This is a genomic window from Coprococcus sp. BIOML-A2 (assembly GCF_009875795.1).
GTDB classification, from domain to species: Bacteria; Bacillota; Clostridia; order Lachnospirales; family Lachnospiraceae; genus Coprococcus; species Coprococcus aceti.
In genome coordinates, this window is record NZ_WWSI01000004.1 from 115,343 (window position 1) to 173,013 (window position 57,671).

General features: G+C 42.5%; 48 protein-coding genes and 2 tRNA genes (2 of these 50 running past the window's edge). 6 read left to right on the plus strand and 44 right to left on the minus strand.

All coding sequences use genetic code 11. The features are described from left to right. The 12 genes from GT575_RS10090 to thyA form a co-directional block, all read right to left on the minus strand. Positions 1-1,129 carry the 5' portion of an acyl-CoA dehydrogenase gene (locus tag GT575_RS10090; protein ID WP_004852934.1) on the minus strand. It extends 38 nt beyond the left edge of the window, so the window shows 1,129 of its 1,167 coding nt (coding positions 1-1,129); it begins with the start codon at positions 1,127-1,129; its stop codon lies beyond the left edge, outside the window. Between the two features lie 42 nt (positions 1,130-1,171). Beyond that, the gene (locus GT575_RS10095) at positions 1,172-2,044 is read right to left on the minus strand and encodes a 3-hydroxyacyl-CoA dehydrogenase family protein (protein ID WP_022216397.1); all 873 of its coding nucleotides are present in this window, start codon (positions 2,042-2,044) and stop codon (positions 1,172-1,174) included. Positions 2,045-2,198: 154 nt separating this feature from the next. Next, positions 2,199-2,990 (minus strand): enoyl-CoA hydratase-related protein, encoded by a 792-nt coding sequence (locus tag GT575_RS10100; RefSeq protein WP_004852940.1) that lies wholly within the window; start codon positions 2,988-2,990, stop codon positions 2,199-2,201. A gap of 25 nt (positions 2,991-3,015) precedes the next feature. After that, on the minus strand, positions 3,016-4,200 hold the full coding sequence (locus GT575_RS10105; RefSeq protein WP_044998303.1) for an acetyl-CoA C-acetyltransferase: 1,185 nt from the start codon (positions 4,198-4,200) through the stop codon (positions 3,016-3,018). 140 nt (positions 4,201-4,340) lie between these two features. After that, positions 4,341-6,320, minus strand: coding sequence for a YgiQ family radical SAM protein (locus GT575_RS10110; RefSeq protein ID WP_161171940.1), 1,980 nt, complete (start codon positions 6,318-6,320; stop codon positions 4,341-4,343). Positions 6,321-6,324: 4 nt separating this feature from the next. Next, positions 6,325-7,317, minus strand: coding sequence for a rod shape-determining protein (locus tag GT575_RS10115; protein WP_015535004.1), 993 nt, complete (start codon positions 7,315-7,317; stop codon positions 6,325-6,327). 112 nt (positions 7,318-7,429) lie between these two features. Continuing rightward, entirely contained in the window at positions 7,430-10,939 is a 3,510-nt protein-coding gene (locus tag GT575_RS10120; protein WP_242849645.1) for a hypothetical protein, read from the minus strand. Positions 10,940-11,018: 79 nt separating this feature from the next. After that, positions 11,019-13,355 (minus strand): tetratricopeptide repeat protein, encoded by a 2,337-nt coding sequence (locus GT575_RS10125; RefSeq protein WP_161171941.1) that lies wholly within the window; start codon positions 13,353-13,355, stop codon positions 11,019-11,021. Positions 13,356-13,393: 38 nt separating this feature from the next. After that, complete coding sequence (locus tag GT575_RS10130) at positions 13,394-14,383, minus strand: rhomboid family intramembrane serine protease (protein WP_243147875.1); 990 nt, start codon at positions 14,381-14,383, stop codon at positions 13,394-13,396. 27 nt (positions 14,384-14,410) lie between these two features. Next, on the minus strand, positions 14,411-15,520 hold the full coding sequence (locus GT575_RS10135; RefSeq protein WP_022216390.1) for a heavy metal-binding domain-containing protein: 1,110 nt from the start codon (positions 15,518-15,520) through the stop codon (positions 14,411-14,413). Between the two features lie 121 nt (positions 15,521-15,641). After that, positions 15,642-16,142 (minus strand): dihydrofolate reductase, encoded by a 501-nt coding sequence (locus GT575_RS10140; protein WP_015535005.1) that lies wholly within the window; start codon positions 16,140-16,142, stop codon positions 15,642-15,644. A 42-nt stretch (positions 16,143-16,184) separates the two neighbouring features. Next, positions 16,185-17,015, minus strand: coding sequence for a thymidylate synthase (gene thyA / locus GT575_RS10145; RefSeq protein ID WP_022216389.1), 831 nt, complete (start codon positions 17,013-17,015; stop codon positions 16,185-16,187). A 155-nt stretch (positions 17,016-17,170) separates the two neighbouring features. Here thyA and GT575_RS10150 point away from each other — a divergent pair, with 155 nt between their 5' ends. Beyond that, a complete protein-coding gene (locus tag GT575_RS10150; RefSeq protein WP_015535007.1) occupies positions 17,171-17,572 on the plus strand; it encodes a helix-turn-helix domain-containing protein in 402 nt (133 codons plus the stop codon). 60 nt (positions 17,573-17,632) lie between these two features. Beyond that, positions 17,633-18,076 (plus strand): helix-turn-helix domain-containing protein, encoded by a 444-nt coding sequence (locus GT575_RS10155; RefSeq protein ID WP_015535008.1) that lies wholly within the window; start codon positions 17,633-17,635, stop codon positions 18,074-18,076. Positions 18,077-18,081: 5 nt separating this feature from the next. Here GT575_RS10155 and GT575_RS10160 read toward each other — a convergent pair whose 3' ends face one another. The 5 genes from GT575_RS10160 to GT575_RS10180 all read right to left on the minus strand — a co-directional run bounded on the left by GT575_RS10160 (position 18,082) and on the right by GT575_RS10180 (position 25,936). Beyond that, positions 18,082-18,960 (minus strand): TIGR01212 family radical SAM protein, encoded by an 879-nt coding sequence (locus GT575_RS10160; protein ID WP_055222712.1) that lies wholly within the window; start codon positions 18,958-18,960, stop codon positions 18,082-18,084. Between the two features lie 27 nt (positions 18,961-18,987). Then, positions 18,988-20,634, minus strand: coding sequence for a putative manganese-dependent inorganic diphosphatase (locus GT575_RS10165; RefSeq protein ID WP_015535010.1), 1,647 nt, complete (start codon positions 20,632-20,634; stop codon positions 18,988-18,990). Between the two features lie 170 nt (positions 20,635-20,804). Continuing rightward, positions 20,805-24,011, minus strand: coding sequence for a carbamoyl-phosphate synthase large subunit (gene carB / locus GT575_RS10170; protein ID WP_015535011.1), 3,207 nt, complete (start codon positions 24,009-24,011; stop codon positions 20,805-20,807). Next, entirely contained in the window at positions 24,011-25,084 is a 1,074-nt protein-coding gene (locus tag GT575_RS10175; RefSeq protein ID WP_022216387.1) for a carbamoyl phosphate synthase small subunit, read from the minus strand. The genes carB and GT575_RS10175 overlap by 1 nt, the downstream gene beginning before the upstream one ends. A 192-nt stretch (positions 25,085-25,276) precedes the next feature. Beyond that, positions 25,277-25,936: an epoxyqueuosine reductase QueH gene (locus tag GT575_RS10180; RefSeq protein ID WP_082418038.1), complete on the minus strand. Its 660-nt coding sequence runs from the start codon at positions 25,934-25,936 to the stop codon at positions 25,277-25,279. Positions 25,937-26,100: 164 nt separating this feature from the next. On the opposite strand from GT575_RS10180, the gene GT575_RS10185 reads away from it, so the two are divergent. Then, a complete protein-coding gene (locus tag GT575_RS10185; RefSeq protein WP_022216385.1) occupies positions 26,101-26,331 on the plus strand; it encodes a hypothetical protein in 231 nt (76 codons plus the stop codon). Between the two features lie 98 nt (positions 26,332-26,429). On the opposite strand, the gene GT575_RS10190 is transcribed toward GT575_RS10185, so the two are convergent. The 7 genes from GT575_RS10190 to GT575_RS10220 all read right to left on the minus strand — a co-directional run bounded on the left by GT575_RS10190 (position 26,430) and on the right by GT575_RS10220 (position 29,994). Further along, a complete protein-coding gene (locus GT575_RS10190; RefSeq protein WP_022216384.1) occupies positions 26,430-26,846 on the minus strand; it encodes a putative ABC transporter permease in 417 nt (138 codons plus the stop codon). A gap of 55 nt (positions 26,847-26,901) precedes the next feature. After that, a complete protein-coding gene (locus tag GT575_RS10195; RefSeq protein ID WP_117874186.1) occupies positions 26,902-27,423 on the minus strand; it encodes a DUF6106 family protein in 522 nt (173 codons plus the stop codon). Between the two features lie 67 nt (positions 27,424-27,490). After that, positions 27,491-28,045 (minus strand): 2-C-methyl-D-erythritol 2,4-cyclodiphosphate synthase, encoded by a 555-nt coding sequence (gene ispF, locus GT575_RS10200; RefSeq protein ID WP_022216382.1) that lies wholly within the window; start codon positions 28,043-28,045, stop codon positions 27,491-27,493. A 59-nt stretch (positions 28,046-28,104) separates the two neighbouring features. Beyond that, positions 28,105-28,178, minus strand: a tRNA-Met gene (locus GT575_RS10205). Between the two features lie 12 nt (positions 28,179-28,190). Then, positions 28,191-28,263: transfer RNA gene (locus tag GT575_RS10210), tRNA-Val, on the minus strand. A gap of 92 nt (positions 28,264-28,355) precedes the next feature. Next, positions 28,356-28,889 (minus strand): DUF1700 domain-containing protein, encoded by a 534-nt coding sequence (locus tag GT575_RS10215; RefSeq protein ID WP_117874184.1) that lies wholly within the window; start codon positions 28,887-28,889, stop codon positions 28,356-28,358. Positions 28,890-28,926: 37 nt separating this feature from the next. Beyond that, on the minus strand, positions 28,927-29,994 hold the full coding sequence (locus tag GT575_RS10220; protein WP_243147876.1) for a transglutaminase domain-containing protein: 1,068 nt from the start codon (positions 29,992-29,994) through the stop codon (positions 28,927-28,929). A 233-nt stretch (positions 29,995-30,227) separates the two neighbouring features. Between GT575_RS10220 and argH the strand changes: the two genes are divergently transcribed. Beyond that, positions 30,228-31,637, plus strand: a complete 1,410-nt coding sequence (gene argH, locus GT575_RS10225) for an argininosuccinate lyase (RefSeq protein WP_055222718.1) — start codon at positions 30,228-30,230, stop codon at positions 31,635-31,637. A 5-nt stretch (positions 31,638-31,642) separates the two neighbouring features. Continuing rightward, positions 31,643-31,840: a hypothetical protein gene (locus GT575_RS10230; RefSeq protein WP_015535016.1), complete on the plus strand. Its 198-nt coding sequence runs from the start codon at positions 31,643-31,645 to the stop codon at positions 31,838-31,840. 86 nt (positions 31,841-31,926) lie between these two features. Here the strand turns inward: GT575_RS10230 and sigG are convergent, their stop codons facing one another. The 11 genes from sigG to GT575_RS10280 all read right to left on the minus strand — a co-directional run bounded on the left by sigG (position 31,927) and on the right by GT575_RS10280 (position 45,297). Beyond that, complete coding sequence (gene sigG / locus GT575_RS10235) at positions 31,927-32,709, minus strand: RNA polymerase sporulation sigma factor SigG (protein ID WP_022216377.1); 783 nt, start codon at positions 32,707-32,709, stop codon at positions 31,927-31,929. A 168-nt stretch (positions 32,710-32,877) separates the two neighbouring features. Further along, the gene (locus tag GT575_RS10240) at positions 32,878-34,473 is read right to left on the minus strand and encodes a peptide chain release factor 3 (RefSeq protein ID WP_015535017.1); all 1,596 of its coding nucleotides are present in this window, start codon (positions 34,471-34,473) and stop codon (positions 32,878-32,880) included. A gap of 21 nt (positions 34,474-34,494) precedes the next feature. Then, entirely contained in the window at positions 34,495-34,995 is a 501-nt protein-coding gene (locus GT575_RS10245; protein ID WP_015535018.1) for a helix-turn-helix transcriptional regulator, read from the minus strand. A 37-nt stretch (positions 34,996-35,032) separates the two neighbouring features. Further along, complete coding sequence (locus tag GT575_RS10250) at positions 35,033-35,779, minus strand: 4'-phosphopantetheinyl transferase family protein (RefSeq protein ID WP_158547572.1); 747 nt, start codon at positions 35,777-35,779, stop codon at positions 35,033-35,035. A gap of 93 nt (positions 35,780-35,872) precedes the next feature. Continuing rightward, positions 35,873-38,443 carry a tubulin-like doman-containing protein gene (locus GT575_RS10255; RefSeq protein WP_161171944.1) on the minus strand — a complete coding sequence of 857 codons (2,571 nt, stop codon included), beginning with the start codon at positions 38,441-38,443 and terminating at the stop codon, positions 35,873-35,875. 171 nt (positions 38,444-38,614) lie between these two features. After that, the gene (locus GT575_RS10260; protein ID WP_022216373.1) at positions 38,615-39,577 is read right to left on the minus strand and encodes an NYN domain-containing protein; all 963 of its coding nucleotides are present in this window, start codon (positions 39,575-39,577) and stop codon (positions 38,615-38,617) included. Between the two features lie 20 nt (positions 39,578-39,597). After that, a complete protein-coding gene (locus tag GT575_RS10265; protein ID WP_022216372.1) occupies positions 39,598-41,028 on the minus strand; it encodes an alanine/glycine:cation symporter family protein in 1,431 nt (476 codons plus the stop codon). 167 nt (positions 41,029-41,195) lie between these two features. Next, positions 41,196-42,125 carry a hypothetical protein gene (locus tag GT575_RS10270; RefSeq protein ID WP_015535022.1) on the minus strand — a complete coding sequence of 310 codons (930 nt, stop codon included), beginning with the start codon at positions 42,123-42,125 and terminating at the stop codon, positions 41,196-41,198. A 35-nt stretch (positions 42,126-42,160) separates the two neighbouring features. Next, entirely contained in the window at positions 42,161-43,087 is a 927-nt protein-coding gene (locus tag GT575_RS14940; RefSeq protein WP_022216370.1) for a hypothetical protein, read from the minus strand. 88 nt (positions 43,088-43,175) lie between these two features. Then, positions 43,176-44,450 carry an NPCBM/NEW2 domain-containing protein gene (locus tag GT575_RS10275; protein ID WP_161171945.1) on the minus strand — a complete coding sequence of 425 codons (1,275 nt, stop codon included), beginning with the start codon at positions 44,448-44,450 and terminating at the stop codon, positions 43,176-43,178. Between the two features lie 10 nt (positions 44,451-44,460). Then, positions 44,461-45,297, minus strand: coding sequence for a hypothetical protein (locus tag GT575_RS10280; RefSeq protein WP_055144314.1), 837 nt, complete (start codon positions 45,295-45,297; stop codon positions 44,461-44,463). A 143-nt stretch (positions 45,298-45,440) separates the two neighbouring features. On the opposite strand from GT575_RS10280, the gene GT575_RS10285 reads away from it, so the two are divergent. After that, entirely contained in the window at positions 45,441-45,797 is a 357-nt protein-coding gene (locus GT575_RS10285; protein ID WP_055144312.1) for a helix-turn-helix domain-containing protein, read from the plus strand. A gap of 94 nt (positions 45,798-45,891) precedes the next feature. On the opposite strand, the gene GT575_RS10290 is transcribed toward GT575_RS10285, so the two are convergent. The 9 genes from GT575_RS10290 to GT575_RS10330 all read right to left on the minus strand — a co-directional run. Next, positions 45,892-48,615, minus strand: coding sequence for an FtsX-like permease family protein (locus GT575_RS10290; RefSeq protein WP_161171946.1), 2,724 nt, complete (start codon positions 48,613-48,615; stop codon positions 45,892-45,894). Between the two features lies 1 nt (position 48,616). Then, positions 48,617-49,318 (minus strand): ABC transporter ATP-binding protein, encoded by a 702-nt coding sequence (locus GT575_RS10295; RefSeq protein ID WP_022216366.1) that lies wholly within the window; start codon positions 49,316-49,318, stop codon positions 48,617-48,619. Positions 49,319-49,563: 245 nt separating this feature from the next. Beyond that, positions 49,564-50,205 (minus strand): TetR/AcrR family transcriptional regulator, encoded by a 642-nt coding sequence (locus tag GT575_RS10300; protein ID WP_161171947.1) that lies wholly within the window; start codon positions 50,203-50,205, stop codon positions 49,564-49,566. A gap of 97 nt (positions 50,206-50,302) precedes the next feature. Then, entirely contained in the window at positions 50,303-51,574 is a 1,272-nt protein-coding gene (locus GT575_RS10305; protein WP_161171948.1) for an ABC transporter substrate-binding protein, read from the minus strand. Between the two features lie 15 nt (positions 51,575-51,589). Beyond that, positions 51,590-53,083 (minus strand): GGDEF domain-containing protein, encoded by a 1,494-nt coding sequence (locus GT575_RS10310; RefSeq protein WP_022216363.1) that lies wholly within the window; start codon positions 53,081-53,083, stop codon positions 51,590-51,592. A gap of 60 nt (positions 53,084-53,143) precedes the next feature. Continuing rightward, positions 53,144-55,615: a 6-pyruvoyl-tetrahydropterin synthase-related protein gene (locus GT575_RS10315; RefSeq protein ID WP_022216362.1), complete on the minus strand. Its 2,472-nt coding sequence runs from the start codon at positions 55,613-55,615 to the stop codon at positions 53,144-53,146. Next, a complete protein-coding gene (locus GT575_RS10320; RefSeq protein WP_022216361.1) occupies positions 55,612-56,061 on the minus strand; it encodes a 6-carboxytetrahydropterin synthase in 450 nt (149 codons plus the stop codon). Before GT575_RS10320 ends, GT575_RS10315 begins: the two co-directional genes overlap by 4 nt. Positions 56,062-56,125: 64 nt before the next feature. After that, the gene (locus GT575_RS10325) at positions 56,126-57,235 is read right to left on the minus strand and encodes a hypothetical protein (RefSeq protein WP_022216360.1); all 1,110 of its coding nucleotides are present in this window, start codon (positions 57,233-57,235) and stop codon (positions 56,126-56,128) included. Beyond that, a protein-coding gene (locus GT575_RS10330) for a TIGR03111 family XrtG-associated glycosyltransferase (protein ID WP_330577054.1) crosses the window boundary here: on the minus strand, positions 57,232-57,671 show its 3' portion. The gene runs 967 nt beyond the window's last position; the window shows 440 of its 1,407 coding nt (coding positions 968-1,407); its start codon lies off the right edge, out of view — the gene reads right to left on this strand; the stop codon is at positions 57,232-57,234. Before GT575_RS10330 ends, GT575_RS10325 begins: the two co-directional genes overlap by 4 nt.

A 57,671-nucleotide genomic window follows, 5' to 3' on the forward strand; every position in this document is an offset into this window, starting at 1 on the left:
CCTCTGAAGTTCCCTCGTAGATCTCTGTAATCTTAGCATCACGCATCATACGCTCAACATCGTACTCCTTGATGTAACCGTAACCACCGTGTAACTGAACACACTTTGTAGTAACTTCCATAGCAACCTCGGCTGCGTAAAGCTTAGCCATAGCTGCCTCTACTGAGTAAGAAACCTTAGCACCGCTCTGGTACTCATCCTTCTTTCTTGCTGCCTTGTATACGAGAAGCTTAGCTGCCTCGATCTTTGTTGCAAGGTCTGCAAGAACAAACTGTGTATTCTGGAACTGAGCGATTGATCTGCCGAACTGCTTTCTCTCTTTAACATAGTTTACTGTTGTCTCGAGAGCGCCCTCTGCAATACCAAGAGCCTGAGCAGCGATACCGATACGTCCACCGTCAAGTGTGTGCATAGCGATATTGAATCCCTTACCCTTCTGTCCAAGAAGAGCGTCCTTTGGAATACGGCAGTCTGTGAAGATAAGCTCGTATGTTGAAGAACCACAGATACCCATCTTGTTCTCCTTTGTACCGAATGTAAATCCAGGTGTACCCTTCTCTACGATGAATGCTGAGATCTCCTTCATCTTTCTGCCACGCTTCTCAACGATACCAGTAACTGCGATAACGATATATACGTCAGCCTCTTTACCGTTTGTGATGAAGCACTTTGATCCGTTAAGTACCCACTCGTCTCCGTCAAGTACAGCCTTTGTCTGCTGTCCCTGAGCATCTGTACCAGCACCTGGCTCAGTAAGACCGAAAGCACCAAGCTTTCTGCCTGAAGCAAGATCAGGAACATACTTCTCCTTCTGAGCTGGTGTACCAAATGTTACGATAGGATCAACACAGAGTGATGTGTGTGCTGATACGATAACACCTGTAGTACCACAAACCTTTGAAAGTTCCTCAACGCACATAGCATATGTGAGAATATCACAGCCCTGTCCGCCTAACTCCTTAGAAACAGGGATTCCTAAGAAACCATACTTTGCCATCTTCTCTACAGTCTCTCTAGGAAATCTGTGCTGTTCGTCAATTTCCTGAGCAAGAGGCTTTACTTCATTCTGCGCGAACTCTCTGAATAAATTCTGCGCCATTTCATACTTCTTGTCTAAAGCGAAATCCATTCTAATTATTCCTCCATGAATATATTATATTACTTAGCACTATTACTGAGCATCAACTGGTGTCTTTGTACGATCAGCATTGTATACATAGAATCCTCTGCCGCTCTTAACACCAAGGTTGCCGCCACGTACCATCTTACGAAGTAATGGACATGCACGATACTTGCTGTCACCTGTCTCATTGTACAGAACGTCCATGATTGCAAGACAGATATCAAGGCCTACGAAATCACCTAACTCAAGTGGTCCCATTGGATGGTTAGCACCAAGCTTCATAGCAGCGTCAATACCAGCTATGTCTGATACACCTTCCATCTTGATGAATGCAGCTTCGTTGATCATTGGGATGAGGATTCTGTTTACTACGAATCCAGCAGCCTCGTTAACCTGTACTGGAGTCTTACCGATCTCCTCTGAGATCTTAACGATCTTCTCTACAATCTCAGCTGGTGTATTAACACCTGCGATAACCTCGATAAGCTTCATTCTGTCAGCTGGATTGAAGAAATGCATACCGATCATAGGACGTGTAAGACCATTTCCAATCTCTGTGATAGAAAGTGATGATGTGTTTGAAGCGAATACACACTCTGGCTTGCAGATCTTGTCAAGCTCAGCAAATGTTGTCTTCTTTACTTCCATGTTCTCGAAAGCAGCCTCAACTATAAGGTCGCAGTCTGCACATAAGTCTTCCTTAAGACCTGGAGTGATGCTGGCAAGAATACCATCAACCTTCTCCTGTGTCATCTTTCCTTTTTCTACGAGTCTTGCATAACCCTTAGCGATCTTGTCCTTACCGCCTTCAGCCCACTCCTGCTTGATATCACAGAGTGCAACCTCGTATCCGTCAACCTGAGCAAATGCCTTAGCAATGCCCTGACCCATGGTTCCTGCACCAATTACGCCAACCTTCATTTTTATGTCCTCCTAAATCTTTTTTTCCGGTAAACATGAGAAATTCATATACGTTTCGTTTAACATGCTACCATAATACTTATATCACACATTTAGGATGGTTTACCTTTATCAGATTCCCCACCCTAAATGTTAATATCAGAACTGTTAATTATTACTTATTCTGGAAAGGAACAACCTTAAGTTTCTTCTCCTTGTCTTTCTCAAGGAAATTGCCCATTCCTGCCTTCTGATCCTCTGTCTCGAAACAGTCACCAAAAAGCTTCTCTTCAATAACAATTGCCTGATCCATATCTACCTGTAAGCCATCGTTGATAGCCTTCTTGCAGTTTCTTACTGCAATAGGAGCGTTTGCTGCGATTCCGGCTGCCATCTTCTTAGCTGCTGGAAGGAGCTCCTCAAGTGGATAAACAGCGTTCACAAGACCGATTCTGTAAGCCTCATCTGCCTTGATGTTTCTTGCTGTGTAGATAAGCTGCTTAGCCATGCCTGCACCTACAAGACGTGCAAGTCTCTGTGTTCCGCCAAAACCAGGTGTGATTCCAAGACCAGCCTCTGGCTGACCGAATATTGCATTCTCTGAGCAGATTCTGATATCACAGCTCATTGAAATCTCGCATCCGCCGCCAAGAGCGAATCCATTCACTGCTGCGATGACTGGGATAGGGAATGTCTCAATGGCTCTGAACACATCGTTACCCTTCTTACCGAAGGCCTCTCCCTCTGCCTTTGTGAGTGTTGACATCTCACCTATATCAGCTCCGGCAACAAATGACTTCTCACCGGCACCTGTAAGAATAAGACATCTTGTTGTATCAAGATCAACTGCCTTGAATGTTGCATCAAGCTCTTCAAGAACTGCACTGTTGAGTGCGTTCAAAGCCTTTGGACGGTTGATTGTGATAATTCCTACATATCCATCCTGTTCGTATGTAACAAACTCCATGATGTATCTCCTTTATTATCTAAAATTAGTCCTCGATCTTAACGACTGTTGAGCAGCCCATTCCACCACCGATACAGAGAGTAGCAAGACCTGTCTTAGCACCCTTTGCCTGCATCTCATGAAGAAGTGTAACAAGAATACGGCATCCTGAAGCTCCAACTGGATGTCCAAGAGCGATAGCACCACCGTTAGGGTTAACCTGCTTGTCAACATCAAATCCAAGTTCCTTAGCAACTGCTACTGACTGTGCAGCAAATGCCTCGTTTGCCTCGATAACATCGAAGTCCTCAATCTTGAGACCAGTCTTAGCCATAACCTTCTTGGTTGAAGCTACAGGTCCGATACCCATGATTGAAGGATCAACTCCGCCAAGTGCTCCAGCTACCCATGTAGCCATAGGCTTAACGCCAAGCTCCTTAGCCTTCTCCTCGCTCATAACAACGATAGCTGCAGCACCATCATTGATACCTGAAGCGTTACCAGCTGTAACAAATCCGTTAGGATTGATTGTTCTGAGTCTTGAAAGTGTCTCAACTGTTGTACCAGGTCTTGGTCCCTCATCCTTCTTGAACTCAACCATCTCTTTCTTCTTCTTTACCATAACTGGAACGATCTCAGCATCAAATGCACCTGACTCCTGAGCTGCAACAGCCTTCTGCTGGCTCTTTGCTGCAAACTCATCAATCTCCTCACGTGTAAGACCCCACTGCTCACAGATATTGTCAGCTGTCTTGATCATGTGATAATCATTGAATGCATCCCAGAGAGCATCGTTTACCATTGTATCTACGAGTACACCATTGTTCATTCTGTAACCGAAACGACCCTTCATCATAGCGTAAGGAGCCATAGACATATTCTCCATACCACCTGCAACTACGATATCAGCATCTCCTGCCTCGATCATCTGTGCAGCCATGTTGACACAGTTAAGACCTGAACCACAGACAACGTTAACTGTAACAGCAGTTGTCTCGATTGGAAGTCCTGCCTTGATTGAAGCCTGACGTGCAACGTTCTGTCCCTGACCAGCCTGGATAACACATCCCATGTATACGTGGTCTACCTGATCTGCAGGAACTCCTGCTCTGTTGATAGCCTCCTTGATAACGATTGAACCAAGCTCTGCTGCTGGTGTTGTGCTGAGTGATCCACCCATTGTTCCGATAGCTGTACGACATGCGCCTGCTAAAACAATCTTCTTTGCCATTTTCAAATCCTCCATTTAAAAAAATATTAGTGTGACATAAGACTACATATAAAAAAACCTTAAAGGTTCACACAATCTGCCATAATTCTAGCACAAAAGCATGTGCCACGCAACCAAAAATGAACGACTCCGCGAAGGAGCTATTTCCTTTTATTCCTGTTTTTGCCATTTTTAGCATTCTTCTGCCCGGATGATTTTGTGTTTTTCTGTGGAACAACTTTATTATTTTTGCTGTTTTTACCATTATTGATTGAATTGTTCTTACTTTTATCATTTTTGCCATACGAACGTTGTCCCTGGTGTTCACCTTTCCTGTCCATCTTTCTCGGCGCTATCAGACATTTTTTATCAAAACCGATAAGATCCTGTCTGCCGGCCTTTATGAGCGCCTCTTTGACCAGATCATAATTCTCCGGTTTTCTATACATCATAAGAGCCTTCTGCATTGCCTTTTCATGTGGATTATGAGGTACATATACCGGTTTCATGGTTCTAGGATCGACTCCGGTATAGTACATACATGTGGATATCGTGGACGGCGTAGGATAGAAATCTTGCACCTGTTCAGGCATATAGCCTATATCCCTTACATATTCGGCAAGCTCCACCGCCTCCTTCAGCGTAGATCCGGGATGTGATGACATCAGGTACGGAACAACATACTGCTGCTTTCCAGTCTTTGCATTTACCCTTTTGTATCTATCAATGAATTTCTCATATACACTGTTCTGTGGCTTGCCCATCATCCTGAGAACATTATCCGATACATGCTCCGGCGCAACTCTGAGCTGTCCGCTTATGTGCTTCTCGCAAAGCTCTTTCAGGAATTCATCGTTGCTGTCCGCCATCACATAATCGAATCGTATTCCCGATCTGATAAATACTTTTTTCACACCTGGAACCGCTTCCAGCTTCCGCAGAAGCTCAACATAATCCTTGTGGTCAACCTTCAGATTCCTGCACGGTTCCGGGAACAGACACTGCTTGTTGGTGCATACACCATATTTATCCTGCTTTGCACATGATTTATGCCTGAAATTCGCAGTCGGCCCTCCGACATCATGTATATAGCCTTTGAAATCAGGATCATGCGTCATGCGCTCCGCTTCCTTTATCAGTGACTCGTGGCTTCTTGTCTGTATGATCCTGCCCTGGTGAAATGTCAGTGCGCAGAAGCTGCATCCTCCGAAGCAGCCCCGGTTGCTCGTCAGACTGAATTTTATCTCTGATATAGCCGGGATACCGCCCGCCTCCTCATATATCGGATGGTAGTTATTCATATATGGCAGATCATACACATCGTCCATCTCCATCTGGGTGAGCGGATAAGCCGGAGGATTCTGAACAACATATCCTCTGTTTCCGTATCCCTCAACCAGCGTTTTAGCCGAGTATGGATCTGTATTTATATACTGTGTATAAAAGCTTCTTGCATATTCCAGTCTATCCTTTGAAAGACTGTCATAATCCGGCAGTATAATGGAATCCTCGGGCACACCGGATATATCCTTTGTCCTGTAGCATGTACCCCTGACAAATGTGATATCTTTCACATCTATTCCGCTGTCGAGCGCCTCCGCTATCTCTATCATGCTGTGCTCACCCATGCCATACGAAAGTATATCGGCGGATGAATCCACCAGAATGGAATGTTTCAATTTATCAGACCAATAATCATAGTGTGCCATACGTCTGAGGCTGGCCTCTATACCTCCGATTATGATTGGAACATCCTTGTATGTTCTCCTTATCAGATTGCAGTAAACCGTGGTGGCATAATCAGGTCTGAGTCCCATCTCTCCGCCGGGCGAAAATGAATCCTTCTGCCTTCTCTTCTTGGACACGGAATAATGGTTCACCATGGAATCCATATTGCCTCCGCACACCAAAAAGCCCAGTCTTGGTCTGCCAAAAACATCAATGCTCTTGTCATTCTTCCAATCAGGCTGGGCAATCATACACACCTTATATCCATATCTCTCAAGCAATCTGCTTATGATTGCAGGGCCAAATGAGGGATGGTCAACATAGGCATCACCTATGACAAACACAAAGTCCGCCTGTGTCCACCCTCTCTTCTTCATGTCCTCCATGCAGATCGGCAAATAATCTCTTTCCATACATTTAATCTTCTTTCTTATCGCTGAGGTTGACAGACATTCCAGCGCCGAGAGCCACTGCCTCAAGTGCTTTTTCCGATACATATGCCTCTATCCCTGTGCGCTCTTTGATTATTCTGTCCATTCCGTATATAAGACTTCCTCCTCCGGTAAGCACAATGCCCGATACCGCAATGTCAGCCACCAGCTCCGGCGGTGCAGTCTCAAGAACATTGTGTATTGCTCCAAGAATATGCTCTGTAGTCTCCTCAAATGCATCCACTGTTTCATTCGCAGTTATTGTTACAGCCTTTGGAAGTCCCTTGATAAGATCACGGCCCTTGATCACATACTCAATATCTTCATCACGCTTTACGACTGAGCCAACAGCAATCTTCGCATTCTCCGCTGTCTGATAACCTATAAGCAGGTTGTATTTTCTTCTGGCATACTTGATGAGTGCATTATTATAGTCATCTCCGGCGTATTTTATGGAGCTGCTCTCCACTGCACCACCAAGGGATACGACCGCAATATCCGTGGTTCCACCGCCTATGTCGACCACCATATTACCCTTTGCCTCATAGATATCTACATTTGCTCCTACAGCAGCAGCCAAAGGTTCCTCCATGACATACACAGTCTTGGCACCGGTCTTGTACACTGCTTCCTCAACAGCTCTTCTCTGCACCTCGGTAACACCGCTTGGAACACACACGCATATCCTTGGTCTTCCAACTCCCGAACGTTTCTCCATTGCGCTTCTGATAAATGCCTTGAGCATTATCTCCGCTATTGTATAATCAGATATAACTCCCTTATTGAGAGGTCTGACGACCTCTATATTCTCCGGAGTCTTTCCTATCATTTTCTTGGCTTTTGTTCCTATTGCTATTACTTTTTTTGTAGATACTTCATATGCGACAACAGACGGCTGGTTTACAACAATTCCCTTACCTCTTACGCTGATCAATACATTTGACGTTCCTAAATCTACTCCAATATCAGTTGAAAGCATATAAATTCTCCTTTATCACAACAAAATAATACCAGTGCTATAACACAGATATTATAAGCACTGGTATTGTTTTTTTCAACAAAATTCTACAACGGTATATCCGTCACAAAACTTATTTTATCTCTTTTTTAAGAATCTTCTTGTCGATAGGATCTCTGGTCTCAGCAGCCTTCATGGCATCATCCATAGCACCGAGAAGTCTGTCGATATTTCCTGACTCCATCGCCATCAAAGCATTCTTTATAGCTGTATCTGCTCCGCTCTCAAGCTTGAAGCCCTTCTCATCAGCGTAGCACTCTGCCACATTGATCATTCCACTCTCATTGATCTGGTCAAAGTATACTCTGTTGTTGAACGATCTTGCCTGAGTCATATTTGCTGCAAGCATATTGCTGAGAGCTGTCTTCTCTCCTGTGAGGATGATCTTAACATCATTCTTCTCAGGTGAACACATATCAACCATCTCTTTGAATCTCTCAGGTGTTATAAGTCCTGCACTCTCAATGATAAGACATCCGCCCTTGAGCTTGCCAACTGCTCCTGCAAGCTTACCGCTGTTTATAACCTTTGCCTTAACCTTTGCCTTTGCCTCAGACTTGCAGATTCCCATATCATAATAGAACTTTGCAAAATCCTCACCGACCATGGTAAGTCCAAATCCGTGCTGTCCAAGAATAACAACATTCTTAGATCTCTTAGGATCTACCTTGAGAGTCTGGAGAACGTTAACGATCTGTGCACCAGCAGGCTCGACTCCGAGATACTTGTAGAGGTACTTTGCCTCCTTAGGCAGTGATTTACGTCTCGCAGCAACAGCCTCACTTACTGAAGCAGCCATAGTTGCTTCTTCATCCTGTGTGATAACCTGTGCAGCTTCCTCAACCTTGCCTTCCTTCAGAAGCTCTTCCTGCTTCTTGTACTCTTCCTCACGCTTTATAGCCTTTTCAAGTACCTTTGCAGCAGCAGTAGCCTTGCTTCTTATATCCTCGAGCTGTTTCTTGACATCAGCCTCGGCCTTGTCTATTGCTGAGAGATCTTTCTTCTTCTTCTCCTCAGCCTCGGTCTTGGCCTGATCAGCAGCCTCTTTTCTTGCAACAACGCGCTCAGCCTGTTTTGTCTTGAGCTCAGCGATCTTGTTCTTTAACTCTTCTTCTTTCTTCTTTGCATCATCGAGAAGCTTCTTAGCATCAGCTTCAGCCTTTGTCTTCATATCTGAGGCTTCCTTCTCAGCCTTCATAGCTGCAGTCTGAACCTTCTCGAGCTCACTTGCCTCTGCCGTAGCATACTTCTCTTCCTCAGCAGCAAGGAACACCTCATGCTTGGTCTCTCTATCTTTTCCTTCTGCCGTAAGCTTATCTGTCTTTTCCTTGGCAGCAGCTTCCGCATTCTGGATCTCAACCTCTTCTGCGATCTTAGCCTCTTCGACTACCTGCTCCGCTTCCTCGGCAGCAGCCTCTGCCTTTGCCAGAAGATCCTCAGCCTCAACAAGAGACTTCTTAGCTGAGTCGAGAGCTTCCTGAGCCTCTGCCTTCGCAGCCTTGAATGAGTCATTCTCCTTCTTTGCAGCGGCAACATCCTCACTGATCTTCTTGTTGTCGTTCTCAGCAGTTGTAATCTGATCAGCAACCTTCTTTATGAACTCTTCGCTGTCTGAAATCTTCTTCTGAACCTCTTCCTTGGCTTTCTTTGCTGCCTCAAGAGCCTTTGCAGCCTCCTCCTCAACCTTCTCTGCCTTCTTCAGTTCTTCCTTCTGTATTGCAAGCTTTGTGTTTGCATCATTTCTGCTGTTCTTTGCATTCTTAACAGCCTTCTCTGACTCCTCAAGCTTCTTCTGGAGCTCATCAAGAGTCTTCTGTGACTGACTCTCCATCTCAGTGGTATTCTTAAGATTAGCATCAGCCTCTTCCTCAGCCTTCTTAGACTCGCTGAATATTGCACCAGCCTTTGTCTTGTCTGCCTCGGCAGTCTTCATGATCTTGGCTGCTCTTGCTTCCTCATCTGTGCGCTTCTTCTTGGCCGTCTCTATAGACTTCTTCTTATCCGCATCTATGTCTGCCAATTTCTTCTTATCAGCATCAACAGCCTTGTTGTACTCAGCAACACCCTTATCCACATTAGTCTTCTTGGTGTCTGCAAGTGCCTTTATAGCCTTGTCGGCAGCAGCCTGAGCCTCATTGATCATATTGTTCTTATATGTATCAGGATCACTCTCCTTGAGGATTCTGTCTGACTCTTTCTTAGCAGATTCATTTGTATCTGATATCTCTTTCTTGAGCTTTGCAATATTGGCATCAAGCTCTTTCTCCTCTCGCTCAAGCAGTTCAGCATCATTCTTCTTCTTTGCCTCAGCCTCCTGTGCCATCTTTGCATCATAGTTCTGCTTCTTGGCAGCAAATTCTTCAAGCTGCTTTTCGAGATCCTTCTCTGTCTTCTCGCATTCCTCGATGGTCTTCTTCGAGGTCTCAGCATGTTTCTTTGCCTCTTCAGCATTCTTTCTGGCATCGTCGATCGCCTGCTGCTTCTTTGCCTCAGCCTCAGCCTTAGCCTTTTCAGCGGCAGCCTTCTTTCTTGCCTCTTCTGCCTCTTTGCGCTTCTTCTCCTCTTCAGCCTTACGCTTAGCCTCTTCCTCGGCCTTCTTCTTAGCTTCTTCCTCAGCCTTCTTCTTGGCTTCCTCCTCAGCTTTCTTCCTAGCCTCCTCTTCAGCCTTCTTCTTGGCTATCTCCTCAGGACTCTCCTCGTCTATATTGGACAGGTTCTTTATTCCTGCTCCAAGGAAATCGTCATCATCGTCATCATCATCATCAAAATCATACAATGACTCTCCAGCCGCAGCCTGCTTGTTTCTATCTGGGAGAATGCTGAACAGATCTCCGTTCGCATCACTGCCTCCCTTAGGTGACTTAACTTTATTCACCTTTGCATTCTTATCAGTTACCCACTCAAGTGTCTCTTCATCCTCAGCATTTTCATCATCATCAGTGAGAACAATATTGCTTCCACCTGTTGACTTAACTGTACCTTCAGTTCCGGCGCCGAACTTAAATCCGCCACCAAGACCGCCTTCTGTTTTAGGTGTTTTTCCAAGACCGCCGCCAAGGCCGCCTGATCCAAGGCCTCCCTCTGTCTTAGGTGTACTTCCGAGTCCTCCGCCAAGGCCGCCTCCGAGTCCTCCAAGACCGCCTTCACCTAATCCGCCGCCAAGGCCTCCTCCGAGACCACCGCCCGACATATCATCAGCGATGCCTCCAAGGTTAAGACTGAGCTTAGGTGCAGCTCCCTCTGGTTTTTTATCTTCTTTTTTATCTTCAGGCTTCAGTCCCTCTCCCTCTTTTGGAACATCGTCCTGCTTTTCATCCTCAGTTGAAGTTTCCGGTTCATCCTCATGAACAATTCCAAGAGCCTCTTCTCTCTTACGGCGTTTCTTAGCCTCGATTCGTTCTAACTCCTCCTTGGACAAAGTTTTGTGTTGGCTTTTAGCAGTCTCAGCATCTTTCTTCTTGCTGCCGCTCTTGAGAAGTTCTTCCTCTTCTTCCCTCTTTTTCTTGGCAGCTTCTGCAGCTCTTTCCTTTTCAAGCTGTGCCTTGATCGCCGCAATCATTGCTTCTGTCTGATCTACAGCCAATTCCCTCGCCTCCTTCCGTTTGTTCAAATAAAAAGCAATACACTATATGTATGATCATGCTACTTTATTTCTTCTTTGATCAGCCCTTCAGTCTGAACGGCTTTTTCTTCGGTTGCTCTGGTTCAGCGTCAACCGTTTCCTGTTGTGGGGATTCCTGCTCATCTGTCTTCTCCTCGTCGGGAGCTGCCACATCATCCTCTTTATCTTCATCATCAAAATTCAATATAGAATTGAATTCCGTGTTGAATTTAATTCCAAGTCTTGCAAGGAGTCTGTCTGTTTCACCGATAAGATCCTCCTCTTTCTTAAGACTTTCCGATATCTTGGCTTCATCAGCCTCTATCTCTGCATTTATATCTTTCTCTGCCGACAGATCATACAGTGCTGCATTCTCTGTGTTGTAGTCAGGGAACAGACTGCTCTTAAACACCGGGAAGCCATTATTCTTTGGCTTTTCCGGTTCTGTCTCCATCGCAATTTTCTCTTCTGACTTATCCTCTGCTTCCATTGTGAATTCCTCTTCGACCTCTGATTCAGCTTCAGCCTCAGTTTCTTCGATCTCCAGTTCAGCCTCAGCTTCAAATTCTTTCACCTCTGATTCGACTTCCACTGGAACTTCTTCCATCTCAGATTCCTCAGATTCCGCATCGATTGTATATTCTTCTAACTCTGGCTCAGCTTCAGTCTCAAATTCATCTTCAATCTCCGCTTCGGCATCGATTGTGAATTCTTCCTCAACCTCCGGCTCTGCCTCGACTGTTAATTCTTCCTCAGTCTCTGGCTCTGCCTCGATCGTGAATTCTGCACCAACCTCAAGTTCTTCTTCGAATTCAGGCTCAGAATCTGCATCTACCTCGAATTCTTCTTCGATCTCCGGTTCGATCTCAACTGAGACTTCATCAACTTCCGGTTCATTCTGCTCTACACCCGGCTCAACAGCAGTTTCTTCCACATCATTCTGAGACTCCGCATCTTCCATCAGATCCTCGAGATTTTCATCGTCAACCTCGAACTCCTCAAGAGATTCAAAGGCTTTATCAAAATCAAACGTTTCTGATTCAACCGGTTCATCAGGCAAAGTCTCCGGCTCTGCATCCGCCTCAAATCCATCCTCAAAGTCTCCCTCGAACTCAGGATCAAAGGTCTCCACAACAGTATCGTCTTCAGAATCGCGATCTGACGCACTGTCAGATACGTCATCAGAATCGTCACCATCAACTTCAACCATGACTACTTCCTCCGGCTCTTCTTCGATAACATAATTATCTTCCTCCACCGGTTCGGAATCCTCATACTCATTGTCGTTATCTTTGTTATACACCGCTGCATCCTCAGGAGTCAGCTCCCCGCTTATCTCGGTCATATCCTGCGACTTTCCCTCAGGAGCTTTCTCACTGTCACTGCTCATCGCCTTGAGCTCAGGCTTTGCCGTATTCCCGGCATCATCAGCGGTATCGGAAATAACTTCCTCGAGCAGTTGTTCCTTGTCAAGATTCTCGTTCTTCAGAGATTCCATCTCCTGCTCGACAAGCTCTTCCTCTTTCCTTGACATCAATCCAAATAAACCTCTGGATTTCTTCTTCGGCTCAGAATTCTCTTCTTCCTGACGAGCTTCCTTTTTCTGCTCTTTTTTATCCTTCGATCTAATCCACATCTGCTTGAATTTCATGGAACTCGTCACAGGTGCGTCATCCTCGACCATGATCATGATCTTAGCATCCTTTGGATGCATTCTCAGATCGTCTTCTTCCAATATCTTATTTTCATTTGCTCTTGTATCTGCCTGCTCAGGATCATCATCCGACATCTCCGTGTCAGGATAACAATAAATCATGGATTCAAGATCCACATCGCCGCCCATGAGCTTGTCCAGCATATACAAATGTGAAGAGTTCTTGTAATGCGCTCTGAATTCAACACAGGCGCTGTCAAACTTCTCCCTGTTTCTTATGTACGCATGAAGCAGAAGCATCTCAAAATCCCACTCTTCATCCGTCTCAACATCATTCGCCGACACCAGTATGCTGTAAAGTTCATTCACTGGCTTCCTGTGTGCCTTGGCTATCATATATTCAAGTCTGTATGTACCTGCATCCTTATTGGCCTGATTAAATGTATATATCTCAAAATAATGCTCTGCAAGCTGTGTAAATCCCATGGATAAATACAGTTTTATCAAAGAATATATTATCTTGTTACCAGCCGGAGCCATGGCATGTGCCTTGACAAGCGCCGCTCTGGCCTCAGGATATCTTTTGTTCTCGTAATACACCTCGCCGCATATTCTAATAAACTGTGGACTAAGTGACTTCGACAGATCCTGATGTTCAAGTATATCGAGAGCGAGACTGTAATCGCCATTGTCTGCAAGTTCCTTTATTTTGTTTACACTTGACATACTGATTCCAGTACTCATAACCCAGCCTCCCACTTTTTTATCATCGTATTATTTTATCATAAACGGCTATTCTTTACAACCTTTTGATTGGTCAGCAAAAGGACTATCCCGGCCACTAACCCGGCCGCAAATCCCGCCACATGGGCAACATTATCAATACCTTCTGACATCTTTCCGTTAACCAGTGTCAGAATAAATAATATAAGCATATTAATAAGTGACAGATCCTTCACCCGGCCCTTATTATAAAATGCTATGACAACCAGCACTCCCAGAAGACCAAATATCGCTCCGGATGCACCAGCCGAGTAAGCATATGTATTATTATAAAAACAATCTATGTATGATGCAAATGACGCAGTAAGACCCGTGGCAATATAAACTATGATATAATTGAATCTGCCTATTATATTCTCAACCCTCGCACCGAGTGCGATCAAAATTACCATATTTCCAACCAGATGTGATATTCCAAAATGTGTAAACATTGATGTCAGGAATCTGTAATATTGTCCTTTTTCTGATATCGCAAGCACTTCCACAGCCAGTTCCGTAGGTTGATATACAAAGATACATGCAACGTACACCAGAATATTTATCAACAGTAATATCGGTGTTACAACACCGAACATTCTTATCAGATTGTGCTGGGATCTGCGGTTATCCACCACCGTTTTTTTATCGATCACATCATAGAGTGAGTCAAAGTCAGTGGGCTGATTCTCAAATATATACAGCTTTCCGTAATCCTCCGCGAACAGCCAGACATTGTCCAGTTCTTCAACTATCTTTTTTGTCATATCATCAAACATTCCGTTTGGAGTGATGAGTATATTGAGAAGATTGACTTTTCTATGCGAATCCGAAGAAACATCAAGCAATATTTTATTATTGAACTTTTTCAGAGTCTCAGAATCAAGATTATGATTACTGCCTATAACAACAATATATACGGCATCGCTGTCTGCTCTGCCGTATACATTGTTACTTTCCGGATTGAGTTGTCTGTAACCCTTCTCCTTAAGATTTTTTATTATCTGTACCATGTACTGTTGCATATCGTCTTATAATCCCTATAATCCAAGGAAGAGATTCTCAACTTTCTCAATAACAGAGTCCTTCATGGATCCTCTGCTCTTCTCGTAATTAAGACCGGACTCCATGATCTCAAGAAGCTGCATTCTCATTCCTGTATCAATGTCCTTGATGTACTTCATGAGTACATCCTTGATCTCTATTACATACTCTTTTGTCTTCATCTCTTCAAGCATAGGCTCGTAGTTGAATGTGATAGAGTTCTTCATCTCATCCTGCTTTCTTCCACAGATCACACATTCCTCTGCGCCGCCTTCGTTTACGTGTCCACAGTTACATGTCCACACAAGTCCGTCTGACTTGTAGTTTGCAACTGCATCAATTCCCTTTTTGAGCTTGAGTGCCTTAAACTTAACGTCAGACATCTCAATTCCGATAGAATCCGCATCTATCTCGTATACTCCGCTGGCCTTGACATACTTCTTGATGTATACCTTGACGGAGGATATCATCTTTATATACTTGTCCGGAAGCTTACACTCCACATAATCCGACTTGAGGAGCTTGAGGTTGGTCTTATCAAATGTAAAATCAACATCCGGCAGTGTTATATTGTCACCATAGATATTGGTGAACTGAAGCTCTGCCTTAAGTGCCTTTATATCGTCGTTATTGTAGTTGTTGAACCACACGGAAATCTTTGTTCCCTTGCCCTCTGATGCAAGCACCACCTTTGATGCTCTTGGCACGAGTAGGTCGTAATAGTTTCTTACATATATCTCGTTTCTGATGAAGCTGCTCTTGTCAAATTCCGACTTGTACTGCTCCTTTATGTTTACCAGAGTTCCACTGGCAACAACAGCAGTTACGTTGTTGGTGTATTCCTCAACACCTGTTCTGAATCCAACTACAGCATTGTACTTCGTCTCACGGACCATATCTGTGAAATTATTGATTGTTTCATTGAGGATCTCATCGATCTTCTCCTGATAGATATCTCTTCTATCCGTGGCAATATCCGCAATAGATGTTCCGAAATCCTTCAAAAAGTTGGAATTAAGTATCGTCTGTGTGAACTTGTATGTTCCATAGCCAACGATATCATATCCCTCAAAGCTTGTTCCCGATGTAATTAATACTTCCTTCATTAGCGCACCTCCCAAATATAAAAAAATTGTATCACAATAATCTTCATTTAACAAATGTTTTTTGTGAATTTTTAATCAAAAAAAGGTGCTTTTTTGTGAATATTATAAAAATAATTATAATTTATTTCTTCAGGTCACTATTTTTATATGTGACAAATGTGAAATTCACCTCTGACACATCCTCACCCGGTCTCTCATCCGTCACATCCCAGTTGTCCAGTTTGTCGAGATTCGAAATGAAGGCATCGGCCTCAAATTCCCTGTCTATTTTGGTGATTACTGCCTCATCACAATATGGTATGAGCTCATCGTAGATAGTCTGTCCGCCTATGACAAAAATGTCATCCGTGTCATATTTTGCCAGTTCTGTAAACAGTTCGTTCATTGAGTGGACAACCACCGCATCCTCAACTGCATATTCAGGATTCCTGCTGAGAATTATATTTGCCCTTCCCTTGAGCGGTCTTCCGCCCGGAAACTCCTCCAGAGTCTTCCTTCCGAGAACAACGACATGCCCCATCGTGGTCTGTCTGAAATTTCTCTGATCCTCCGATATCCTTATCAGTAATCTGCCTTTATTTCCAATGGCCCAATTCTTATCTACCGCTGCAATAAACTTCATATGTCCTCCATCTGTATAATTCCCGTCCCATGCTTCATAGTCTTATATCGCAATAGGAATATTCTTAATCTGTGGTCCTGTCTCATAGTCTTCTATCCTGAAATCATCCAGAGTAAAGTCATAGAAATCTTTGACATCCGGATTCATATAGAACTTTGGAGCAGGATGTGTAGGTCTTGTTATCAGCTCCTTGACTATCGGTATATGTCTGTCATATATGTGTGCATCCGCGATCACATGTACCAGTTCTCCCGGCTTAAAGCCCGTGACCTGGGCAAGCATATGTACCAGTACCGCATACTGGACAACATTCCAGTTGTTGGCCGCAAGCACATCCTGGGATCTCTGATTCAGTATAGCGTTGAGCCTGTCCCCTGTTACATTGAATGTCATGCTGTACGCGCACGGATACAGATTCATCTCACTCAAGTCCTGATGAACATATATGTTAGTGAGCATTCTTCTGCTGTATGGGTTATTCTTAAGGTCATATATCAGTCTGTCCACCTGATCCATCATGCCCTCTTTATATTTATGCTTTACACCAAGCTGATATCCATATGCTTTTCCTATGGAACCGTTCTCATCTGCCCAACTGTCCCATATATGGCTCTTGAGGTCATGAACATTATTTGACTTTTTCTGCCAGATCCAGAGCAGCTCATCAATAGCCGACTTCACATACGTCTTTCTAAGTGTTATCGCAGGGAATTCCTTTGACAGATCATACCTGTTGACAACACCAAAACGCTTTATGGTGTAGGCATATGTTCCATCTTCCCACTTTGGTCTGACCTTCTCCCCCTCCGTACTATATCCATTATCGATTATATCTTTACACATGTTTATAAAGAGATCATCTGCAAGACTCATTTTGGTAACCTCCGATTGTTTTTTCAGATAATTATATCATACTCTCCATCCCACATGTGATTAATTATTACATCAAACAACACTTTTATTACATTTTGATTTACAACGGACTATTTTTGTGTACAATGCAGAAAAACATTCAAAGGAGGTGAAACATGAAACCACATTCATCCAATCCACTACCTGCCCTTCTCAGATATTTCAGACAGAAGGCAGGACTCACACAGCAGGATGTCGCAGCAGCGCTATCTATTTCCAGATCCGGATATGCCAACTACGAGGAAGGGAGAAACATCCCTAATATAGAACAGGCCATAAAGCTGTCAGAGCTTCTCAACCACGATTTTCTATATGCATACACCCTGTCATCAAGATACATGCAGGGGCATCCAAAGCCACTACAGATCGTCATGGAGGACAATTCATACATGACCGCCATAGAATCTAACCAGAGCACAGCAGACATGCTGGGCAATTACAGATCTCTCAGCGACAGCGACCGTCAACTTATAGACACATTTGTGGCAAATCTAGCATCTAAAAATTCCAGACTGTAAATCCAGTATTATACCCACCAATTACAGTAAATATTATTTTTAAGGAGAAAACAGGAAAATATGAAAAAAAGAAAAGAACGCAACATTGATCCGTCGGTGTATGAAGACGATTCATCCGATCAGGATTTTAACTGTGCAGTGATAGGCGGCGCACTGAAGTCTCTAAGGCGCAGCCACGGAAAAAGGCAGCAGGAAATAGCCGCCATCTTGAAGGTGTCCGTCTCCGCCTACTCGCACTATGAATGTGGAGAGCGAATCCCGGATCTCATAAATCTTATCAGGATATCCAATTTATACAGTATTAATATGAGTCATCTGGTGCTGCTCACCTGCATCGATATAGCAAAGAAAAATAAGATGGACATCAGCGAAGTGTTCCTCGCCTACAGCCACGGCAGGACTCTTCCACCGGAAGCGACAGGAATAATGTCCGACTGTGATCAGCTTGACGACAACGGTAGGGAAAATCTCAGGCTGTTTTTAAAGTCTGCACTGAGCTGCTAGCAGACTCACAATTTCGAAATAATACGGTTCAGATCGTTTATAACTCTCTTCTTATCAGCACTCCACGGAGGCGCAACAAGAATATTCTTAGGCCCATCCCCGGTGAACCTGTGAACAACCATATCAGGAGGAAGCTCTTTAAGACAATCACACAAAATATCTGCGTATTCATCAAATGTCAGTGCACGGAACACTCCTTCCTCATACATTTTTTCAAGAACAGTTCCCCTGAGGACATGAAGCAGTTGGAGCTTTATACCATTTGCGCCGCTTCGCACTATGTACCTTACCGTATCAATCATATCCTCCTTCGTCTCACCGGGCAGGCCTATTATCATATGAACTATAATGTGAACTCCCAGTTCTCTGAGTCTGTTCATCGTCTCATCATACACACTTATGTCATAACACCTGTTGATGAGCTGTGCTGTCCTGTCATTTGCTGTCTGGAGGCCAAGTTCTATCCACACAGGTTTAACAGCTATTATATCTTTTATCATATCTATGACCTCTGGGCCAAAGCAGTCCGGTCTGGAGGCTATCGATACAGCCGCAATGTCATCCCTTCTTGCAGCCGCCAGAAACTTTTCGCGCAAAGCATCGACATCACCGTATGTATTTGTATATGACTGGAAATACGCTATATATCTGTCGCATTTGCATTTGCCTGATATCCTCTTTTTTGCCAGTTCTATCTGTTCACCTATGCTCAGGTCTGCATCCTCAGAGAAATCTCCGGAGCCACTGGCACTGCAAAAAATACATCCACCTGTCCCGGCTTTACCATCACGGTTGGGACAGGTGGTTCCTGCATTCAATGATATCTTATATAATTTCTCTCCAAATGTATCTCTTATATACGCATTTGTTGTATATATATCCATACTGTTACCTTCTATATACGATCCTGTCTATATCTGATGTGTCGCCTTTACAAGAGCAGGAACTATCTGTTTCTTTCTTGATACAACACCGGGAAGATATGCATAGCTATCCTCAAGCTGCACACCAAATGCTTTGCTGCACAGTTCCTGTGCATTCTCTCCCACGCATATGATACCTGAGCCCTCCTGAAGAATATTGGTCATTGCAAACATGACCACATCACAGCCAGGCTCCATATATCCACCGAGGAATTCACGCATACCGTTTCTTATTCTGTCTATCTCTTTCTCATTGACGGAATTGATCTGTCCAACAGCAACAACCATATCTCCAATGTCGAATTTCTTGAAATCCTGATGAAGTATCTCATCCATGGTCTTGTCCTTGAGGTTGCTTCCCGCGTCGAACATCTCCATGGCAAATTCATATATGTCTATCTCTGCAAGCCTTGCAAGCTCCTTTGCAGCAGCCTCGTCTATGAATGTACACGTCGGAGACTTGAATGCCAGTGTATCGGAAAGTATCGCTGCGCAGAGAAGTCCAGCTATCGGCTTATCTATCTTGACATTCTGCTCTTTGTACATCTGATAGATGATCGTAGCAGTACATCCAAGTGGCTGATTTCTGAAATACACAGGATTCATGGTCTCTATATTCGCGATCCGGTGGTGGTCGATTATCTCGAGTATCTCGGCATTCTCCACGCCGTCAACAGACTGGGTTCTCTCATTGTGATCAACAAGTATGAGCTGTTTCTTTCTCGCATTGATGTAGTTACGCCTTGATACAAGTCCCTTGTAGTTGCCATAGCCGTCCGTAACCGGAAAGTATCTCACTCTGGTCTTTGCCATGGTCGTCTTAAGCGTATCTATATCGTCATCCTCATAGAATGTCATGATGCGGTCTCTTATCATAAAGAATCCTATAGGCATGCTCTGTCCGATAAGTCTGGCAACAGCATAGGTGTCCGTCGGTGTAACAACAACCGCACAGCCCTTGTTCTTTGCAAATTCCAGAACCACGTCAGATATACTGTTCACAAGACAGACTATGAGCATGCTCGCACCGCAGTTTATGGCCGCAAGCTGAGCCTCAACCCTGTCACTCACTATGACTATGTCATTTTCCTTGACATGTCTCTCAAGGATGTCAACCTGGGCAGCTCCCACGATCACTCTTCCATCCTTAACATATTCGTCGGCGTCACCGTACACAAGCTCGCCATTTATAGTATCTATTATGTGTGAGAACTTTGTACCAGCTATGAACAGGGAATTATCATCCTTCTCAAGCATATATGCCTCGGCTATATCTCCGACCGTTATTATTCCCTTTATCTTGCCATTATTGACAACCGGAAGTGTCGTGGCGTCGTTATCCTGCATTATCTCAAATGCTCTCTTCATGGTGATATCTCCCGACACACCATCAACTATTCTGTATGCTATATCCTTCACCTGTACATTTACATTGCTCACAAGTGCCGGCGCCTGCACACCAAAATAATCAAGGACAAACTGTGTCTCTTTATTTATATTTCCAGCTCTCTTTGGAATGTATTTGTTCTCATGCTGATTTTTCAGATGGGCGTACGCAATCGCTGAACATATAGAATCCGTATCCGGATTCTTATGTCCTATGACAAACACTTCATCTGTAGGAACATTATGCATATTTCACCTCTTATTTCTATCAATTATAATGTATTCATTTCTATGCCACGCAGGGAAGATGCCTTGTGACATCCCACATGCTAACAAGCATAAATTGAATGAGGCAAAATGACAACCCCTTTTAACGTTGTTTATCATTTTGCCCCATTTTTTATCTGTTTAATCAGAACTTATATCTCGCTTATATCCACGAGTGAAAGCTTTGTGGTATCAGCGGTCTCAAGGCTTGTGAGCAGCGCATCGGCTGTATCAAGGCTTGTAAGACATGTAACACCTGTCTCAACTGCGTGACGTCTGATGATAAATCCATCCTTGCTTCTCTCAACACCCTGTGATGGAGTGTCGATGATCAGATCGATCTCATGGCTCAGTATCAGGTCAAGCAGATTTGGTGATGGCTCCTCAACCTTGTTGATGAGCTTTGCAGGAACACCATTCTCATTGAGAACTCTGCATGTGCTTCTTGTTGAATATATCTCATATCCAAGAGCAGCAAATCTCTTACCAATATTTATAGCATCCATCTTATCTGAGTCCTTGACTGTGAGGATCATCTTCTTGGTCTTTGGAAGATTGATTCCGGCTCCAAGGAATGCCTTGTACAGAGCCTCATTGTAGTTCTTGGATATACCAAGGCACTCTCCTGTTGACTTCATCTCAGGTCCAAGGCTTATCTCAGCGCCTCTGATCTTCTCAAATGAGAATACAGGCTTCTTGATTGCGAAATACTCTGACTCCGGCTGAAGACCAGGTGTGTAACCCATATCCTTGATCTTCTCACCTGTGATAACACGTGTTGCAAGATCTACGATAGGTATTCCTGTTACCTTGCTTATATATGGAACTGTACGGCTTGAACGAGGATTTACCTCTATTACATATACCTCATCATTGTATGCAATAAACTGTATATTTATAAGTCCGATTACGTGCAGGCTGTTTGCAAGCTTCTTGGTGTAATCAGCGATGACTCTCTTTGTCTTTGGTGAGAGTGTCTGTGCAGGATATACCGAGATACTGTCTCCTGAATGTATTCCGGCTCTCTCAACATGCTCCATGATACCAGGGATAAGTATGTCATCTCCATCACATACAGCATCGACTTCGACCTCTTTACCCATGATGTACTTATCTACAAGTATTGGGTGCTCCTGGGTATGTCTGTTGATGATATCCATGAACTCTATGATATCCTTATCAGAGATCGCGATCTGCATTCCCTGTCCACCGAGAACGTATGAAGGTCTTACAAGTACCGGATAACCCAGCTCATTTGCAGCCTCAAGCGCCTGCTCTCTTGTAAATACCGTCTTACCAGCAGGTCTTGGTATACAGCACTTCTCAAGGATCTCATCGAAGAGCTCTCTGTCCTCTGCTGCATCTACATTCTCTGCACTTGTTCCAAGGATTGGTACCCCCATCTCCATGAGTGCCTCTGTGAGCTTGATAGCGGTCTGTCCACCGAACTGTACAACAGCTCCATCCGGATGCTCCAGATTTACTATAGCCTCAACATCCTCCGCTGTAAGAGGCTCAAAGTAAAGCTTGTTTGCTATATCAAAGTCTGTACTGACTGTCTCAGGGTTGTTGTTGACGATGATTGTCTCGTAACCCTTTCTCTCAAATGCCCATGTGCTGTGAACTGAACAGTAATCGAACTCGATACCCTGTCCGATTCTAATCGGGCCTGAACCAAGTACCATTACTTTCTTCTTTGAGTTATCCTCAGCGACCTCGTTCTCCAGAGAATCAAAGCATGAATAGTAATATGGAGTCATGGCATCAAACTCTGCTGCACATGTATCAACCATCTTGAAGTGTGCTGTTACACCGTAGTCGTAACGCATCTGTCTGATTTCTTTCTCTGTCTTGCCTGTGAGTCTCGCGATAACCTTGTCAGGGAACTCAACTCTCTTGATCTCCTTCATTAGCTCCTTGGAGATATCTCCCTTGGACTCGATTATCTTTCTCTCAGCCTTAACAAGGTTGTGGATCTTGTCTATGAACCATCTGTCGATCTTGGTGATGTCATAGATCTGATCGTATGATATTCCACGTCTGATAGCCTCAGCTATGACATAGATACGTCTGTCATCAACATGTCCGAGAAGCTTTATAACCTCTTCGTCTGTCATATCCTTGTATCTGCTTGACCAGAGACTGTCTACATGCTGCTCCAGTGAACGGAGAGCCTTCATAAGTGCACCCTCAAAGTTTGTACAGATACTCATAACCTCACCGGTTGCCTTCATCTGTGTTGTCAGATCATGGTCAGCGGCGATGAATTTATCAAATGGAAGTCTAGGGATCTTGACAACCACGTAATCAAGTGCCGGCTCAAAGCTGGCATATGTCTTCTTTGTAATAGCGTTCTTGATCTCATCCAGGTTGTATCCAAGGGCTATCTTGGCAGATACCTTTGCAATAGGATATCCGGTTGCCTTTGATGCAAGTGCTGATGATCTTGAAACTCTTGGGTTTACCTCGATAACACAATACTCAAATGAATTAGGATTCAGAGCAAACTGAACGTTACATCCACCCTTGATGTTGAGCTCTGAGATAATGTTCAGTGCTGAGCTTCTGAGCATCTGGTACTCCTTGTCACCAAGTGTCTGTGATGGAGCCACGACTATAGAGTCTCCAGTGTGTACTCCGACAGGATCAAGGTTCTCCATGTTACATACGGTTATACATGTACCATTTGCATCACGCATAACCTCGTACTCGATCTCCTTCCATCCTGCGATACATCTCTCGACAAGAACCTGTCCTACACGTGAAAGTCTCAGACCGTTCATGAGGATCTCCTTGAACTCTTCCTCATTCTCAGCGATACCACCACCTGAACCTCCAAGTGTATATGCAGGACGGAGAACTACAGGGTATCCAATCTTCTTGACAAAGTTAAGACCGCCCTGAACTGTTGTAACGACCTCTGAAGGTGCTACAGGCTCATGGATCTTCTCCATAGTCTTCTTGAACTCAAGTCTGTCCTCGGCCTTCTTGATGGTCGTTGATGATGTTCCTATGAGAAGCACGTCATGCTCTCTGAGGAAACCTGACTCATCAAGCTCCATGGCGATGTTGAGGGCTGCCTGACCGCCGAGTGTCGGCAGAAGGCTGTCCGGCTTCTCCTTCTCAATGATAGCCTTTACAACATCAACCGTAAGAGGCTCAATATATACCTTATCTGCTATATCCTTGTCCGTCATGATGGTTGCAGGGTTTGAGTTGATGAGGACAACGCACAGTCCCTCTTCCTTAAGAGAACGGCATGCCTGTGTTCCGGCGTAATCAAACTCAGCAGCCTGACCGATGACTATAGGACCTGATCCGATAACTACAACCTTTTTTATATTAGGATTCTTTGGCATTACTTTGACACCTCCATCATATTCATAAATGTATCAAACAGTGAATCTGTATCCAGCGGACCTGCACATGCTTCCGGATGGAACTGAACTGTCTGTGCATTCTTTCCAAGATAGTGAACTCCCTCTACTGTTCCGTCATTTACATTGACGAAGCTGACCTCTGCGATCTTTCTGTCGAGGCTGTCTTCCTTGACCATATATCCGTGATTCTGTGTTGAAATATATACCTTGCCGGTCTTCATATCTCTTACAGGATGGTTTGCACCTCTGTGTCCGTACTTCATCTTCTCTGTATCACCGCCGTTGGCAAGCGCCATGAGCTGATGTCCAAGACATATAGCAAAAATTGGAATATCTGTATCGAAAAGCTTCTTTACCTGAGCTATTGTGACCTTACACTCCTTTGGATCTCCAGGACCATTTGTAAGCATGATTCCGTCCGGAGCGTCTGCGATGATCTCCTCAGCAGGTGTCTCTGCAGGATATACAGTAACCTGACAACCTCTTGCAAGGAGGGACTTGACGATGTTCTTTTTAACACCGAGATCGATGACTGCAACCTTGAATCCGTCACCAGGATAGAATATTTTCTCCTTACATGTAACATCGAGAACAACATGTCCCATCTTCCATGCCTTAATACGCTTCATACACTCATCAAAATCATAATTCTCATCAGTTGTGATCATACCTCTCATGGTACCATCTTTCCTGAGGATCTTGGTAAGTGTTCTGGTATCTATTCCTTCTATACCAGTTATATTATTCTCAACAAGAAATTCGTTTATGGTCATCTCGCTTCTGAAATTACTAGGAGTCTTGCAGAGCTCTCTAACAATGAATCCTGACTGCCAAGGTCTGCCAGCCTCCATATCCTCTCTGCATACACCGTAGTTGCCTATAAGCGGATATGTCATACATACTGACTGCCCTGCATATGATGGATCTGTAAGAATTTCCAGATAGCCGGTCATCGAAGTATTGAATACTATCTCACTGATTATCTCATCAGTAGAGCCAATACTTTTACCTTCAAACACGTGTCCGTCTTCAAGTATCAAAAAAGCTTTCATAATCGTATTCCTTTCGTTTTTTCTATTTTTGCTCAAAAAAAAAGAGTGAAAACGGGGGAAACGCTTGAGATAACCCACATTTATTGGCCTCTTTTTTCTTAATTTAATAAATACTACCACATTTGACAAGGCGGTACAATATTTTTTTCGATATATTTTTTATTTTTGTGTTCACGGCAAAAATCTTGTTTTTTATTCAATATTTTTATTAATTTTTTCATCTCTGAGCTCAGCAGCCCGTCTGCTAAATTCACATCCACAGAAATTCTGTCTGTATAATCCATATTCCTTTGACAGCTCTATCGAGTGCTTATATCCATTTTTCTTCTTGAAATCACTGAACAGATAATCTATGTCGTATTTCCTGCTCATCTCTGCACCTATCTCGTTCAGCCAGTCCGCATTCTTGTGGGGGCTTATCGACAATGTGGTCGTAAATACGTCATATTCATTTTTCTTCGCATGGATCGCGCTCTTCTCAAGTCTCAGCTTATAGCAGTCATAGCACCTGAGTCCTCTCTCAGGAAGATCCTCCCTGCCCTTAGCCATATCCAGAAACACCTGCGGCTCATGCTCCGCCAGTTCGACATCCACTCCTTCCACATATACTTCATGTACAAATCTGTCAAGCTCACGGAATCTTTTTATGTACTCATCGTAATCCGTTATATTTGGATTGTAAAAATAAGCTGTTATGTCAAAATGCTCCGCAAGGACCGACAGACAATGGCTGGAACATGGCGCACAACAGCAGTGCAGCAACAGTTTTTTTCTGCCGCATTGTGTATTTTCACTATCAAATTCAGCTATCTGTCTCTCCATCATTTGATAATAATTTGCATTTTGCATCATTGTTTTCTCCTTTTTTTGTCGATATTTCACACCACATTTTACAACATTCGATTATCTTTTGCACATTTGTGCATGTTTACTAGTTGACTTTGTTATATCTTTACAATATACTGTAGATAGTTACTAAAGCACGTTATGATCATTTATCAATGGAGGTGTAGATTATGACAGTTCAGCAGGCAATTAAAAAGTACAAGTTAGAGCCGCTCAGCGTCAGCGTTGCCAAGGTCAAAGCCAAGGAGCTCAACGTTGATGAAGTTCTTTACATGAATGTGCAGAAGAACAAATATGCGTATATCGTACGCGATTCACGTGGTATAATGTTGTACTCTGATGAGCGCAATCTTTATACTAAGCTTTATAAGGGTTTAAAGATTACTCCCCTTGAATCATAATATTTTCACACGGAATTTATTAAATATGCACACACATGGAATATGGGAAAAAGCTGTTACTCCACTCCCCTATGGAATCAAGAGCTTTTTCCCATATTTTATATTAATCTGTACTCAGGCCTTTCTTCATTATACATATGACACCGTATCTCATCATCCACATATATTATGATCAGCGACAGGAACATCCACAGGATAGAATAAGGCACACATATCTGCCCCGCAAGATTTAACGGCATATCAGAGTAATCCCACACGTTAAGTCCTAGTCTTATATTCACAACATACCCGGTCAGGAACTCCAGCTCAGATATTATCACAGAGGAAACCAGCATCTGCGCAAGTATCCCCATCTTCGGAAACATCTGGTTCAGTCCGCCGCACAAAAGCGTAGCAAGACCTCCACAAATTATCATGGAATAATGGGAATAATGCCTGGCTGATATCTCCAGGAAATAATATATCATCCCACCCGTCATAAATATAGTAAAGCACTTACACACAAAGACCCTCACAGCGACACCTCCTGTATATATACAGTTTAGTATCAACCGTGAGGGTCAATATTATTTATTCTTTATACTTTCCTCTGAAAAAGTTATTTACATGATCAATAGTTCTGTCTGAGAGCTCAAGCTTCACGAATTCAGCCTTGCCGTTCTTGTTGAGGACGAACACATACACACCATCCTGATTCTGCTTATTGCCGGATGTGAAATCCCTGGTCTTTATTGAGCTGTCCTGCTGAAGCTCATTGTCGAGGTAAATGCATCCCTCTTTCGCAATGAACTTTACATCAGCGTTGCTGAAGCTCATGATCTTTTTTCTGCTCTTCTTTGCAATGATCCTTGCGATGTCTATATCCTCATTCACCATTATATATTCATACTCCGTCTCTCTTCTGGAAACAAAAATACCAAATACAACAGCACCTGCAATCGCAACTAAGAATCCAATACTGCCAAAGCCCTGAACGAACATCGCTGCGCCAAGTCCGGCGATCATCAGCACGATTCCGGCAGCCATACCGCAGGTAACACCCGCAGGTGTCTTCGCCTTAACTATATGTTCTGCATAACCATCATTTAACATACCTTTTTTCTCCTTAAGTTCTTTAAAATTCTAAGCCCTTATATTCTAGCATACATGGGCTGTTTTGTCATCTTATTCCCGCTGGACATCCACCGCATCCGCCACAGCCTGCCGTTCTGACAGCTCCGGCATCATCTCCGGCGTAATTAAATGCCGACTCTATGAGGCACACCGCCTGGGAGCTTATTCCAAGTCCCCCTCCGGTAAACCCAAGCTTCTCCTCCGTTGTCGCCTTGATATTGACCTGATCCTTGTCTATACACAGGCAATTACAGATATTCTCCCTCATCTGATCAATGTACGGCGCCATCTTAGGGCTCTGGGCAATTACGGTCGCATCTATGTTCTCGATGATGTAGAGCTTCTCCTCGAGAAGTCTCTTCACTTCTGACAGGAGCTTCATGCTGTCCGCTCCCTTATACCTCTCATCAGTATCAGGGAAATGCTTTCCAATATCCCCCAACGCCGCAGCACCGAGAAGCGCATCCATTATCGCATGAAGAAGTACATCCGCATCGCTGTGTCCAAGGAGTCCTTTCTCATATGGAATCTCAACTCCTCCGATTATAAGTTTTCGTCCCTCAACTAGTCTGTGGACATCGTATCCCATTCCAACTCTCATGTGATATCCTCCTTATATGAATAAAAAAAAGACGGAATGTCTTCCGTCTCATCAAATAGTAGCGAGAGGGGGATTCGAACCCTCGACACTGCGGGTATGAACCGCATGCTCTAGCCAACTGAGCTATCTCGCCATGTCTTGTAAATGGGACCTATAGGGCTCGAACCTATGACCCTCTGCTTGTAAGGCAGATGCTCTCCCAGCTGAGCTAAGATCCCATATTACTTCGTGTCATCGCTGACACCTTTGTTAGTATACTCAAGTGACCATGTTTTGTCAACAACTTTTTTCACTTTTTTTATTTTATTTTTTATCGGCCTCCACCAAACAGGTAAATAATAAGATTCACTATGAACAGAATGATGACAACAGGTATCACGATATACCACACTATCTTAAATCCCAGCCAGATAACTCCAAGCACTATACCTATAACAAGTGCAGCCACAAGAATGAGTATTATCGCTGTCAGCACCTTGCCTATCGGTGAACTGAAATCAAGCTTGCCATAAGCAAAGCTTGTATTGCCCTCGTCGTCCACATTTACATGCCAGCCCTTCTGACTGCTTCCGCTGGCTTTGCGGGTGTTGTAGCTGTCATCATACGAAGAGGATTCTGTATCATAATATCTTCCGCTTGCGCCCTGTCCCTCTGTGTCAATGATCGTCTTGGCGATCAGTCTTGCAGATCCCAGAGATGAACATATCTCCTCCTCTGACTTGCCTGCTTCTTTCTGCTTCTTAAAATAATCCTCATAATAATTCATCGTGTCATAATATGTCTGCGTTGAGACATTTCCATCAAGAGCTTTCTTCAACTCATCCATAAACTCTCTTTTTCGCATATCGCACCTCCGCGCCATTATGTCAATTCTATTTTTATCACTTCATATTAAGATATACGACGACAACTTTGTAGCCGCCCATATCTTCCACCACATAATTTATAGACCTTATATTGCCATAATTGTACAGAAATGACAAGTCAAATGTTTCGTCATCTGTATATATAGCAGCTTCCAGCACATTACTGCCGCCCATCTGTATCCTTATGCCTTTTTTATACTCATCGAACGAGTCATAGGTATAAAACCTCTTTTTATAGAAATTATACGCTGTGTCGGCACACTCTCTGTAGAATTGCTTTTCCCATGAGTGAGTCAGTTCCAGTGTGCTGTCATCGACATTCACATAGGTGTGCTTCAGATAGCTGCCCATATCCGGCAGCGAGTCATCCCATGTCAGATCCACATTATACCATTCTCCGCCGAGCTCTATCTGATTCCATGCATGAAGTCCTTCCTCCGTGCTTCCGACTACTATGTCACATTTGACGCCCAGACAGGACATGATTATGAAGAACGCCTCAGCGTAGCCGTCGCACACGCTCTGGTGAAGCACCAGCGCTCCATATGCCGTATATGCATCATCATTATTGTCGGGATATCCATAGACACAGTTTTCCACTATATAATCGTGCACGGCGATCTCCTTGTCAAGGTCGCTCATGCCATCTGAAATGTTGTCATTTATAAAGCTGTCGATCACCTCATATATCTGCTTCGCCCTTATGTTGTCCTCCGGGATATCCGTTCCTTCTATATATTTTCTGACAGCATAATAATTATCCGACAGTTCATAGTTGAGCTGTATTGCCAGATATCTTCCCGTCTCAATTATTATCCTGTACGTATCCACTGAGCCGTATGCCGAATCTATATATTTGTTGATGTTGTGCACATCACTTTTCGCCACATTACTTACATAATACATGCCCGACTCGTTTCCGTCCTCCATATCCTGGACAATGGCCGCCCGGAACTCCACCAGGCCATCAAGCATCTGGCTGCTCTTGATCACATTGAAGAACAACCACCGCACTCCCACCATCATCAGCGAGAGAACAACTACAATACTTATAACTCCAAGAATCTTCTTTTTTGTACCCAAACTTCCTGTCAATCCTCCATCCCTGCTTTGCTGCGGTGATCCGCCTGTATATTTTATCATCTGTACTTTTGCGCCGCAAGCACCAACCACGCATTTCCTGTGGTTATAAATAAACCTTATTTGTGTTGATATGCGAACTTTTATGTTGTAAAATGTACGTTGTTTGAAAACTACCTTATAATTTACTCAGTTTTCAACCTAAAACAAAAAAATAACAGAAAAGAGGATTTAATATGGCTCAGCTCTGGGGCGGACGCTTCACAAAAGAAACAGACAAATTAGTATATAACTTTAACGCATCTATTTCATTTGATCAGAAATTCTACAGACAGGATATCCGCGGAAGTATCGCGCATGTAACCATGCTCGCTTCATCCGGTATTCTCACTGACGAGGAAAGAGATCAGATCATAGCGGGACTTAAGGGCATACTGAACGATGTGGAGAACGGTTCTCTGCAGATCACTTCAGAATACGAAGATATACACAGCTTTGTCGAGGCAAATCTCATAGACAGGATCGGCGATGTGGGCAAAAAGCTTCACACCGGACGAAGCAGGAACGACCAGGTTGCATTGGACATGAAGCTCTATGTAAGAGACGAGATCATCGAGCTCAAGGAGCTTATTTACAAGCTTCTGACTACTCTTCACAGACTTATGAATGAGCACATCGACACATACATGCCTGGATTTACTCACCTCCAGAAGGCACAGCCAATAACTCTGGCACATCACTTTGGAGCATACATGGAGATGTTCAAGCGTGACTACGACAGAATGAACGATATATATGACAGAATGAACTACTGTCCTCTCGGATCAGGTGCCCTCGCAGGAACCACATATCCGCTCGACAGAGAGCTCACCGCTTCTCTGCTGGACTTCTACGGTCCGACTCTCAACAGCATGGATTCAGTTGCCGACAGGGATTACTGCATAGAGCTTTTATCCGCCATGTCTACCATCATGATGCATCTCTCACGTTTCTCCGAGGAGATCATCATCTGGAACTCAAATGAATATCAGTTTGTTGAGCTCGATGATTCATACAGCACAGGAAGCTCTATCATGCCACAGAAGAAGAACCCGGATATAGCCGAGCTCGTAAGAGGTAAGACAGGCAGGGTTTACGGTGCTCTCACCTCCCTTCTCACAACCATGAAGGGAATCCCTCTCGCATACAACAAGGACATGCAGGAGGATAAGGAGCTCACATTTGACGCGATAGACACTGTAAAGGGATGTCTCGCACTGTTCACAGGCATGATAGCCACCATGACAGTCAACAAGCCTAGAATGGAAGCATCAGCCAAGAACGGATTCACCAACGCAACAGATGCCGCAGATTACCTTGTAAATCACGGTGTACCTTTCCGTGATGCACACGGCATCGTCGGCCAGCTCGTTCTGAAGTGCATAGAGGAGAACATCTCCCTCGACCAGCTTAGTCTCGACGAGTACAAGGCCATCTGTCCTGTATTTGAAGATGACATATATACAGCCATCAGCATGGAAGAATGTGTTCAGAAGCGTAACACAATCGGTGCTCCGGGACACGCTGCAATGCAGAAGGTGATCGATGCAAACGACAAGTTCTTAGCATGGGCTGAGCAGGATTTAACCAAGCACACCAAGGAGTGATTTTTATGAACAATACAACAAAAGCCAAATACGATATGGCAGAAAAGATGCTCAAGGTCGATATCTCTCTTGAGGAGGTTGCTCTCATGACTGAGCTTCCAATGGAAACCCTGAAAAAAATACAGCATGACATCCAGAAAGACGGACTCGTCACAAGACACGACGTGAAGGATGTCGATCTCGATTCAGGCTACCTTATCTAAGCTTAATCCACATACCGTATAATAAATATCCCCGCTGTTCTCACTATGGCCCAGCGGGGATATTTATATGTGTACAACATTCCGGTTTATTTGTCCTCAAGATACCTTCTAAGACTTTTTATCGCATTCTTCTCGAGGCGGCTGACCTGCGCCTGGGATATGCATATCTCCTCTGCCACCTCCGTCTGGGTCTTTCCCTCAAAAAATCTCAGCCTCACTATATTCTTCTCCCTGTCGCACAGCCTGTCCATAGCCTCTCTGAGATCAAGGTTTTCAACCCACATCTCCTCCTTATTCTTTCTGTCTCTTATCTGATCCATGATGTACAAGGTGTCTCCACCCTCCTGATACACCGGCTCATACAGGGACAGCGGTGCCGATATGGCATCAAGCGACATGACTATATCTTCCTTCGGTATACTTATCTCCTCCGCTATCTCCTCTATCGTCGGCTCCTTATCCTTTGTCTTCTGGAGATTTTCCTTGGCATATATCGCCTTGTAGGCTATATCACGCAATGACCTTGATACTCTTATAGCATTGTTATCTCTGAGATACCTTCTGCACTCACCTATGATCATAGGCACAGCGTACGTACTGAATTTGACATTGAGACTTCTGTCAAAATTATCCAACGCCTTGATAAGCCCTATACAGCCAACCTGGAACAGATCATCCGGATTCTCATTTGAACTGCCAAATCTCTGGATCACGCTGAGCACAAGGCGGAGATTCCCCTCTATAAACTCCTCCCGGGCAGAGCTGTCTCCCTGCTCCATCCTGTCAAACAGCATGTTCTTCTCATCCTCTGTAAGATATGGTAATTTCGATGTATTTACACCACATATAACCACTCTGTTCAGCGCCATATCATGTCCCTCCACGTGTTATCTGTCTAACACTAGGATTGTCAGATACATGCTAATTTATTCATATTTGCACCACTTTTACTGATATATATGCACGCAAAAAGACCATGAAAACCAATTTGTGTCCTAAGTCACTCATCATCTTCATGGTCTCTTATCTTCGTATATCTAGTTCTTTCTGAACTCCTCAAGTTCAAGTCCCTCATTGTGCTGGAGAACCTGATCGATGACCCACTCATTTGCAAACAGGAGAAGCGGATTACCCTTCATGTCCTTAACCTTCTTGACATCGCTCACACGCTTGAGCTTTGTCACGTCTATGGTAGGATCCTTCACCCATCTGATATAGTTATATGGTATCGGCTCAAGTCTTATCTCACAGCCGTACTCGTTCTCAAGTCTGTACTTAAGTACATCAAACTGAAGCACACCTACAACTCCGACTATGATCTCCGAAAGTCCCGCAGTGTACTCCTGAAATATCTGTATAGCACCCTCCTGGGCAATCTGGGTAACACCCTTGACAAACTGCTTACGCTTCATGCTGTTGAGCTGAACAACCCTGCAGAAGTGCTCCGGTGCAAATGTAGGGATACCCTCATACTCAAACTTCTTTCCGCCTGTTGTGAGCGTATCTCCGATGGAGAACAGATCAGGATCAAATACTCCTATAACGTCACCGGCATAAGCCTCATCGACGATCTTTCTGTCCTGAGCCATAAGCTGCTGAGGCTGGGAAAGCTTGATCTTTCTCTTGCTGGCAGCATGATATACCTCCATGCCTGCCTCAAACTTACCAGAGCAGATTCTCATAAATGCGATTCTGTCTCTGTGAGCCTTGTTCATATTTGCCTGGATCTTGAACACAAAAGCTGAGAACGGCTCTGTTACAGGATCTATGATTCCCTCTGATGAATTACGTCCGAGAGGAGGTGTCGTCATCTTAAGGAAATAGTTCAGGAACTGCTCGATACCAAATGTATTCAGCGCAGAACCGAAAAATACAGGGGAGAGCTCTCCGGCTCTGACCTTCTCTATATCCATCTCCTCTGTGGCACCATCTATAAGCTCTATCTCCTCATTGAACTGGTCAAAGAGGTATGGGCCGACAAGCTCCTTGAGAGCCTCATCGTCTATATGATAATCTGTTTCCTCCGCCTTCTTGGCTCCACCTGTCGATATAGCCTGGAACGTGGACACTATCTTGGTCTTTCTGTCATATACACCCTTGAACTCTTTTCCTGAACCTATAGGCCAGTTGACAGGGCATGTCTTGATACCGAGAACAGTCTCTATATCATCGAGAAGCTCAAATGTATCCCTTGCATCTCTGTCCATCTTATTTATAAATGTGAATATAGGTATATGTCTCATGACACATACCTTGAAGAGCTTTATGGTCTGAGCCTCAACACCCTTGGATGCATCGATCACCATGACCGCAGAATCCGCAGCCATAAGTGTACGGTAGGTATCCTCCGAGAAATCCTGATGTCCAGGTGTGTCAAGTATGTTTATGCAATATCCGTCATAATTGAACTGCAGAACAGACGAGGTTACCGAGATACCTCTCTCCTTCTCTATATCCATCCAGTCCGACACTGCATATTTGGAATTTGCCTTTCCCTTTACAGATCCCGCTGTGTTTATTGCGCCGCCAAAGAGCAGAAACTTCTCTGTGAGTGTAGTCTTACCTGCATCAGGATGTGAAATTATGGCAAATGTCCTTCTTCTGTTGATCTCTTCTCTTAACTTGTCATCCATTATCTTTTCCTCATATACAATTTATTGATTCTTATTCTTCAAAATGTCCCTGTTCTTCTGAGCCCAGAGCATAAGCGACTGTATATTCACAGACATCTTCTCCAGCTCCTCAAGGACAGCATCAAAAGCTGCAACCTCGGTCTCATCGACTATTCCATCAGCGGTGATCTCTATAAGCTGCTCAGATATATCTTCCATCTTCTTGGAGGATCCGAGGAACTGAAGTATGAGCCTGTCAAGGCTGTCCGCATTTATCGGCTTCACCGTCTCTTTTCCTATAGGGCAGTCGCCTGAACAATAGCTGTTACAGAGCTCGGGTATGTCATACGCCTTTGACATGGAAAGTACCTCCTCAGGGTACGGAACTACTGTGCCAAGCTCTATTCTTGAAAGCCTTGTCCTGTCTATATTGAGCACCTCTGCACTCTTCTCCCTGCTTGTAAGGTTATCGTTCACCTTAGACGCATTATATCTTGCGACATAATATTTATTGTTAAGCGCCTTTGTAGCTTTTTTACTCATTTTTTTCTCCTTATGTAGTTCTTCCTAATACACCTAATTAAACATAATAACACACAATATCAGCCGAATCAATCATCTTAATATCCGGTGAAAAAGTTCCATCAGAAGCTGCGCAAAATGCAGCTATAAAGTCTATATTCATATCTCCCTCTGCATGCGCAGGATCCGCTATTTCATCCATATGCATACGGCCGTCACACTCAGCCCTGCATACTGCATAATTGCCCAGCCAGATATTCTTCTTCTCCATATGCGCATTGTCCATGACCATTTGCTGTTCCTCATCCTTCATAAGTATGCCTGTTCCGGTCATCTTGCTGTACGCCTCGCGCCTTGTCCACACACATGTGCTGTATATTTCCGGGTGTGCACACGACATCACACATTTTTTATCCTCATCCGAATACAGGCGGTTAACTATGCTGTCCGGTATCCTTCTGACTCTCTCAACGTCTATACCACAAGGCTCACTGCCTATCGCAGCCGCCACACAACCCTCGGTATGGCTTATCGAAAACTGAATGTCCTTTATAAACGGCTTTCCCGCCTTATTCTTCTCATACGTGACCAGCCGTTCATCAATTCCGGCACATTCCCTGAGAGCATGTGCAAGCAGGATTCCCGCTGCAAGACTGGCATTCCTGTCATCCCGCCTCCTGAGACGTTCCACCTTACACCTTCTGTATTCCGATACTGCATCCAGACATCTGCCATATATCCCATCGTCAGCAAATGCCCCCGTATCCATTATATATGCTCTGTATCCGTTAAAAGATTTATTCAAATCCAATTCCATCTCTTTCTACCAAATACGCCATGGTCATAACAACAATACAGCCCCTTAATACTCGCATATTAAAGGGCTGTATAAACTAACCTATATTGTGACAAAATCAGGGAAGCTCTTCATATCCTTGTTCACCTCATCAATATGAAGTCCCTTGTAATCATATACTGCATTGTAAGCCATCTGCATCTCCATCGCACACTGCATCATGGATACCGGAACACCGACAAATATATCATCGATCGAGATCTCTATCTCACCCGGATTGAGCGTTATTGAATCCTCCTTCTCATTGTAAGGTGGAGCCATCAGTATCGCTTTGACTGCCTTGCTGAAATACGGCATCACATTTGGAACCGATATATATTTCTTTGCAAGAAGCTTCTCCTTATATCCGTCAGCAAGAACACACAGAGGCTGTTCCTCTGATATATCATCCACAAACGCCCTGGCAGCCTCCTCCATGATGGATGTTCTCCTGTCGTTGATCGGAGATCCGTACATAACGTTGAGATCCTGCTCCGTGAGCTTCTTATCAGCAAATGCCACTGTGAACATCTTCTCAGGACCATATGCTCCGACACCGGAAAATAGCTCTCTGTATATCTTCTCCATCTCATCCTTGACAGGAACAACTCTTCCACTGTCTATATTGGACTCGTTGTCCAGCATGAGCTTGATGATCCCTGTCTCCATCTCTTTTATCCTTCTGGATGTGACATAATCAGTCGGAAGGAATTCATGTCTCTTGGCTTTCTTGAGTATATTGCCAACAGCCTTATCACCGTTATTCGCAAGATCCTCGATGGAATTCTTCAGATCCTCTCCAAACTGTGAATATATCTCGTCAAGTCTCTCTGCCCTCTGCTGAAGCCATCTAAGTGTATCTCCAAACAGATCCTGTGCATCGAGTTCATCTATAAGCTTTGTTCTCTCCGCAGCAAGTGCTTCCTTGATGCATGCATCGAAATAACCATTCTCAGTCTCCCTCTTCGCTGAAGGGAAAGTGAAGAATCTCTTCGCAACAATGGTCTTGATGGAATCAATGATTCTGGTATATTCACCCGACGGTGTATAATCCTTCATCATCTTCTCAAGCTTTCTGACTTCAGCCATCATACCCTTTGTAGAATCTGTTACACCGGCACTCGGTGCACCTATGACATCTATTGCGCCATATGGGCCAAACTCATTCATATATTTGGATATCACATCATCAAGTGAACTCCAAAGCTTGTTCTTCATCGACTTTATGATAACCGGAAGTTCCTTCTCAAAGTTCTCCATCTTCTTGGCAAAGCCCTCTCGAAGACCGTCCGTATTCTTCTTTATCATCTTATATGTAGGCTTGGTGATCTGACCGTACTGTATGAGACCGTTCACGGCAAGTTTGATATTCTCACCCTGCTCCTCCTGCAAGAATACAGTGAGCTCTGTGAGTACATTCTTGATATCCTCCTCGGCATTGCCCTCCTTGAACGGAGATCTGAACAATCCCTTATATGCCTGGGAAAACAGATCATTCTCACACATATTCTCTATCTCTTTGATAGGAATATGGTAGTCAGCCTCGCTTACTACCTTGTAATAGCAGTTTGACTTCTTGATATTCTCGTCACTTTGCTCCATCTTCCAGTTCGTGATGGAATATCCCTCATTCTCAAAAAATACATCCCTGAGAAGCTTCCTGTCGTTCTCCACGTCATTGTTGCCAATGAACTTGTTGCTGGCTAGCCTGTAGAGGAAGCTTGCTGTATCCCTTGTGATGTATCCCTCAGGTATGTAGCCCTGTTCGTCCTTTCTACCTGATACAAGCATGCAGGCATCAAAGAGATTCTCCCTGATGACCATCTTGTTTGACTTACTGATAAATGTATAGTTGTCATCCTTCTCGGAGAGCTTCATATAATAATCAACTTCCTTGAGGGTCGCACATCCATTTGCATTGAGTCTCGCCACAAGCTCTGTATCTTCGTATACAGCCTTATGACCGAACAGTACATCCGGTGTGAGCAGGCAACCGCCAATCCTCAGATTGTTCCACTTCTTCGCCTTGCCATACGCACGAATGTTATATGCGACATCTGAGAGGATTCCACTTCCGGTTCCTCCGGCGATTCCGGATACGATCAGAACATCGACTGTTCCCTCCGTTGTCTTGTCGTATACATCCTGAAGCTTATCAAAAAGGAGCATTCTGACATCCGTATATGCATTCGAGAACATCAGACGTCCAATCTGTCTGTTCCCCTTTGCTCCGTCTCTTCCTATCGTGATAGCCGGGAATTCAGGATCCATCCAGTTTGCAAGATTCTCATGGATCGGATTCTTCTGGATTCCATTCTCCAGAACATTCTCAATGTCCGGTCTGTATATACTGATAACCTCAAGGGCATTGAAACCTACACCCTCCTTGCTATCATCTATGGTAGCCTCCATCTCTGCTATATCTGAATCTATCATGAGGAAATTAATGTTATCCTCGGGTGTGATGTTATCCATCAGCATACCCTTAAGCGCGCAAACGGTCCTGCCTCCAAGTCCCCCAAGACCTATTACGAGCAGATTCTTGTTGAATCTGTTCTCATGACTTATACGTCCAAAAACACGTATGTCTTTTAATTTGCTAAACTCCTCTTTTTGAGTATCAATAAGTATCATAGATTATGCCTCTCCTTAATATGCACGTACACTTCTTCCCCCATAGTGAATTTTCTGTACCTGAAAACCCACATTTTCAATTTATCACTATTCTTATTGATTTTCAACAAAAAGCGTTAATTTATTTGGCATTTTTTCTAAATTTTGACATATTTAAGCATTAAACACTTTCTACTTATCTGTCAATTTTACCCTGTCTCCCACGATCTCAAAACAACCGAAGCTTTTGAGAAAGCTTGAAAACTTACTGTATCCATATTTCTTTATGCTGAAGCCGGGTATAATATTCTTAAGTTCTGTATTCAGCAGTCCCATATTGTACATAGTGTCAGAATTCTCCGTGAGAAGTCTCACTATGCGCAGCTTGACAGCACTCTTAGGATCGATATGGTTCTTGATGGACACAAACTTCTGCCTGCCGCTGTCTATATCCAGATCGTCAAACTCCTCACTGAGGAATGTTGACAGCTTGGAATATCCATAATTTCTCACGTCAAAGTCAGGATATTTGTTCACAAGGCGGCTTCCGATCTCACCCATGTGAGTCTTCTTATCCTTGTCGTCATTCTCATCTATTATATTGTAAACAGTCTTCTTTATATCCCTTATGCTCGTGATATATGACTCGTCCACGGCCGCAGCCTCAAGCATGGCATTCTTCGACGCAGGCTTATTGAGATCCTCCGTCACCAGTGAATCAAGGATCTTGAAGCTTGTACATGCACTCACGAACGCTTTTGGAGTCTTCCGCTCTCCCATTCCGATGACCTGCTTGCCAGCCTCCCTGAGTCTCGATGCAAGCCTAGTGAAATCGCTGTCGCTTGTCACCAGACAGAATCCATCTATATTGCTCGTATAGAGAAGATCCATCGCATCTATTATCATGGCCGAATCCGTTGAATTCTTTCCTGCTGTGTATGAGAACTGCTGTACAGGCTGTATAGAATATGACAGCAGGCAATCCTTGTCCCAGCCATTGTTATTCTTTGACCAGTCCCCATATATCTTTCGCACTGTTATTGAACCGAGCCTTGACAGCTCATCGAATATGCTCTCAATATATTTTGCCGATACATTCTCTGAATCGATAAGTATCGCATATTTGTTAGAAATCTCACTTGATATTTCTTCCATATAAAAGTTCCTTTCATTTATCAGTTCTCTTTTCCGGTCTCAACCCCAAACCTGCCCGGTCCGTCCTGGAAATACTCGCGGGTAAGCTTCACTACCGTACCGGACAGCATGAATACTGCAATCAGGTTAGGTATGATCATAAGTCCGTTAAAGGTGTCCGCTATATCCCAGAGGAGTCCGAGATCCATGGTCGCACCGATGATCGCAACAAATGCATACACAACCATGAACGGCTTGATAAGCTTATTTCCAAACAGGAATCCAACACATCTCGAACCGTAAAGGCCCCATCCGAGTATAGTTGAAAATGCAAAGCAACACAAAGCCACTGCTGTGAATATCGATATCCAGCTTCCGTAGGTTGCAACAAAGCCGTTGATCGTGAGGTCTGCTCCCGCTGCTTGTCCATAGGCTACCTCAGTTCCACTGCACAGTATTACAAGTGCTGTAAGTGTACATATAACTATAGTATCAATGAATACCTCGAATATTCCCCAGAGTCCCTGCTGTACAGGATGTTTTACATCAGAGCACGCATGTGCGATCGATCCTGTTCCAAGGCCGGCCTCATTTGAAAAGATTCCTCTCGAAACACCCTTTCTCATGCTGAGAAAAAGGCTTCCAACCACTCCTCCGGTCACTGACTTCGGATTGAATGCCCCCTCAAATATAGATGCAAATACGCCTGGAACGCTCTTGATATTTATAAACACAAGGACCACCGCCATGATGATGTACATAGCCGCCATGAAAGGGACCAGCTTCTCTGTCACGCTTCCAATTCTTTTGATTCCCCCTATCAGAATAAGTGCAACCAATATGGCTATAATAATACCTATCACAAGATTGATGGTAAATGTATTGCTCCTGTCAGCCAGATTATAATTAAAAAGTGCTGAATCTATAGCCGTAGTTATGGTATTTACCTGTGTCGCATTTCCAGTTCCAAAAACAGTGAGTATTCCGAGAACAGAATATGCTATGGCAAGGAAATATGCATTCTTGCCAAGACCATTCTTGATATAGTACATTGGTCCGCCGACCCAGTCTCCATTTGAATCTTTCTCTCTGTAAAAAACAGCCAGTACAACCTCAGCAAACTTTGTTCCCATTCCAAGGAGTGCTGATATCCACATCCAGAACACGGCGCCAGGGCCTCCTATAGCAATCGCTCCCGCAACCCCCGCTATATTACCGGTTCCAACTGTTCCCGCCAGCGCAGTACACACAGCCTGAAACGGACTTATAGCACCGTCCGATGTCTCTTTCTTGTTGAATATCTTTCCGAATGTGTGCTTGAACGCATAACCGAACTTTGTAAACTGAACACCTCGGTTTCGTATAAGGAGCCACAGTCCTACACCCACGATACATATCATGGATGGCACTCCCCATATAAAATTGTTCACCGATGAATTAACATCAGTAATGATCTTAAGTAATTTATCCATATCTGCTCTTTCTCTTTTCGTTTTTCTTATTTTTTACATACCAAGTATGATTTTACAATACATTGTGCTTGTTGTGCAAGAAAAACCGCATCCACTTTAGTCATGGATGCGGTTTTTAATTTATATAATATTGTTATATACTTTTAACTCAAATTATGTATTTGGAGCTATTCAATCTCTGCCCAGCTAAGTGATGAATCACTTTCTACAATTACATAATCATTTGTATAGTCATTATTGTATGTATCATCATTTTCTGAAGCATATTCTGCAAGGCCACTATCCAAAGAAGTTATTTTCTTCTCGCCATCGCATAGCTCCCACTGTTTTAATTCGCTATTATACACTGCTCTAACCCATTCTTTTTGACGAACCTTTGTGTTTTTGTCTCTCCACAATGCATAATATTCCAAAGCATCATAATTGTCCGTTATAGATGCAACACATACTGTTGCAACCTCATACGGGCCTTTCACACCAATATAATCTAACACGTCACCAACAGTATACGCCGGTGCATTCGTGTACTCAAATTTAACATAATGTTGATCACCAAACGCCTCGTCATTATTATCCAAAACATCTTCTGCATCTGCATTCTCCTGCCGTTCCTTGATTACTGTCTCATAATAATATACTTTTTCATCAAGATTGTAATCCCACTTGACAATCGTATCTGAGCCAAACATATTTTTCTCAACAGTAACAGGAACACCTCTTAAATATCCCTGAGGAACTTTTACATCCACAGATACATCATATACAATATAGTATTCATCTGTTTTTATCACATTGTCAACAGACAGAACATCTATCTGACTTTCATCACTAATATCAACATCAACAATATGCCCATTATCATCACACACTCTACCTGATGTATTCATTAGATTCTTTTTTATTTTGTCCGCTCCTTTATTAGCCAGCATTACGAATTCAGGAATAATTCCCCAAACAATTGTGACAATGCCTACACACACCATCAAAATTATCTCACATACTCCGAGCGCCGAATGTTTGTCCACATTTTTCATAAATAAATGAACACACAATATGAACAAGCAAATGCATCCTATTATCAATATTGGTAATTGCATAATTTAATTTTCTCCCGTAAAAAAATAGTGCGTGTCTATTCGATAATGTCAATTATGAACGAATATCCAGATGTTCGAACACAATATAACCCTGCAGGTGTACCTTCTGGAATCTTATAGTATCCATATCCCTCTGGAGCAGTCTGCGCTTCTGCATAATATTTTTGTCCTAATACATAATACTTCACAGATACCGTAGCTGATCCTTCCTTGCTTTCATAATCTGAATAATATTTATAGAATATGCCTGTCGGTTCTGTATACGATAAATAGTAATCACCATTTACTTCGACGTAATCCTGTATACTACTTGCTGTTTCTCCATTTATCTCATAGATTTTATTTAAAGGCATATTGTTTTCTTCCATTTTTTCGCTCAAATTCTTTCTGCGAAACTCTATACAGCCATTATCTGCATCTACAGTAAATTCCTGTGGCATTGTATATCCCTCCGATTCAATAGGGTATATATCATAATTCCAGCCTCCGCCAAATTCCACCAACAAATCACCTGGATACATCTTTACGCAGGAGAAATCTGAATCGGTAAATTTAATATAACTATTATCATTCTCATCAAGGACATGTGAAGAATCCATTGAATACAATCTGTCCTCATGCTGTATCCAATATTTTTTAAAATATCGTTCACCTTCATTCTCATATGCATTTACAGCCTCTTTGTACGACATAGGTGAGCCATTATCTGTAATTATATTTGACGCTTCTGTTGTGGTTACCTCAGTGGTTGTTACTTCTGTTGTGGTTTCTTCTGTTGTCACTTCTGTTGTTGCCTCTGTTGTAGTTGCTTCTGTTGTTGTCGCCTCTGTCGTTGTCTCCTCAGTTATTACCTCTGTAGATAACACTCCAGAACCTGATTTACCATTATTTCCACAGGAGCACAATAATGCAATTCCTAATACTGCACAGGATCCTATTATTGTTTTTCTTAATTTCATCATCTCTTCGCCTCTTTCTCAGCAGATTGCCGTATATTATTCAAATTATAAATAAGTTTCTAGTATGCCTCCCCTCTTTTTGATTCTTTTATTATTTTTTACTCATGTAGCTCTTCTGAACTATAGGAGTTACAACGCCTATCTCTATTTGACCCATGTCAAAACCATACGGCGTTAACATCCATATAAATTCGATTTTTAATCTGTTAACACCAGTTATATTCAAATCAAAATTCTGAGGCAGAACACCACTCTTAACAACATCCGATGAATATAGCAGCTCACCGTCGCCATATATTTTTACTTTACCAGCCGCAGAGGATTCAGCATTATCCTTACAGTCATAATGTAATACAACCTTACCTGACAACTTGTCATACTTACCGCCGAGTAAATATTCTATTTCGCTGCTTTCCGAGTCTGAAAACATATATCCTCCAGATTCACTAAGTAATATACCGGAAGAATAAGAAGTTCCAGTGTTATCCTTATCTATTCCAGCCCACTTATGTATGTCGCTATCCTTGTAAAATTCATCCAAATCAGAGAGCGACACAGGCTCAAAACTAGAAATTCTTTCAAGCTCATCTAATAACTCTACATCTTTACCAACTATATTTATTGCATCGTTAATTACTTTTTTTGCTGTATCATATTCATTATTTTTTGTATGAGTTTCTGCCTTATCTATTGCAGCGTTAATACATTCATTTTTAGTTTCTGCTTTCTTTACCTTATATGAGTCATCCTTAAAATAATTTTCCAACTCATCATATATACCTATTGCATCAGACCAGTCCTTTTCTTTCTCATATGATGCAGCTTCACTCTCCATATAATCCCTATATGTTTTTTCCACATCTTCTATTTTTCCGCTAAGTGACCCATCATCATACACTTTCATAGCGCTCTTATATACATCTATTGCCTTAAGATATTTTTTATCTTTAACGTATATTTCTGCCTCAGCTACAGTCATCTCTATAAATTTTGTCTCAGATTCCTTTATCTTTTTTTGAGAATCATCGTAATTAGTATCATTTACAGATACTTTTTCATAGTAGGGAATTGCCGCACCATATTTTTCTGAATTATATAATTCCTCTGCTTTATCATAATTGAGCTTTGACTTTCTTAGATCCGCTAAATCTGCTTTTTTCTGAGTTATATATTGTTCAACTTCCTGATTATCCGTCTCAATTCCAGACAATCCATCTACTGCAGCCTCATAATCTATACTCCCGGAATTGTATGATTCAACATAATTTTCTGTTTCTTCTTTTGCCTGTTTTACAGTTGTACATCCATACAACAGAGGCAAAGTAATCACACACAGCACAGATAAAATTATTACTTTACTTTTCATTCCCATCCCCCTATTCATTAAGATTTCTCAGAATTTGATTGTTTACATCACAAACAGTATCCATCTGAGAATCATCAAGATATCCATCTGCCCTCATATATTTTGTCATACCAAGCATCAAAAAATCAGAATGAATTTTTTTGGTAGAAGTCTGTGATGCTACAACATCCCAATCTTCTGAATTCTCATTCCAGTCAACTGTTACATAAATATAATCTGTTGTAAGATCATTATGCCAAAATTGAACATAATACTCCAAAGCATCAAGTTCATCTACACAATAATAAAAATCGTAATCAGGATTGTACATATCTATTTGTTCACCAGCACTTACAAGCATGACCGTTTCAACATTTGCATAATCCGTTCCCTGTTGACGATTGATATAATTCAGAAGTTGTCTTGGTGTCAGATATGGAGACTTATTATATTCAAATTTAGATGATGTATATTCTGCATTAGCCCATACCAAATAATATGTTGTGTTAAATAATCCCTTAACTTTATAATTAAATCTAATATTATCTACATACAGTTTTCCCAGACTGCTTTCATATGAAAATTCACAATTTACTTTTATTTGATTTTCACTTGTGGTTATCTCATAGTCTGTTATATGCCCCTCCCCAAATCCATCTACATCTTTATAGTTGCCCATCAATGAGCCACTTACTTCGAAGTCTTTTATATCTCTTTCTATTTTTTCAGGAGTAATCCTCATATATAGTTCAGAAATGTCATATCTTTTTTTATAGAAGTATCCAACTACAATCAACCCTATAACTATAATAACTACAACATTTATTGTTAGCACTGTCACAACTGTTTTATTTTTTTCCCTATTCATATACTCTCCTCACTTCATCGTTAAAATTTAACTTATAAGCATTATAACGAATATACGTCATATTTTCAACCTTTATAACGTATTTATATATCTAACTTTCATTTCATGAAACTGTAAAATAATTATCATGCGAGGTAGAATATATGAATAACAACGAAATTCTAAAAAAAATAGAAACATATATGAAATTAAGGAACTGGTCTATCTACAAATTGGCAAAAGAAGCTGATATTCCTTACTCTTCTTTAAACTCAATGTTCTTGAAGAACACACAGCCCACAATTCCTACATTAGAAAAGATTTGTTCCGGATTAAATATCTCCATGTCTGATTTTTTCTCCGACAAACATGCTGAAAACATTCCTTATATGAGCCTAACAGAAGATGAGCAAGAGTTATTATCTCTATACAACAAATTATCAAAATCTGACAAAAAACTTTTTATGTACTACGCTCGAGGATTTGCTAAATCAGATTTATCTACCAACGATTCTGAATAAATTATTTGTTTCATATTATGTTATAGATAAGAAAAAGCGCAGGTGAAAACAATTCACCTACGCTTTTACATTTTTGCCATAATCTATTTTTTTCTTACTCTCTGTTCTTCAGCACCTCAGCCGGCACGATCTTGTTCAATCTGCCGACCAGAACTCTGTTGATTATAAAATACAGGACAAGTATTCCGCCGTAAAGCGCAGCCCAGAGCCACGGGGCAAATGTCAGCTTGACACCGCAGTTTACATTTGACACCAGAGAAGGATACACTGCACTCATTATGAGCTTTGCAAGTGGCAGGCATATTGCTGCTCCGATTGCGATTATGAAGAAATTGCCATCAAGATATAGCTTTCTGATCTCCTTCGTCCTGAAACCAAACACCTTTATCAATGAAATTGAGAATGCTGATCTGTCAATCATGACCTTCATCATCAAATACATTACCACTACGAATATAAGTGTCGAGATAATAACTATCATAACAACCATACTTCTCATCTGATCTGCAAATATTCCGGCAGCCGACTCTATATCGGCCTTTGTTGTGGTTGCGTAAAGTCTTGCAGGATCAACCCCCAGGTCCTTGTCTGCAAACACTACATTGTACTCATTACTTCCAGCTCCGAACAGTTCCCTTGCATCATCTATAGTCATGAAAACATAAAATGCCGGAGTATACTGTGTCACACTGTCCACTGTAAAGCCATAATCTATATCATTCTCCTCGTCGTGGAGCACGATTTCGTCACCCACACCATAACCATATTTCTCAGCAAATGATGATGATATGGCAACTCTGTTCTTGCCATCCTTAAGGTCAACATCAAAATACTTAGTATTCTTTGAAAGTCCAAGAACTGTCACATCCCAGTTGTAACCGTATATCTCTTTCTTCAGAGTCTTTGCATACGCTGCCTCACCGCCCTCTGGAGGATTCTCTGTAGGATATTTGTATATATACATATATTCATAATGGGTATCCTCCACATTCTGCTTCTTGACCTTTGAACAGAAAGTTGCAGTGTTAAGACTTAACATCAGGCATATGAGGGCTATGAACATTCCGATCACAACGGTCAATCCTGTTCTCATCTCTCTGAGCATCTGCCTGACTCTGAATCTTCCGACAAATCCCATGTCTCCTAGATCGACATTGCTGCCCTTCGGCTGCTTGACCTCATTTTTTATGAGTGAAAGAGCCGTCTGTGAGAGCTTCTTTCTTATAACAAAATAGTTTACAACTATCGCTGCCAGTGGCGGCATCACGATACCGTACACTACAAGAATCGGCGGAATCTTTACATCCATATCAGGGATCGAATAATACGCATATGCATCTGCCATCTGCACAGGGATTCCCACATTACTTATCCCGATCAGGAAACCGATTATGCCTGCAACTGTTGTGACTATGACCGGAAGTGTAAGGTAGTGCATCATGAGATCTCTTCTCTTGACACCAAGGGCATAGAGCGCGCCTATGACGCTGCTCTCCTTCTCTATTCCATGTACAACAAATACCGATATGACATATGTGAACAGAAGCATGAGCAGCACACCGAAGAAATATCCCGCCTGTACATTGATCTGCTGGTCATCAGCGGCTCCACCTGTTCTCGGATTATCATCACTTGTCACAAATGATGTAATATTTGCAAGATCTGTGTCGTAATCCTTGAGGAATGAATCCATCTCCTTCTTGAGTTCTGCCATTCCATCTGCAAGCTCATCAGAGCCATCCTTTGCATCCATAGCTCCATCTGTGTATTCTTTTATGCCGTCCTTGAATACCTTTATGCTGTCAATATCGCTCATGGCACTCTTGACACTCATAGCCACGATTCCACCCTGACTGTCGGCAATCTTAGTCATCTCGTCATTGTAATTATCCTCTGTGAGCTCTGTATCCAAACCATACGCTGAGAGAGATGATGACACCTGTTCAAGGTATGCGTCAAACAGCTCCTGTGCCGCATTGTTGAGCTTCCTGTTGTTATCAGTGAGTTCTCCAAGTCCATCTGCAAGTTCATTTGCGCCTGACTTAAGATCCTTTATGCCATCCTTGAAATCGTTTATGGCTGCGCCAGTTCTATCCCAGTATTCCTGAAAATACTCATCATCTATTCTGTCTGTGTCAACCTTAATGTCTTCAAGAGCGTCCTTCACATCATCACATGTGGTCTTGCCCTTAAGTCTGAACGCATAAAGATATGTCTCTGTCTTAACACTCTCGCCTGTTGCATGAAGTTTATCATATGCACCCTCTGTAACGAATACTGTTCCAAACACCTTGCTGTCGACAACTGTATCTGACATCTCCTTGAAAAGAGCATTATAATCAGGTGATGTCCCTATTCCTGTCACCTTGAATTCATTTCCTGCTATCTGTATTATATCTCCGACAGAAATATCATTTACCTGACTGAATCTCTTCTCAACAACTATCTCATCATCAGCCTCCGCAAGATTTCCCTCATCACATTCCACAAGATCTATGTTCTCCCTGTTGGCAAATACCCTGATAGTCTTGCCATCCATGACATCGTAATCCTCGTAGAACATCCCCTCAACCTCTGCGCCAGCATCCTCAAGCCGGGATATCTCTTCATCGCTCAGTGGAACGAATACGGAAAACTGACCATCCTCTATCTTATTTGCCTCGTCATGTGTCTCGCCATTGTCAATGATCGTATATCCGGCTCCTATCAGCGAGACAATGACATACATACCCATGATGATAAGAAATGCAAGTGCTATGTATCTGAACAGATTCTCCTTCAGATCCCTCAGAACCCTTTTTCTCAAAACCTTCTGCATATTACAAATCCTCCAATTCTGACGCAGGAACTCTCACTTCGTTCTCATACTCCTTGCTTATAAGGCCATCTTTTATGAAGATAACCTTGTGCACCATGTTCTTGATGGAATTGTTATGTGTTACTATCAGCATGGTCGTTCCATACTTCGCATTTATTTCCTCGAGAAGAACAAGTATATCTCTTGAAGTCTTGGAGTCAAGAGCTCCTGTCGGTTCATCACAGAGAAGGAGTTTTGGATTTTTCACCAGAGCTCTCGCTATAGCACATCTCTGCTGCTGTCCACCTGAGAGCTGTGAAGGGAACTTGTTCTGATGCTCCGTAAGTCCCAGTGTCTCGATCAGGTCATCCATAGGAAGCGGATCATCAGTCAGATACTCACATACCTGTATGTTCTCTCTCACCGTGAGGTTTGGAACTAGATTGTAGAACTGAAATATGAATCCCAGATTATCTCGTCTGTAATCTGAAAGCTGGTCGCTTGTCATGCCAAATATCTCTGTGCCGTCAACCTTTATCGAACCTGAATCCATGGTGTCAAGACCACCTATACAGTTCAGAAGTGTTGACTTACCTGAACCTGACGTTCCCTGTATAACACACATCTGTCCTTTTTCAACACCTGTGTTTATACCTTTAAGCACCTGCACATAGCTTCCACCCTCTCCATAGCTCTTCTTTACTCCTGACACTTCCAAATACATAATTTTTCCTCCTTTATGATATCCTCGTTGTTCTAATTTTCATTTACTTTATTTTTTATAGCAATCCATTACACTTTAGTAGCTATTCAAATGTTCATTTGCATACATAACGCTGTTATGGTTTAAGCCTTTTTTTAGGTCTTCCCTGTAATTCGGAAGACCTGTAATAAGACATAATGGGAATTTGATTCCCCTGTACCACATTTTTCATTTTACTGTTTTCAATTTTCTATTCCGGTCAAATCTTATTCTGGATCCTGCCACGGCTTAACCAGGCCATACCAGCCTGAGATCAGATATTTCATACCTGTCTCAACGAACTTCAAGGCATCCTTCTCATTGTCAATATGTGTCACCATGAATATAAACATATCAATCTGTGAATGAGACATCCAATGTACCACATTCCTGTCAACCATCGGTGTTCCATAAGCCCTGCACATCGCCTCACATATAAATGCATTGTGTGCATCCATCTGATCCACTATATTGTCTGGCATGCTCTCCATGCTGGATCCCTGTGACTTCGTAAGAACAAGAAGCACTTCTTCTCTATGCATATAAATCTCATGCACTATGTTCCTGGCCGACTCAAAATCACTGTCCTCATTGTGGTCTGATGCCATGCCATTGTTCATCTCGTCCACCTCAACGGAAAAATGCTCGGTCAACACAGCGTTGAGTCTGTCCATCATGTGTCCCACAACATTGCAGAACAGATCGTCCTTATCCTTAAAAAAGAAATATAAAGCTCCGGTTGTAACTCCTGCCTTCTGACATATATTTCTAAGTGACGCACCCATAAATCCCTTATCCACGAACTCTTCCTTGGCACACTTTAGAAGTTCTTTCCTCGTCTCGCTGTCATGTTGTATTTTCTTTGCCATAATCCTCACCCATTTAATTATAATATAAAATAACATAACAGTGTTACGTTTAATAACACCGTTATGTTAAAACAAATCGATCATTTTGTCAACTATTTTATTTATTATACATATCGCTATAAATTCTGTCTATAGTCTCATCACGACTCAACTTATCGTACAGATAATAGTCAGAATCTGATTTAAATGATCCATACACATCCTCAGATTCCAATATCGGTGCCATAATCGACAATTTGTCGCTGTTTTCTTTTCTCATAGCATCTGCCTGTACCTCAAATCCAGTCAGCATATCATGCTCATCAAGAACAGCAAGTGCCGAACTGCTGATCGGAACACCCTTTTCTGTTCCCTGTCTTAAAGTCATTTCCTCACCGTTCAACAGATAATTCAACAGCTTTGCGGCCGCTTCTGGGTGTTCAGTATTATTACTTATCGCATACATTGTTGCAGGTTTAACAAACCAGCCTAAAGATTTTGCCCCCGGCTCACATATGTATTCTCCTATTTTTACATCATATCCATTTTCCTTCAAAGGATCACAATATCCTCCTGCATCACTTACCCACGCAAGAGTGCCGCCAACCTCACCGCTGGCAAAAGCATTCCTGTTAAATGAATCTACAGACATTAAGACTTTTTTATCAAGTAGTTCCTTATAAAAATCCAACATGTCACCTATCTGTTCCTTATTCAGATTCAATGTGCCATCAGATTTGACCGGATCATTTCCGGTTGTCTGTATATAATGTGAAAGCAGCATAAAAAATAATGATTTTTTTGTCATGCCCAGAGGATATACCCCATCTTTGCTCATGATTCTGGCTGCATCAAACAAGTCATCCCATGTTCTGGGAATACTAAGTCCATATGAGTTCCAAAGAGTCTCATTATAATAAAAAGTCTCCGTATTGAACGCGATAGGAACAGCATTTAATTTTCCATTTTTTGTTCCAAAGGCAAGCTCTTCTTCAGTATAGTTTTCAAAATCAATATAATCCGAAAGCGTATTAAGATCATAAAAGCCAGATCCGTCAGAAGAATATGTATCAAGCCAGCCATAATTTATGAGCATAACATCCGGAGTCTCCTGTGATTTCATATATATATGCTGTCTTTTCTCGTATCCATTCCACACACCATATTTGCATTTGACGTTTATTTCTGGATTTTCTTTTTCAAATATATCAACAGCATCCAGTGTGTACTGGTTTCTACTATCATCGCCCCACCAGGAATATTCTATAGTTATCGTATCCCCGACAGCCATATCTGTTTTTTGCTCTCCGCAACCACTAATTACAAAAAGCAAAAAAAGCATCATCAAAACCGATAATCCTCTTTTGTGATTTTTAATTATATGTTTCATCTGTTTCACCTCTGATCAATCCTGATTTTCAACGAACCAGCTATACTGACTTTTTCCGTTTCTCTTTGATTTATACAAAGCGGTATCAGCCTTCTTCATCATGCTTTCATAATCAGATGAGTTCTCTCCATCTACTATGTAAACACCTGCTGATAACGAAAGATTACATTCAGTATATTGTTTCGAAATCGTTCTGGTAAAATCTTCAGCCAACAGTCTCAGCTCAAATTCCATTTTCTTTCTAACACTTTCCAAAGTCCATCCAGTAAACTTCCTGTACACTGCAAACTCATCACCACCTACCCGTCCGATCACGGAATCTGCTCCAAGCATTTTTGTGAAGAGTTCAGCAGTTTTAGACAGAACCACATCCCCTTCTCCATGACCCAAAGTATCATTTACCTTTTTAAAATTGTCCATATCTATCATTATAAACACATGTGTGACTGTTTCTGACTTTTCCTCAAGACAGGATCCAACAACTTCTCCAAACGAAGCTTTATTCATAAGTCCTGTAAGCTGGTCATATTCAGCCTTTTGCTTTAATTCCTCAATAGCTCCGGAAACAGGTGTATATATTCTTTTCAATACAATGCTTCCTGTCACAACAACCAATAAAGCCAGCACAAGAGTTGCTACAAATGAATACAATTTCAATCTCCCTACTTCTTTGAATATCTCAGATTCACCTATGTAAGACACTACTCTCCAGCCATTTGAACATTGTGCTACGGATATAACATATCCATCCGAATTTGTCTGATATTCGAAGTCGTCATTTTCCTTTGGAAGGTTCACTTCAATTTTTTCTCCAACGCATTTTGCATTATTTGAATACGCAACTTCCTCGGAATCATTTACAAGACACACCCTCATATCCTTGAGTTCATGACTTAAATTCACCACTGAACTTAGTTCCCTGCTATAGAAAGAAGTTACGATCACAGCATTTTCATTAAGTTTCTTGACGTAGAAAAGCCTGTCTGGACTGTTTAAATAATCAAAAAACCAACCGGACATTGTCTTCTCGTCATTTATATGTCCAGTAAAATATGTATATATTCCTCCATCCGGAAAAGCCTGAAGTGTTGTGTTGGAAATCCATCCCACGCTCTTGTCATTGGAATATACGACACCAAAATCTGTAAAGTTGTCAAACACACCAAGGTCACTTATCCTATTCTGAATCGCCGCTTCCTGCTGTATTCTGGTAAATTCATCCAGACTATCATCTGTGGCATCATACTCACACAGCTGATCATCGGAGAAAAAAAGAGCCACTGTATCTTCTATACCGACAAGATAATTGTCGACGTTGTATCCAAGCTGTTGGTTGTTAGACGATATAAGATTCACTATCTTGCTTCTCATATTATCAACTGCCTGTTTTGTTATGATAAAAGATATCATACCTGCTGTGGCAACAACAGCAGCCAGGAAGATGATAGCGAATCTCCTCCTGGCTTTGCTTATCTCATATTCAGTTCTGTTCCTGCTGTTTGCTGACATATCTTTCTTCCCCCGTGTTATATACATAGCTATTATATAACAACTATTATTTGTAAATTGTCAATCTTTTTTCTTTCCGTAATCTTTACACGCTAGTATCCATATTGCACTCATTCCACAAAATCCTACTATACTCACCAACACTCCTGGCCAAAATAATGGATATTTAAACTTTATGTTTGTCACTCCTGTTCCAACACACAGCATATTATTTTCATCCATTATCTCCGAATCAGATACGAAAATATCCTGATATGCAAGAGTAGTATTTATCACGGCTCCATCAGCAATATCTGCCGGAGCATCATTTACTGTTATCACCATTCCACCGTCCGTTATCTCACTACTTATAGGAATCAGCGTTCTCTCAGGAAGATCCTCCGGGCTCACGCCAAGAATATCCTCAACTATCTTCTCTGCACCGCTGTCCCCTGTCACACTATAATAGTACAAAAGATTCAGTCCCACATATTTGATATTCTGACTGTTCTCGTCCGTGGCTGCAAATGCAAGCTGTTCCATCTCATAAGCGAATGTACCTGTCACGTTCATGGCTCCGGTTATATATCCGGTATTCCACTCTGACATATCATCAGGAAATCCTGTAGTAGATATCTGCTCACCGTCATAGCTAAAAATCGGATAGCTGGACTTTAATGATACAGACATATCCGTAACTCCAAGAAATACATGCTGCCTCGTTGCGCTGTCCGCTGGGACATGTGTCATGTCTATGACAACATTTACACCAGAATCCGCAAGAGATCTCACCATCTCCTCAGCCTTCTGTCTGGTGTCATATGAGAATCCGGTCAAAATTACAGTATGGTAGCTTTTCAGTTCGTCCGTAGAATAATCCTCTATATTTGAGGACATTCCTGCCTTAAAAGAAGGAAATGCAAGGGTTATCCCATCCGCATAGTCACCTATGACAATGCCATCATACTGCGTGACAACACCGAACTCCTCCGGACCATCAAGCTTAAACAGGCACACCTTATCCGACTCATATGTCAACGTGTAGCCACTCTTCTTTGCGCTTGCAGTGACATCATCGAGAGTCTTTCCCTTTGCACCTATATACTTTCTGTCAATTGCAACTGTATCGTCTCCAAGCTCGACCGATCTGTCAAACAGATAATCATACTGTTCATTCTCAAGTGCCTGGTTGAGCAGCATTATGTTGTCAGCGGTCGCAGCCCCCTGCCATGCCCATCCAAATGTATATGACGCCCCCCCATCTGTACACACTCCGTACGATGGATAGGAACCGAGACTTGAAAGATCCATGAGCGATGCCCTCTGACTTGTGTTATCCCTCAAAAGGCCCGCCACAGCCACACCGTCATCATTTGCCGGAACGCTGTACCTCTCAAATGTGAATGACGGTATCGCATCCACCACAAGTATAATCACCGAGGCAATCACAAATGGCTTTCTGAGCCGCTCCCACTCTATGAGCGACAGGAAGAAAAATCCATATGCTATAACTGTAAATCGCGTCATCCAGAGTGCCTGACTCATCGGCATCTTTCGAAGTATCGGCAGAACATCCGGTGTCGTGAGCACAAGGATTACAAGAGCCAGGATAAATCCTGATTTTTTCTTGTTATCTGCAAGCAAAATTCCCGCTATGGAGAGCAGGACAACGGATATTCCAAAATAAAATGCGCCGATATCTCCATTTATACGGTTTAACGGATTGAGCGATGAAGAAAGATCAGACATCCACATCGTCATTACATCTGATGCTGCCTCGGAATCCATGGATGATATTCCGCCCGAAAGTGATGGCACAAGCCACACTCCCATGATGAGTATGCCACATATCATCGTGAGCAGGATGATCACCTGACGTCTTATACCCATTTTCCTGTGATGATCGAACAACAAAAACAAGAAAGTTCCTATTCCGATCATAGCTATCATCATGATATGGGTAACGGTTATGAGCATTGTAAATATGAGAATCCCGGCAAGTGCCCATCTCTTCTCTTCCCTGAGATACACCCAGATAAAATATATGAGATATGGGAGAAGGAAGGACACGACCATTCTCGGCATATTGCCCTCATCAATGTACATTCTCGCATTTTCAGGCATGAAGAACCACAGCACAGCAAGTGCTGTTCCAAATACAGGCCTTCCGATTCTTCTGCCGATGAGCAGAAATGCCAGTCCGCCGAAGAATATATACACGCCGAACAAGAGGTAATATGCATTTATCACATTTCCCCCCGTGAAACACATGAGAAGTGCTGTTATATAATATGAAAGAGGCGGCCAGTACCTGTATAACTGGATTCCGTTATACCATGTCTCGTCATACAGAGGATATATCTGTCCACGTTTCAGTGCCTTATAGAGATACTCCGACTTGTACATATGCCCCCATACATCATTTCCCGATGGTTCAGTCACTACGTTCTTAAAGTGTATGACTCCAACCGCTGCCAGTGCGGCAAGGACAACCACACCAAGAGCGAAATAAATATTAAGTTTTCTCCTGCTGAGTTTATCCTTTTCTGTCATTTGGTCTCGTCATTTTCCTTTATATCTTTGAGTATCCTGTCAGTTATGGAGTTTATCGTCTGCATCTCCTCCGTGTAACTATCGTCGATAAGACTTACCACATACGACATCGATGGGGACTCGCTGATCTCCATCATGAGAAATATCCAACCGTTTCTGTTCAATATCTTCGTTAGTTCTTCCTTGAAATACTCACATATATTCTCAAGTGTCGGATTGATCATATCAAACGGCGGAACATCGTTTAACGTCTTGTCCTGGTATGCACTTAAAAACTCCTCAACCCTGTGTTCAAGATGGTGAAACTTGACAGTCTCATCACGTCCCTTGACAACATTTATCACAATCTCCCATGTGTGGGGATGTATTTCTCCCATGAGTCCATTTTTGTATATGCCATGTCTGGCATTCAGATAGAATTTGAATTTATACTGTCTGAACCTCATATAATTCACCTCTCAAAACATTTGAACTCAACATCATTTGAATTTGTTCTCATCTGCAGCCGCCTTACCAGTTCGCAAGGTCCAGCAATCTGTCCTTCTCATGGTAAAATGTATTTCTTGGATTTTCCGTGGATACAACTTCTCTGAGTACAGTCTCCAGCTCCGCTCCTTTAGAAAACGCCTCCCATTTGGACAGCATTTCCTCTCTAGTCTTTTCAGCTGCTGCAAGATCCGTCTTGTACATGATCACCACGAAATATCCCTTTGAAAGTTCCGCTGTAACATGATTTTTTCCCATGGAACCCTTTATAAAGTCCATGATCCTGAAAATGGCATCCCGTGAGAAATACCTGTCTCCCATCCTGACGCGAATGAACATAAAAGTGATCGGAAAAAGTTCAGTATCCGAAGATTTCGACAACAGCGTGTCAACTATCTCCAAATCATAGTAACCTTCCCTCTTTATCTCCGTCTTATCGAAATCCCTGTTTCTGAGTTCTTCCTCGTACTGGTCTGTCAGTCTTTCATACTCATCAAACTTTTCATTCCGCTCTGTAAGATCGGACTGCAGCGCAATAACTTTTCTTCCCTCATGTCCAATCCTCCCTGCAAATTCAATTAATATACATCCAAACACCAGTATCGTAGCTATAACGGCTGTCACAATGTAGAATTCCATATTTGAGGTTCCATACTCCTCAAGAACATAATCTTTGTCTGTAAATACACCACACACATACTCTGTTCCAGACACAGACGCCTCACTGACTATTCCGCCCAAATCTTCCATATAGAGTTCAAATTCCGCCTTAGATGATATATTCTCCAGATTCTTTGTTGTATCATCATCCTTCATATACAGCACTCTGCCATCTTTGAGAATGAATCCCCACGTAGTTCCGGATACCGGCACAGAATGTCTTATGAAATGTATCATCGCATCCTCCGATTTCCCAGCCAGCCCATCTGCAATAATCTGCGCTGTGCTGTCCTGTTCATTCTTAAACGAATGTACAACATTGTCCCTGTTGTCCATGATATGGTATCCATAATATATGATCTCAAGCAAAGTGGTGACCAAAACAACTACAAATGCTGCCACCAGTCTTCCCCTGTACGTTTTTTTATTTTCTTTTCTCTTCTCTGTATTTTTATCTGTAGATCTGTCCATCATCTGGTCTCCTCATGTGCACCTGCCAGCTCATCCTCAGGATAGTTGACAAATCTGCGTACCTTATCTAGTCCGTGTGTAAACCGCAGAAAATCGCTCCTTACTACGCCCACTGCCGTATCCCTTTCATCTGAAAAAGTCTGCATCTTCCAGCTGCCCTTTGACTTCATGGAATTTATTATTCCGGCAAACCTGAACCAGAATACAACAAAATTGTAAAGTGGCAGCAGAAATATCAGATAAATTTTTCGCACATAGTATCTTCTAAGCTTTTTAAAGGGCTTTAAAAACAGGCTTATACATATATAAAGAAGTGCTGTGGTAAAAACATACAGCATGTACATAATGATGACCGACTGTATGATAAGACTAAATGGGTAATTCACAAATCCCAGACATATTAGTGCGAAGTACCATATCATTCGCGGAAATGCAAATG

What these genes read in the sequence shown, in the direction of transcription:
- GT575_RS10255 (WP_161171944.1), bottom strand. Translation starts at nt 38,443, where the DNA reads ATGATACTTATTGATACTCAAAAAGAGGAGTTTAGCAAATTAAAAGAC.
- GT575_RS14940 (WP_022216370.1), bottom strand. Translation starts at nt 43,087, where the DNA reads ATGATGAAATTAAGAAAAACAATAATAGGATCCTGTGCAGTATTAGGA.
- GT575_RS10125 (WP_161171941.1), bottom strand. Translation starts at nt 13,355, where the DNA reads ATGAGTACTGGAATCAGTATGTCAAGTGTAAACAAAATAAAGGAACTT.
- sigG (WP_022216377.1), bottom strand. Translation starts at nt 32,709, where the DNA reads ATGGCGCTGAACAGAGTGGTTATATGTGGTGTAAATACATCGAAATTA.
- GT575_RS10325 (WP_022216360.1), bottom strand. Translation starts at nt 57,235, where the DNA reads ATGATGGACAGATCTACAGATAAAAATACAGAGAAGAGAAAAGAAAAT.
- GT575_RS10300 (WP_161171947.1), bottom strand. Translation starts at nt 50,205, where the DNA reads ATGGCAAAGAAAATACAACATGACAGCGAGACGAGGAAAGAACTTCTA.
- GT575_RS10245 (WP_015535018.1), bottom strand. Translation starts at nt 34,995, where the DNA reads ATGAGTAAAAAAGCTACAAAGGCGCTTAACAATAAATATTATGTCGCA.
- GT575_RS10280 (WP_055144314.1), bottom strand. Translation starts at nt 45,297, where the DNA reads ATGAATAGGGAAAAAAATAAAACAGTTGTGACAGTGCTAACAATAAAT.
- GT575_RS10265 (WP_022216372.1), bottom strand. Translation starts at nt 41,028, where the DNA reads ATGGATAAATTACTTAAGATCATTACTGATGTTAATTCATCGGTGAAC.
- GT575_RS10290 (WP_161171946.1), bottom strand. Translation starts at nt 48,615, where the DNA reads ATGCAGAAGGTTTTGAGAAAAAGGGTTCTGAGGGATCTGAAGGAGAAT.
- thyA (WP_022216389.1), bottom strand. Translation starts at nt 17,015, where the DNA reads ATGAGTCTTGCAGATGATCTCTTTATAAACATGTGTAAAGATATAATC.
- GT575_RS10185 (WP_022216385.1), top strand. Translation starts at nt 26,101, where the DNA reads ATGACAGTTCAGCAGGCAATTAAAAAGTACAAGTTAGAGCCGCTCAGC.
- GT575_RS10140 (WP_015535005.1), bottom strand. Translation starts at nt 16,142, where the DNA reads ATGAAGTTTATTGCAGCGGTAGATAAGAATTGGGCCATTGGAAATAAA.
- GT575_RS10215 (WP_117874184.1), bottom strand. Translation starts at nt 28,889, where the DNA reads ATGCGAAAAAGAGAGTTTATGGATGAGTTGAAGAAAGCTCTTGATGGA.
- GT575_RS10175 (WP_022216387.1), bottom strand. Translation starts at nt 25,084, where the DNA reads ATGAAAGCTTTTTTGATACTTGAAGACGGACACGTGTTTGAAGGTAAA.
- ispF (WP_022216382.1), bottom strand. Translation starts at nt 28,045, where the DNA reads ATGAGAGTTGGAATGGGATACGATGTCCACAGACTAGTTGAGGGACGA.
- GT575_RS10150 (WP_015535007.1), top strand. Translation starts at nt 17,171, where the DNA reads ATGAAACCACATTCATCCAATCCACTACCTGCCCTTCTCAGATATTTC.
- GT575_RS10240 (WP_015535017.1), bottom strand. Translation starts at nt 34,473, where the DNA reads ATGGATGACAAGTTAAGAGAAGAGATCAACAGAAGAAGGACATTTGCC.
- GT575_RS10295 (WP_022216366.1), bottom strand. Translation starts at nt 49,318, where the DNA reads ATGTATTTGGAAGTGTCAGGAGTAAAGAAGAGCTATGGAGAGGGTGGA.
- GT575_RS10315 (WP_022216362.1), bottom strand. Translation starts at nt 55,615, where the DNA reads ATGACAGAAAAGGATAAACTCAGCAGGAGAAAACTTAATATTTATTTC.
- GT575_RS10285 (WP_055144312.1), top strand. Translation starts at nt 45,441, where the DNA reads ATGAATAACAACGAAATTCTAAAAAAAATAGAAACATATATGAAATTA.
- GT575_RS10320 (WP_022216361.1), bottom strand. Translation starts at nt 56,061, where the DNA reads ATGAGGTTCAGACAGTATAAATTCAAATTCTATCTGAATGCCAGACAT.
- GT575_RS10155 (WP_015535008.1), top strand. Translation starts at nt 17,633, where the DNA reads ATGAAAAAAAGAAAAGAACGCAACATTGATCCGTCGGTGTATGAAGAC.
- GT575_RS10095 (WP_022216397.1), bottom strand. Translation starts at nt 2,044, where the DNA reads ATGAAGGTTGGCGTAATTGGTGCAGGAACCATGGGTCAGGGCATTGCT.
- GT575_RS10275 (WP_161171945.1), bottom strand. Translation starts at nt 44,450, where the DNA reads ATGAAAAGTAAAGTAATAATTTTATCTGTGCTGTGTGTGATTACTTTG.
- GT575_RS10100 (WP_004852940.1), bottom strand. Translation starts at nt 2,990, where the DNA reads ATGGAGTTTGTTACATACGAACAGGATGGATATGTAGGAATTATCACA.
- GT575_RS10105 (WP_044998303.1), bottom strand. Translation starts at nt 4,200, where the DNA reads ATGGCAAAGAAGATTGTTTTAGCAGGCGCATGTCGTACAGCTATCGGA.
- GT575_RS10160 (WP_055222712.1), bottom strand. Translation starts at nt 18,960, where the DNA reads ATGGATATATATACAACAAATGCGTATATAAGAGATACATTTGGAGAG.
- GT575_RS10165 (WP_015535010.1), bottom strand. Translation starts at nt 20,634, where the DNA reads ATGCATAATGTTCCTACAGATGAAGTGTTTGTCATAGGACATAAGAAT.
- GT575_RS10180 (WP_082418038.1), bottom strand. Translation starts at nt 25,936, where the DNA reads ATGATGCAAAATGCAAATTATTATCAAATGATGGAGAGACAGATAGCT.
- GT575_RS10135 (WP_022216390.1), bottom strand. Translation starts at nt 15,520, where the DNA reads ATGAAGGAAGTATTAATTACATCGGGAACAAGCTTTGAGGGATATGAT.
- GT575_RS10195 (WP_117874186.1), bottom strand. Translation starts at nt 27,423, where the DNA reads ATGTTAAATGATGGTTATGCAGAACATATAGTTAAGGCGAAGACACCT.
- GT575_RS10260 (WP_022216373.1), bottom strand. Translation starts at nt 39,577, where the DNA reads ATGGAAGAAATATCAAGTGAGATTTCTAACAAATATGCGATACTTATC.
- GT575_RS10305 (WP_161171948.1), bottom strand. Translation starts at nt 51,574, where the DNA reads ATGAAACATATAATTAAAAATCACAAAAGAGGATTATCGGTTTTGATG.
- GT575_RS10230 (WP_015535016.1), top strand. Translation starts at nt 31,643, where the DNA reads ATGAACAATACAACAAAAGCCAAATACGATATGGCAGAAAAGATGCTC.
- GT575_RS10115 (WP_015535004.1), bottom strand. Translation starts at nt 7,317, where the DNA reads ATGCTTTCAACTGATATTGGAGTAGATTTAGGAACGTCAAATGTATTG.
- carB (WP_015535011.1), bottom strand. Translation starts at nt 24,011, where the DNA reads ATGCCAAAGAATCCTAATATAAAAAAGGTTGTAGTTATCGGATCAGGT.
- GT575_RS10310 (WP_022216363.1), bottom strand. Translation starts at nt 53,083, where the DNA reads ATGTCAGCAAACAGCAGGAACAGAACTGAATATGAGATAAGCAAAGCC.
- GT575_RS10270 (WP_015535022.1), bottom strand. Translation starts at nt 42,125, where the DNA reads ATGCAATTACCAATATTGATAATAGGATGCATTTGCTTGTTCATATTG.
- argH (WP_055222718.1), top strand. Translation starts at nt 30,228, where the DNA reads ATGGCTCAGCTCTGGGGCGGACGCTTCACAAAAGAAACAGACAAATTA.
- GT575_RS10130 (WP_243147875.1), bottom strand. Translation starts at nt 14,383, where the DNA reads ATGGTACAGATAATAAAAAATCTTAAGGAGAAGGGTTACAGACAACTC.
- GT575_RS10110 (WP_161171940.1), bottom strand. Translation starts at nt 6,320, where the DNA reads ATGGAAAGAGATTATTTGCCGATCTGCATGGAGGACATGAAGAAGAGA.